The sequence below is a fragment of the Pseudomonas sp. MF06569 genome, assembly GCF_059862735.1.
Map to the genome: position 1 here is coordinate 1 of NZ_JCBCUZ010000003.1, position 56,296 is coordinate 56,296.

Here is a 56,296-nt window from a genome sequence, read left to right on the forward strand (position 1 = left end):
CAGTTTTTCCGCGAGGGTGCCCTGAGGGGTGAACTCCAGCTCAAGCTCGCCGGCCAGGTACTGGCGTTCGAACTCTTTGTTCTCACCCACATAGGAAGAAATCATTTTGCGGATCTGACGCGTCGTCAGCAGTTGCCCCAACCCGAAACCGTCGACCCCGGCGTTGTTACTGATGACCGTCAGCTCGCGCTTGCCGGTGTCACGCAAGGCCGCAATCAGCGCCTCTGGAATCCCGCACAATCCGAAACCGCCCACTGCCAGGGTCATGCCGTCTTCGACCAGCCCCTGCAAAGCGGATTCAGCACTCGAGTAAATCTTGTTCACTTGTTATTCCTCGAATTCCCCACGACACACCACTCCATCGCGGTCTGTTTGCTTTAGTCGAGAGAGGACAAACACGTTGGCAGTCGCCCGCTCCCCGATTCTGGCTGCTTTGGCGTGTAGCCAAAGCGTCGCTCAAGTGTAGGGCAGCCGACGCAGGAAGGGTTGATTGAAAGAAATAACCAGAAAGGATGTAGCCGTTCAGCCTCCACTCAACTGCTTTGGCTTAGGGTTATTCACCCGTGGCCGTAGGAGGTTTAACCAAGCGATAACAATTTAACTACAAAATACGTAGCTCGCTAACTTTAAACCCGCGAGCTAGACGTATATAACTGCCTGCTGCCATCAAATGGCCCAGAGGGGAAAAACTTCACTCGCCATATGGCTTGAGCCTACTAGACTCCCTCTCGGATATCGCCGCAGATTCGCAGTGTCGGGCTTAAACGCAACATATCCAGCCCGGTGTCGACCCAGGATTCAGCTTCGTTGTAAAGATCGAAGCTGTTGGGAACCAGCAGCCATTGTCCGAGAATTCCGTCGATATAGGCATGCAGACAGATAGCAGCACGGCGTGCATCCAGATTATCAGGGAGTTGTTGACGGTGAATGGCATTGCTCAGGGCAAGCTCGATCCTGCTGTTGCAATCGACCATCGCTACCTGGCGCTGAGCCCGTAAATCACACATTTCGTCAGTGAATTCGCACTTATGGAACAAAATTTCATTGATACGCCGGGTTTTCGGATCAATGGCAACTTGGCGAAACAAATGAATCAACAGTTGGCGCATGCAGCCAAGTGGATCAACCTCGTTCTCGCTTTCACTGGCCTTGGCCATCTCATCCAACGGCTCATGCAGGCTGTCGAGCATGGCTTGGACCAGCTCTGCCTTGTTGCTGAAGTGCCAGTAAATTGCACCACGGGTAACGCCCGCCAGCGCGGCAATATCTGCCAGCGTCGTGCGTGCAACACCTCGCTCATAAAAGGCCTGCTCGGCCGCTTCGAGGATTTTGCTCCGGGTTTCAAGCGCTTCTTCTTTGGTACGACGCACCATGGCAATTACAACCTCAATCAGGAGGATCCGGGCCGTTGCGATCACTCGTCCGGACCAACATCGGGTGGCGTTTGTTGTGCCTTATCCCGGTCTACTACAGGCTTGAAAAGGGATCCTGTAATGCCTGGCGAGACAGTGCCCCGCTATTTACAAACAGACATGAATGTAAGTATATTCCTTAGCAAGCTACTTATCCACCCGGAACAGCTTTCTTTACCCTTCCACTATTCTTGTGCGCTTTCGCGTGCCTGACCCGAGGATTTTCATGCAATTCAAGCCAGCTGTTACCGCTCTGGTTGCTGCCATCGCCCTAGCTTCGCTGCTCAGCGGATGCAAAAAGGAAGAGGCAGCACCTGCCCCGCAAATCCCTCAGGTCGGCGTCGTCACGCTGAAAACCCAGCCTTTTACCTTGACCACCGACCTGCCAGGCCGCACCGCGTCTTATCGCTCGGCAGAAGTTCGCCCCCAGGTAAATGGCATCATCCTCAAGCGCCTCTTTAAAGAAGGCAGCGATGTCAAAATCGGCCAGCAGCTGTATCAAATCGATCCGGCGATCTATGAAAGCGCCGTACTGAGCGCCCGTGCCACGTTGCAATCGGCCAAATCCCTGGCTGATCGCTACAAGCAATTGGTCGCCGAGCAAGCTGTCAGCCGCCAGGAATATGACAACGCCCAAGCTGCACGCCTCGAAGCCGAAGCCGCGCTGAACACGGCCCAGGTCAACCTGCGCTACACCAAGGTTCTGGCTCCGCTGACCGGTCGTATTGGTCGTTCGCTGTTCACTGAAGGCGCACTGGTGACCAGTGGCCAGGCAAACGCATTGGCAGTGATCACCCAACTGGACCCGATTTACGTCGACGTCACCCAGTCCTCGGTCGAGATGCTCGAACTGCGCCGCGATCTGGCCAGCGGCCGCCTGAAGAAAGCCGGTGACAACGCCGCCAAGGTCAAGCTGACCCTTCCAGATGGCAGCGAGTATCCGCAAGAAGGTCGCCTTGAGTTCTCCGAAGTCTCGGTCGATGAAGCCACTGGCTCCGTGACCTTGCGCGCCGTGTTCCCGAACCCTGACGAAACCCTGCTGCCGGGCATGTTTGTCCACGCGCAACTGGAAGCAGGCATCGACAGCAATGCGATCCTGGCGCCTCAGATCGGCGTGACCCACAACCTCAAGGGCCAGCCAACGGCTTTGATCGTAGGTCCCGACAACAAGGTTGAAATGCGTGTACTGCAAGCTTCACGCACAGTCGGCAGCGACTGGCTGGTTGAGAAAGGCCTGAACCCGGGCGACCGTTTGATTACCGACGGCCTGCAGTTCATCAAGCCTGGCATTGAAGTCAAGATCATGGACAAGCCACAAGGCGAAACCCCGGCATCTGCCCCGGCAACAGAAAAAGCTGCAGGCAGTAAAGGGGAGTAAACCATGTCGAAATTTTTTATCGACCGTCCGATTTTCGCCTGGGTAATTGCCCTGGTGATCATGCTGGTCGGGGCTCTATCGATTCTCAAACTGCCGATCAACCAATACCCGAGCATTGCGCCACCGGCCATCTCGATCTCCGTGACCTACCCGGGCGCTTCGGCGCAAACCGTGCAGGACACCGTGGTTCAGGTGATCGAGCAACAGCTCAACGGTATTGACCACCTGCGATATGTGTCGTCTGAAAGCAACTCCGACGGCAGCATGAGCATCACCGCCACCTTCGAGCAAGGTACAGACCCTGACACCGCTCAGGTTCAAGTACAGAACAAGCTCAATCTGGCGACCCCACTGCTGCCTCAAGAGGTTCAGCAGCAAGGTATCCGTGTGACCAAGGCGGTTAAAAACTTCCTGATGGTCATCGGCGTGGTGTCCGAAGACGGCAGCATGAACAAGGACGACTTGTCGAACTACATCGTCTCCAACATGCAGGACCCGATTTCCCGTACCGAAGGTGTGGGCGACTTTCAGGTGTTCGGTGCCCAGTACGCCATGCGTATCTGGCTCGACCCGGCCAAGCTGAACAAATACAACCTGACCCCGGTGGACGTTAAATCCGCCATCAGCGCGCAGAACGTACAGGTGTCCTCCGGGCAACTGGGCGGCCTGCCTGCCGTCAAAGGTCAGGAGCTGAACGCAACCATCATCGGTAAAACCCGCCTGCAAACCGCCGAGCAGTTCAAAAAGATCCTGCTCAAGGTCAACTCCGACGGTTCCCAGGTTCGCCTGAGCGATGTGGCCGAGGTTGGGCTGGGTGGTGAGAACTACAGCATCAGCGCACAGTTCAACGGCAAGCCGTCTTCGGGTCTGGCGATCAAGCTGGCGCCGGGTTCCAACGCTCTGGACACCGCAAAAGCACTGCACAAGACCATCGAAGACCTGGAACCGTTCTTTCCGCAAGGCATGAAAGTCGTTTACCCGTATGACACCACGCCAGTGGTCTCCGCATCGATCAAGGGTGTTGTTGAAACCCTGGTGGAAGCCGTCGTACTGGTGTTCCTGGTGATGTTCCTGTTCCTGCAGAACTTCCGCGCCACCATCATCACCACGATGACGGTGCCCGTTGTATTGCTCGGTACGTTCGGCATCCTGGCCGCTGCAGGTTTCAGCATCAACACCCTGACCATGTTCGGCATGGTCCTGGCCATCGGCTTGCTGGTGGACGATGCGATTGTGGTGGTGGAAAACGTCGAGCGGGTAATGGCCGAAGAAGGCCTGCCGCCCAAGGAAGCCACCAAGAAATCCATGGAGCAGATCCAGGGTGCCCTGGTGGGTATCGCCCTGGTGCTGTCGGCGGTACTGCTGCCAATGGCCTTCTTCAGCGGCTCCACCGGTGTGATTTACAAACAGTTCTCGATCACGATCGTTTCGGCGATGGCCCTGTCGGTGCTGGTTGCATTGATCTTCACCCCGGCGCTGTGCGCCACCATGCTCAAGCCTATCCAGAAGGGTGATCACGGTGAGAACAAGCGCGGATTCTTCGGCTGGTTCAACCGCACTTTCGACAGTGGCGTCAAACGCTACGAGAAAGGTGTCGGCAGCATCCTGCGCCACAAGGCTCCGTACCTGCTGGCTTACGTACTGATCGTGGTCGGCATGGTGTTCCTGTTTACCCGTATTCCTACTTCATTCCTTCCGGAAGAAGACCAGGGCGTACTGTTTGCGCAGGTACAAACCCCCGCGGGCACCACGGCAGAACGCACTCAGGATGTGATCGACAGGATGCGTGAGTACCTGTTGAAAGACGAGTCGGGAGCGGTGTCTTCCGTGTTCACCGTAAACGGCTTCAACTTCGCCGGTCGCGGTCAAAGCTCGGGCCTTGCGTTCATCATGCTCAAGCCCTGGGGCGAGCGAGATGCGGACAACAGCGTGTTTGCACTGGCTGCCCGTGCTCAGGCGCACTTCTCTACCTTCCGCGACGCAATGGTGTTCGCCTTTGCTCCGCCGGCCGTTATGGAATTGGGTAACGCCACCGGTTTTGACGTTTACCTGCAAGACCGCTCCGGTATCGGTCACGAGAAGCTGATGGCCGCCCGTAACCAGTTCCTGGGGATGGCTGCACAAAGCAAGATCCTGGCAGGCGTACGTCCGAACGGCTTGAACGATGAGCCGCAGTACCAACTGGAAATCGACGATGAAGCCGCACGCGCCCTGGGCGTCGAGCTGAGCGACATCAACAACACGCTCTCGATCGGCCTGGGTGCCAGCTACGTCAACGACTTCATCGACCACGGCCGTGTGAAGAAGGTGTTCCTGCAAGGTGCAGCGGACTCGCGGATGAACCCGGAAGACCTGAAGAAGTGGTTCGTGCGTAACAGCGAAGGGACCATGGTGCCGTTCTCGGCATTCGCCAAAGGCAAATGGATCTACGGCCCTCCGAAGCTGTCGCGCTATAACGGCGTAGAAGCGATGGAAATCCTCGGTTCTCCGGCGCCTGGTTACAGCAGCGGTCAAGCCATGGCCGAAGTCGAAGCCCTGGCGAAAAAACTGCCGCCAGGTGTGGGTATTTCCTGGACGGGGCTGTCATTTGAGGAACGTCTGTCAGGTTCGCAAGCACCTGCCCTGTACGCAATCTCCTTGCTGATGGTGTTCTTGTGCCTTGCCGCACTGTACGAAAGCTGGTCGATCCCGATTGCAGTCATGCTCGTTGTGCCTCTGGGGATTATCGGTGCACTGATGGCTACCAGCCTGCGAGGGTTGTCCAACGACGTGTACTTCCAGGTGGGCTTGCTCACGACCATCGGTCTGGCATCGAAAAACGCCATTCTGATCGTCGAGTTTGCCAAGGAGCTGCATGAACAAGGACGAACATTGACGGAGGCTGCGATCGAAGCGTGCCGCATGCGTCTGCGTCCGATCATCATGACCTCGCTGGCGTTTGTACTGGGTGTGATCCCCCTGGCCATTTCCACGGGCGCAGGTTCGGGCAGCCAGCACGCTATTGGTACCGGTGTTATCGGTGGCATGATCACCGCTACCGTGCTGGCCGTGTTCTGGGTACCGCTGTTCTTTGTGGCCGTATCGTCCATTGGCAGCAAAAAAGAGTCGAAGACGAAAGTGGATCTGACTAAAACTCCAAACCAAGAGGCTGGCCAATGAGCAAGTCGCTTCTCGCAGTAGCTGTCGCAGCGTTCACGCTGGGCGGCTGCTCGCTGATCCCCGACTACCAGCGCCCTGAAGCGCCGGTAGCGGCGCAATACCCGCAAGGCCCGGCCTACTCGCCAACCGAGGCGGCCAACAAGGCCGCTGCAGAACAAGGCTGGCGTCAGTTTTTCCATGACCCGGCACTGCAGCAACTGATTCAAACCGCGCTGGTGAACAACCGCGACCTGCGGGTCGCGGCGCTGAACATTGACGCCTATGCCGCGCAGTACCGCATTCAACGTGCCGATCTGTTCCCGGCCGTCTCGGCCACTGCCAGCGGCAGCCGACAGCGCACTCCGGCGCGCATGTCGCAAACCGGCGAATCGGGGATCACCAGCAGTTATTCGGCGACCCTTGGGGTCAGCGCGTATGAGCTGGACTTGTTCGGACGGGTTCGCAGCCTGAGCGATCAGGCTCTGCAGAACTACTTTGCAACCGAAGAAGCCCGACGCAGCACCCAGATCAGTCTGGTCGCCAGTGTCGCCAATGCCTACCTGACCTGGCAGGCTGACAAAGAGCTGCTGAAACTGACCGAAGACACGCTCAAGACGTTCGATGAGAGCTACAAGCTCACCTTGCGCAGCAATGAAGTGGGTGTGGCCTCGGCACTGGATGTGAGCCAGTCCCGTACCTCGGTGGAAAACGCCAAGGTCCAGCTGGCCAGGTACACCCGTCAGGTGGCTCAGGATCAGAACAGCCTGGCACTGCTGCTTGGCACCACCATCCCGGACAACCTGCCGGCCGCCAAGCCGCTGGCAGCCGACCTGTTGAGCGAAGTACCTGCTGGCTTGCCATCAGACTTGCTGCAGCGTCGTCCGGACATCCTCGAAGCCGAGCACAAGCTGTTGGCGGCCAACGCCAACATCGGCGCGGCACGGGCTGCGTTCTTCCCCAGCATCAGCCTCACGGCCAATGCCGGGACCTTGAGCCCTGACCTGTCGGGGCTGTTCAAGGGTGGTTCGGGCACCTGGCTGTTTTCGCCGCAGATCAACCTGCCGATCTTTAACGCAGGGGCTTTGCGCGCCAGCCTGGACTACTCGAAGATCCAGAAGGAAATCACCGTTTCTCAGTATGAGAAAACGATCCAGACCGCCTTCCAGGAAGTCTCTGACGGCCTGGCTGCGCGTCAGACCTACAACCAGCAGTTGCAGGCACAAACCGATTTCGTCAACGCCAACCAGGATTACTACCGGTTAGCCGAACGTCGTTATCGGATTGGGATCGACAGCAACCTGACGTTCCTTGATGCCCAGCGCTCGTTGTTCAGCGCCCAGCAATCACTGATAACCGATCGTCTTTCGCAGCTGACCAGTGAAGTCACGCTGTACAAGGCATTGGGTGGCGGCTGGTTCGAACAGACCGGGCAAGACCGCCCTGTTTCGGATCAGCCACCGAAGGCTTGATGCGTAACGGTTAAACAACAAACCCGCCAATAGGCGGGTTTGTTGTTTATGACCCTTGTGGGAGCGGGCTTGCTCGCGATGGCATCACCTCGGTTCGCCTGGCAAACCGTGAAGCTCGCTCCCCCATGAATCGATTACACCCGCGACTCGACCCCCAACTCATCCCACACCGACTCGGCCAGGTGGAACGTCGCATTGGCCGCCGGAATACCACAGTAGATGGCGCTCTGCATGATCACTTCCTTGATCTCGGCGCGGCTCACGCCATTGTTGGCCGCAGCACGCAAATGCAGTTTCAGCTCTTCATTGCGGTTCATGCCGATCAGCATGGCGATGGTGATCAGGCTGCGGGTATGGCGCGGCAAACCCGGACGGGTCCAGATGTCACCCCAGGCATGGCGGGTGATCATTTCCTGGAACTCGCTGTTGAACTCGGTCAGGGCGTTGAGGCTGCGATCGACATGGGCATCACCCAACACTGCCCGGCGTACTTGCATGCCTTCGTCGTAACGTTGTTTCTCGTCCACAAAAAGCTCCTCAGACCGCTGACAAAAATTGCAGCACGCGCTGGCTGAACGCATCGCCCGCCTGCACGTTGGACAGGTGCGCGGCATAAAATTCGGCGTACTGCGCGCCTCGCACCTGCTCCTGAATGAAATGGCTGCCGGCAGGCGGCGTGACCGCATCTTCAGTGCCCGCAATCACCAGCATGGGCACCTCTATGGCACCCAGCTGATCGCGAAAGTCTGCATCGCGCACAGCGGCACAGTTGGCGGCGTAACCCTGTGGCGAGGTCGCGGCGAGCATGTCGGTTATACGCTTGGCCTGCCCGGGATTGGCCTGGGCAAAATCAGGGGTAAACCAGCGTGCAATCGAGGCGTCACGCAGCCCGGCCATCGCCTGTGCGCCGTCTCGCAAGACCATTTCGATTCGCGGGTTCCATACCGAAGGCTCGCCAATTTTGGCAGCGGTGTTGCACACCACCAGCTTGTGCAAGCGATTACCGGCATTGATCCCCAGCCATTGACCAATCAACCCCCCCATCGACAGCCCGCAAAAGTGCGCCCGTTCGATATGCAGTGCATCCAGCAGTGCCAGAACGTCGCCGCCCAACTGCTCGATACTGTAAGGGCCCTCGGTCACCAGAGACTGGCCATGACCACGGGTGTCGTAACGCACTACCTGGAAATGCTCGGCGAATGCCGGAATCTGCGTATCCCACATCCCCAGATCAGTCCCCAGGGAATTGGACAACACCAGCACCGGCGCGCCTTGCGGACCGTCCAGCCGGTAGTTGAGTTCACCTTCAGCGAGTTGTACACGTCCCACGAGCTTCTCCTTTAGAGGACCAACGCAAAATGTTCAGCCCGCGCACGCTCGACCCACGTCGTCGCCTGGCCAAGGTAATGGGCCGGATCGAGCAAGCGATCCAGTTCGTCTGCACTCAGGTGTGCGGTGATTTGCGGCTCATCGCCCAATACCGCTCGCAAGTGACGCTGTTGGGCCACTGCACGCTTGCAACACTGCTCCAGCAGATGGTGCGCCGTTTCGCGCCCTACCCTCTGGGCCAGCACGATGCTCACCGCTTCGGCCAGCACCAGCCCGTGGGTCAGGTCAAGATTGCGCGCCATGCGCTCGCGGTCCACTTCCAGCCCTTGGGCAATGTTCAAGGCCTGTACCAGCGCACCGGACACCACGCAGCAAATTTCAGGCAGGGTTTCCCACTCGGCATGCCACAGTCCCAGGCTGCGTTCGTGCTCCTGGGGCATGGCGCTGTACAGGATGCTGAGCAGCCCCGGCACCCGTGTCGCGGCGCTGATCAACACCGCAGAGCCCACGGGGTTGCGCTTGTGGGGCATGGTCGAAGAACCGCCCTTGCCCGGCGCCGACGGCTCAAACACTTCAGCGGCCTCGGTTTGCATCAGCAGGCTGATATCCCGGCCTATCTTGCCAAGACCACCGGCGATCAAACCTAGAACCGCACCGAACTCCACCAGACGATCTCGCTGGGTATGCCAGGGTTGCTCAGGCAGGTTGAGCCCCAACTCGTTGGCCAGCGCCTGTGCCACCGGCATCCCCTGGTCGCCCAGGGCCGCCAGGGTGCCCGAGGCGCCACCAAATTGCAGGCACAGCAAACGCGGCTTCAGTTCATGAAGGCGTTGGCGGTTGCGGGTAACGGCGCCCAACCAACTGGCGATCTTCATCCCCAGTGTGACCGGCGTAGCCTGTTGCAGCCATGTACGCCCTGCCAAAGGCGTAGCGACATACCGCTGAGCCTGCTCGGCGAGGATATCCGCCAATTGCGTCAGGTCGCGCTCGATCAGCCCCAGTGCAGCACGCAGTTGCAGCACCAGCCCGGTGTCCATGATGTCCTGGCTGGTGGCGCCCAAGTGCACATAACGCTCGGCCTCGGGCGCGGTACTGGCAATCTGTTTCCCCAGGGCTTTGACCAGGGGGATCGCCGAATTCCCGGCACTGGCGATCGCCAGGCCCAGGGCCTCGAAGTCGTAGAGTTCAGCGCGACACGCCGCTGTAATCGGCGCGAGCGCAGCGTGAGGAATCACCCCGACCCCGGCCTGCGCCCGGGCCAGGGCCGCTTCGACGTCGAGCATGGCCTGGACCCGGCCTTGGTCGCTAAAGACCTCGCCCATGGCCTTGGCCGTAAAGTACGCATCGAAAAGCTGATGACTCATAAACCTTCCTTAGAAAGCGCGCGCCACCGATGGCGCGCGCGGGTACATCACAGATCGTGGTGCAGGTACTTGGGCTGCTTGGGCAAGCGGAAGCTGAACAGGAAAGCAATGGCCATCATGACCGTCACATACCAGTAGAAGCTGTTTTCCATGCCCATCGACTTGAGCCCCAACGCCACATATTCCGCCGATCCACCAAAGATCGCGTTGGCCACCGCATACGCCAGCCCCACACCCAACGCACGCACCTGCGGCGGGAACATCTCGGCTTTGACCAGGCCGCTGATCGAGGTGTAGAAGCTGACAATCGCCAGCGCCAACGTAATCAGCACAAAGGCCAGAAACGGGCTGCTGATGGTTTTCAGGGTCAGCAGGATCGGTACCGTACACAGCGTACCCAACGCACCAAACCAGAGCATGTTGTTACGTCGACCGATCTTGTCCGCCAGCATGCCGAACAGCGGCTGCATGCACATATAAAGAAAGAGCGCGCCGGTCATGATGTAACTGGCGGTTTTGGCATGCATGCCAGCCGTATTGACCAGGTACTTCTGCATATAGGTGGTAAAGGTGTAGAAAATCAGCGAGCCGCCAGCGGTGTAACCCAGCACGGTAATGAACGCCGCTTTATGGTCGCGGAACAACGCCCTCACACTGCCAGCATCCTTGTCCTGACGAGTTTCGGCGCTGGTGGTTTCTTTAAGGGTGCGACGCAGCATCAACGAAATCAGCGCTGCAATGGCACCGATTACAAACGGTACGCGCCAGCCCCAGGCCCGCAGTTCATCTTCTGACAGGAACTGTTGAAGAATCACCACGACCAGTACAGCCAGCAACTGGCCGCCGATCAGCGTTACATACTGAAAAGAGGCAAAGAAGCCACGCTGGCCCTTGAGCGCCACTTCACTCATATAAGTCGCCGTGGTCCCGTACTCGCCCCCCACCGACAGCCCCTGAAACAGTCGCGCCATCAACAGCAGGGCCGGCGCCCAGGCCCCGATCGAGGCGTAGGTAGGCAAACAGGCAATCACCAGCGAGCCGGCGCACATCATCAGCACCGAGATCATCATTGAATTCTTTCGCCCGTGCTTGTCGGCGACCCGGCCAAACAGCCAGCCGCCGATGGGACGCATCAGAAAACCGGCCGCAAACACACCGGCGGTGTTGAGCAACTGCACCGTGGGGTCATCTGAAGGGAAAAAAGCAGGCGCAAAGTAAATCGCGCAGAAGGCGTAAACGTAAAAGTCGAACCATTCGACAAGGTTGCCGGAAGACGCACCGACAATCGCAAAGATCCTTTTTTTACGTTCCTCTCCTGTGTAGTGAGTTTCTGTTGTCATGTTTATTTACTCATCAGGTTTTAGTTGCAATCAGACACACCTTGCAACATATAGCGCCGCAACCGCAATAAGCCGAACGACTGAGGCTGCAGTCGTCCGGCTTTGACTCCAGCGCTATCAGACCCGCTCTATCGCCAATGCCAGACCTTGCCCAACACCCACGCACATGGTGGCCAGGCCTTTCTTGCCGCCGGTTTTTTCCAACTGATGCAGGGCGGTCATCACAATTCGTGCCCCGCTCATGCCCAGCGGGTGGCCCAGGGCAATTGCCCCGCCGTTGGGGTTAACCTGCGGCGCGTCGTCAGCCAGGCCCAATTCCCGCAATACGGCCAGGCCTTGGCTGGCGAACGCTTCGTTGAGTTCGATCACATCAAAATCGCTGACCGCCAGACCCAGGCGCTCAACCAGCTTGCGTACCGCAGGCACCGGGCCGATCCCCATGACACGCGGCGCCACACCGGCGCTGGCCATGCCCAGGACTCGGGCGCGAGCGGTCAGGCCATGACGCTTGACCGCCTCGGCCGACGCCAGAATCAGCGCCGCCGCACCGTCGTTTACCCCCGAGGCATTGCCCGCAGTGACGGTCTTGTCCGGGCCGTTGACCGGTTTGAGTTTGCCCAGTGTTTCGAGGCTGGTATCCGCACGGGGATGTTCATCATGCTCAACGATGGTTTCGCCCTTTTTATGGGCGATACGTACCGGCACGATTTCTTCGGCGAAGTAACCTGCAGCCTGGGCAGCCGCAGTCCGTTGCTGGCTGCGCAGGGCAAAAGCGTCCTGGTCGGAGCGGGAAATGTTGTACTCGTCGGCCACGTTGTCCGCCGTCTGTGGCATCGGATCGACACCGTACTGGGCTTTCATCAGCGGGTTGATAAAGCGCCAGCCGATGGTCGTGTCTTCCAGCTTCATGTTGCGCGAGAACGCCGCATCGGCCTTGCCCATCACAAAGGGCGCTCGTGACATGGACTCAACGCCTCCGGCAATCGCCAGCTCCATTTCACCACTGGCAATGGCGCGGAACGCCGTACCGATGGCATCCATGCCCGAGGCACACAGGCGGTTGAGCGTGACGCCGGGAATGGTTGGCGCCAGCCCGGCCAGCAACGCAGCCATGCGGGCCACGTTGCGATTGTCTTCACCGGCCTGGTTGGCGCAGCCGAAAAACACTTCGTCGACTTCGTCCCATTTCACGCCAGGGTTGCGCTCGATCAGTGCCTTGATTGGTACTGCAGCCAGGTCATCCGCACGAACCGTTGCCAGGCCACCGCCAAAACGGCCAATGGGGGTGCGAATCGCGTCACAGATAAAGACTTCACGCATCACGCTTCTCCCGGTGCCTGGCCGTGGGCCAGTGCAGTGCGTGCTTCCAGATCGCGCAAGGCCGTCAGCTCCACGTCGGTCGGTGCCGCCGTCTGCTGCACGTTATCGGCAAAACGAATGGCCCAGCCGGTGGCCGCGATGACTTGCTCGCGGGTCACACCCGGGTGCAGCGCAGTGACCACGAATTCGTTGGTCTGCTCTTCAGGTTCCATGGTGCACAGGTCAGTGATGATCCCGACAGGACCGGCACCTGGCAGGCCCAGACGCTTGCGCGAGTCGCCGCCTTCGCCATGACCGACCGAGGTGATGAAGTCCAGCTTGTCGACAAGTGAACGGGCCGACTGCTTGAGGATAATCAGCACGCTTTTCGCCGACCCGGCGATTTCCGGCGCACCACCTGCACCTGGCAGGCGCACTTTTGGCTGGTGATAGTCGCCGACCACTGTGGTGTTGATATTGCCGAAGCGGTCGACCTGGGCCGCGCCCAGAAAGCCCACATCGACCCGGCCGCCTTGCAGCCAGTAACGGAAGATTTCGCTGGTGGATACGACCGTGTCCGCGGTTTCAGCCAGTTCACCGTCACCAATCGACAGCGGCAGTACATCCGGTTTGGCACCAATCGGGCCGGATTCGTAGATCAGCACCACATCAGGCGATGAAGTCAGGCGTGCCAGGTTGGCCGCCTTGGAAGGCAGGCCGATCCCGACAAAACACACAGAACCGTTTTTCAAGCGGCGAGCAGCGGCGACGGTCATCATTTCGTTGGTGGAGTAAGTCATTATTTTGCCTCCGAAGCGCGGGCCAGCTTGGCCTGGAACTCGCTGAAATTCGCAGTGCCGTGGATGTATTCGTTAATCCAGGCTGTAAAGGTCTCGCGGTCGCGGGCGATAGGGTCCCACGCCTGATAGAAACGGTTATCGCGCTCGGTATAACCGTGAGCGTAGGAAGGATGCGCACCACCCGGGACATGGCATACCGCGCTAAGTGCCCAGGTTGGCAATACACAGGCGTTCATCGGGGCTTGCAGGTCATCAACGATTTCTTCAACCGTGACGATGCAGCGCTTGGCCGCCAACGCCGCTTCTTTCTGTACACCCAAAATGCCCCACAGCAGCACGTTGCCTTTGCGGTCAGCCTTTTGCGCATGAATCACCGTCACGTCCGGGCGTACCGCCGGCACAGCGGCCAGGACTTCACCCGTAAACGGGCAAGTCACCGTCTTGATCAGCGGGTTGACCTTGGGCAGATCAGAACCGGCGTAGGCGCGCAGCACGGCAAACGGCAGGCCCGAGGCACCCGCCACGTAGGCGTTGGCCAGGTCGGCATGGCTGTGCTCTTCGATTTCCAGCGGCTGCGGCCACTGCTTTTCAACGGCATCACGCAGACGGTGCAGCGAACCAACGCCCGGATTACCACCCCAGGAAAAGATCAATTTTCGTGCACAACCGGCGCCGATCAACTGGTCGTAAACCAGGTCAGGTGTCATCCGCACCAGGGTCAGGTCTTTCTTGCCCTGGCGGATGATTTCATGACCCGCTGCAGTCGGGATAAGGTGGGTGAAACCTTCAAGGGCAACGGTGTCGCCATCGCTCACAAATTGTTTCACCGCGTCGTGTAAGGATATTATCTCTGCCATCTGGGGTAGCTCCCGTTTTTTGTAAGCCACTGCGGTTGTAGAAGGTGCGCCAGCGCGACACCGGATGTTCAGCAGATTAAGCCGCAGCTTTCGCCCAAACAATCCGATAATCGACTATGTGTTCGTTAATCGAACACATAGTTAGCACGACAACGATCAGGTTGCGTCCGCACGGCTGACCATGCCCTTGATCAGTACCGCAGCGGTGGCCAGGGCCGCTGGAATCACCAGGGCGGTCAGCACTTGCTCGAAGTTCCAGCCCAGTCCCAGCAGCGTCGCGCCCATCCAGGCCCCCAGAATGGCACCGAAGCGGCCAATGCCAAGCATCCAGGACACCCCCGTGGCGCGGCCTTGGGTCGGGTAGAAACGTGCAGCCAAAGAAGGCATTGCCGATTGCGCACCATTCACACACATACCGGCCACCAGCACCAGGGTGGCGAGCAGGGTGATGTTGCCCAGGCTCTGGCCCACAGCGTAGGCAAACACCCCGGCCAGCAGGTAGAAAATACCGATCACCTTGTGCGGATTGAATCGGTCCATCGCCCAACCCACTCCCACCGCACTCAGTACCCCGCCGAACTGGAACAGTGCGCCAATGAATGCCGCCTGCTCCATGCTTGCGCCACTGTCACGCATCAACGTCGGTAGCCAGCTGGTGAGCAGATACACAATCACCAGCCCCATGAAATAGGTGAGCCACAGCAACAAGGTGCCCGTGCTGTAGGTGCCGGAAAAAATCACCGCAAACACGTTGCGGGCCTTGACGGTCTTTTGCTCCGGCACACTGAAGCTTGCAGCTTGAGCCACAACTGCCGGGTTGATCGGGGCCAAGGCTTTGCGCACGAGCTCAATACTGCGATTGCGTACGACCAGAAAACGCGCGGATTCAGGCAACCACACAACTAAAACCAGGGTCAGGATCAGCGGCAACACCCCGCCGATCAGCAGCAGGCTGTGCCAGCCATACATAGGGATCAGCTTGGCCGAGACAAACCCGCCTGCGGCCATGCCCAGGTTGAAGCCGCAGAACATGCCGGTCACCAGCAAGGACTTGTGGCGTTCAGGGGTGTACTCCGACAGCAACGTGGTGGCATTGGGCATCCCGGCCCCCAGGCCCAAACCGGTCAAGAACCGCAATACCAGCAATTGATCCACGTTGGTGCTGTAGGCCGACGCCAGGCTGAACCCGCCAAAAACCAGTACCGCTACCACCAGCACCACTTTGCGGCCAAAACGGTCCGCCAGCGGCCCCGAACCCAACGCACCAAACACCATGCCGATCAGGGCGGCACTCATGACCGGCCCCAGGCTGGCGCGGTCTATGCCCCAGTCCTGAGACAGCGCCGGTGCAATAAAGCCCATTGCAGCGGTGTCCAGACCATCGAGGAAAACAATCAGAAAACACAGGATCACGACGCGCCACTGGTAGCGTGACAAGGGTTGAGCATTGATGAAGGACTGCACATCAAGGCAGTTGCCGACGGGAGACTGGGGTGAATTCATTATTTTTATACCGAGTAAAAACCAGGGCGAACAAAAACCGGCCAGAGGCTGGCGGCTCACACTAAAAACTATCGGGGGATCAGCGAATCTTCGGGCGACTGCGCAGTGACTGCGTCAATGACGGACAGATGGGGGTGCTCATGGCGTGTAGCCTCTTCATTATTATTTTGGCCAGGTGCTGAAGAACGCGCAGCGAACTTCGAACGGGGCGCTGAGGCGACATTAAGCAGCGCACTGCCAGCACGCAATTCGATAAACGCTTAAGTGTGCGTTTATCGAACGCTTAGTAGCCGCTGCATCAACTGAACAGCTGGGTACTCAGCTCGCGGCTGGCGCTGAGCATGATCGGCAAAAAGCGCTGTTCAAGCTCGGTGCGAGTGACGCGACCCGCGTGGGTGCTGACGTTCAAGGCTGCCAGAACCTGCCCTGAAGCGTCATACACCGGCACGGCAATCGAGCGCAGGCCTTGCTCCAGTTCTTGATCGACCACACACCAGCCTTGTTCCCGCACTTGCTGCAAACATTCAAGCAAGGCCTCGGGTGTGTGCAGGGTACGGCTGGTTTTAGCCTGGAACTCACCGTGGGCCAGGTATTCGTGCAGCGTCACATCATCCAGCGCTGCCAGCAGGATGCGTCCCATCGAGGTGCAATAGGCAGGCAGACGGCCACCTACCGACAGATCTACCGAGATCAGACGCTGGGTCGTGGCCGAGCGGGCGATATAGAGGATGTCATCGCCTTCGAGGGTCGCCATGTTGCACGCCTCGTGCAATTGCTCGCTCATGCGGTCCAGATACGGCTGGGCCGTTACCGCCAGCGGCGTCGACGACAGATAGGCATGACCCAGGGTCAGCACTTTGGGCAGCAGGGAATAAGTTCGGCCATCGGTGGTCGCATAACCGAGCTTGATCAGGGTGTACAGGCAGCGGCGCACTGCGGCCCGCGGGATTTCAGTGCGATGGCTGATCTGCGCAATGGTCAGATGCCGCTTGCGCTCCTGAAACGCCTGCACGACCGCCAGGCCCCGGGCCAGCGATGACATGAAGTCAGGATCACCGGTAAACGCCTGAATACGCTTGGCCGGTGACGCCACAATCGGTGGCGCGATACTGGCTACACCATTGCGCAGTTGATCATTCATTCCCAACCCCCCAGCTTCAGCTATTTATAGTTATGGTACGCCGGGCGATTATCGAACCGTTGGCCGATAATCGCAATCTCAACCCTCAAGACCGTTCCGACGACAGCCCATAGTTAGCCCGTGATCCTTGCACCCACCTTTAATTGAAATCAAGCGCCCTGCTAAACAGTCGGATCAATGATAGAAAACGTCTGTTTTATATGTATTCAGGTTAAGTTCAGCCACCGGGTTAAATAACTTGATGGGCCAACTACTCGGGCACCGTATTAATAGAGTGTCTCGACGCAGGTGTTCGATTATTTATAACACCTCATTCACTTGGAAGTTGACGGGCGTAAAGTTATTCGGCGATAGTAGTGGCACTCCTCAGCCCTTGAGGGCAGGAAGAGATTGAGAGTACAAGGTCAAGCCTGTGCGGAAGATTGGATCCAAGCAACTCGTTGAGTTCAATAGGTACTCGCGGCTCAACCGTAAAGTGCATCGTGTGTTGTTTCCCTTTGGGGTGAACACTTACCAACGGCGGCGTTCATGTTTTAGTTGATGACGTAGCCGCGTGCATGGCGTGGTGTATTTAAGCGTGACGTTATTAATAGGCACTTGCCTTATGGTCTATCATTCGTCATATGAATCAACCTCCCGGCACGGTGATTCACCAGGTTTAATCTCAACTCAATTAGGTAACACAGTGACGAAAGACGAACTGCGCGCAGAACTTGAGCGTCAGGAACAACGTTTCAAGGATGTTTATGGTGGTGAAGTGACGACCTACGCAGCTCAGTCAGAGCCCGGGCGTAAACCTTGGCGCAAACGTGCCAGTCTGCTCGACCAGGCTTTCTCCCAAGAAATCCAGAAAATTGAAAAAGAACTCAAAGCAGAAGAGCCATGACCTGCGCCTGAAAATCAGCACAGGCAACCCTAGACTGCCCCTTGCGCACCCGCCATTTGCATGAGCGGATGTGGCTGTTGGCTATGCCAGAGCCCAAACCGATCCTGCAACCACGTCTGATTTGATAAATTTCATGTAGCCGAATCAGACCTGCGCAAGCGCATGAGCGTGCCCCTCGAACCCCCCTATAGCCTTTGGTATCAGTGGTTTGAGGGAAGTTTCCTACGCTCATTTGCGGAAGACCTTTACGAGCTTTTTCATTTATAGATGTTACCAACGGGCAGCTAGTGCATTGATTAGCGGGGTTTTCTGGCATAATCCGCCCCCCTTTATGACCGTGTCAGAAAACCTTCATGATCGATCTATTAAGCGGATTGGACGCCTGGGTTCTTATCAGCCTCTTCTTCGCCCTAGCCTTTGTTCTCGCGTTTGAGTTCATCAACGGCTTTCATGACACCGCGAACGCGGTTGCGACAGTCATCTACACCAAAGCCATGCCGCCTCACCTGGCGGTGTTCTTTTCCGGTGTATTCAACTTCCTCGGCGTTCTGCTGGGCGGGGTCGGCGTGGCATATGCCATCGTCCACCTGCTGCCGGTAGAGCTGCTGGTCAATGTAAACACCGGACATGGCCTGGCCATGGTGTTCTCATTGCTTGCAGCGGCCATCACCTGGAACCTCGGGACCTGGTATTTCGGGATTCCGGCGTCAAGCTCTCACACCCTGATCGGTTCGATCCTGGGCGTAGGCCTGGCCAATGCCCTGATCAGCGGCATTCCGGTAAGTGAAGGGGTTAACTGGCAGAAGGCGATCGACATTGGCGCCTCGCTGGTGTTCTCGCCAATGGCCGGTTTCCTGGTTGCAGGCCTGGTGTTGATTGCCCTGAAGTGGTGGCGTCCTGCATCCAAGATGCACAAGACCCCGGAACAACGCCGCAAGCTGGACGACAAAAAGCACCCGCCCTTCTGGAACCGCCTGGTTCTGGTGATCTCGGCCATGGCCGTAAGCTTCGTTCACGGCTCCAACGATGGCCAGAAAGGCATCGGCCTGATCATGCTGGTTCTGATCGGCATCGTGCCAAGCGCTTTCGTTCTGGACTTGAACAGCACCACCTACCAGATCGAGCGTACTCGCGACGCCACCTTGCACCTGAGCCAGTTCTACGAGCGTAACAACGCTTCGCTGGCCGAGTTCCTGGCGCTGGGCAAAAGCGTCAAAGGCGACCTCCCGGATCAGTTCAGCTGCAACCCGCAGCAGACCGAACCGACCATCGCGGCTCTGTTGACCTCGCTTAAAGGCGTGGCGGACTACCACTCGATTCCAGCTGAAAAACGTATCGAGATCCGCCGCTACCTGCTTTGCCTGGATGACACCGCGAAAAAAGTCAGCAAATTGCCAGCCCTTGATTCCCGCGAAAAAGCGGACCTCGAAAAACTGCGTAAAGACCTGACCGCCACCACAGAATACGCCCCGTTCTGGGTCATTCTGGCTGTCGCACTGGCCTTGGGCCTGGGCACAATGGTTGGCTGGAAACGCGTGGTTAAAACCATCGGCGAGAAGATCGGCAAGCAAGGCATGACCTATGCCCAGGGCATGGCGGCTCAGATCACCACTGCCTTTGCCATCGGTATGGCCAACATCTTCGCCCTGCCTGTATCGACGACACACATTCTGTCGTCGGGTGTGGCGGGCACGATGGTCGCCAACAAAAGCGGCCTGCAAGGCGGCACGATCAAGACCATCCTGATGGCGTGGGTGTTGACCTTACCGGCCACCATCGCTCTGTCTGCGACGCTATTCTGGCTGGCTTCCAAAGCACTCGCCTGATTCTGCGCCGAACAAAAAAGGTACGTCCCTTGCGGGCCGTACCTTTTTTTATGCCTGCTCCCGCAGTCATCCTCCAGGAGAAGGTCTTTTTACAGGCAAAAAAATAGGCGACCGAAGTCGCCCAAAATGCCTTGCGTGCTCATGCTCCGTTAAGACTCGGCGCTATTTGCGCTTCTGGGAGTCTTTCCAGATAAAAATGCCCAGACCTGCGAAAAACAAAACCATGAGGCCGACGGTAAGAACTCCGGCGATAACCACATTATCGAGAAACATGACGGCCTCCTGCGCAAGTCTGATTGTTTGTCTGTTGAAGCTAGATTAACCACTCGCGCAGGCGCACAACTTGACCGGGATCAATAGTGATCCACGGCCAGCTGTCAATTGAGGGGCTTGGTTGACTCAGATCATCGAAAACGGGCAGTTCAGCGCTTTTTCGGTTTTTTCTTCGGCTTTTTCGCAGCTTTTGCCAACGGCATTGCCTGTTCGAACGCATTGCGCACTTCGTTCAAGCGCTTTTCATTGAGGTCGTGGACCCGCTTGGCGCGCTCGGCGCCCAGATCGACCAGTTTGGTGTCTTGGCTCATAAAAAATCAGACCACTGTCAGTGTGTTTCAGTACGCCAATAATGCGATGCAAGCTCAGCGCTGACCAGAAAAAACCTCCTACACCTTGATATCGACCCACAACCCCTGACGCTGCATGCCATCAATCACGGGCGCTACCGGCGCACTGTCATCAGCGTTTTCTTGCGCCGCGCCTTCCTGTTCCCGCGCTTCACGACGACGCTTGTCATGCTGACGTTGTTGCTCCTGGCGCAACAGCAGCGTGGTCTGATCGGCATCGCTGTTCTTCAGGTCAATTGCACATTCACTGGAACTGGCTTGCGCAGGTGCAACGGGGGGGATCTCGGGGCGAGGACGTACAGGGTCCTGTCCGGAGGTCACGGGTACAACGCCAAGGGGCAAGATGGACGGCAACATGGTGATTGTTCTCCTGTCTTCAGGCTGTCGGCGACAACCCGTCGAGGTGAGCCGTTCGTCGATAACTGCCGGGGCTTCTTTTGTGCCGGGCAGCTTTTTATGAGAGTCCTTTGGACTGGGGCCACTGATCCGTTAATATACTCGGCTTTTTCAAAGCGGGAGTCAGGCAGCATGGCGCAGCAGTATCAACCGGGGCAACGCTGGATTAGTGACAGCGAAGCAGAGCTAGGTTTAGGCACCGTTCTGGCACAGGACGGTCGCTTGTTGACCGTGCTCTATCCGGCCACTGGCGAAACCCGCCAATATTCGCTGCGCAACGCACCGCTGACGCGTGTTCGGTTCTCGCCAGGTGACACCATCATCCACTTCGAAGGCTGGAAGATGACCGTGCGCGAAGTCGAGGACGTTGACGGCCTGATGGTCTACCACGGCCTCAATGAGCAAAACGAAGCCGTCACCCTGCCAGAAACCCAACTGTCGAACTTTATCCAGTTCCGCCTGGCCAGCGACCGTTTGTTCGCCGGTCAGATCGACCCGCTGTCCTGGTTCTCGCTGCGCTACCACACCCTTGAGCACACCAGCCGTCAGCTGCAATCGCCGCTGTGGGCCCTGGGTGGCGTGCGTGCGCAACCCATTGCACACCAACTGCACATTGCCCGCGAAGTGGCTGACCGCATCGCTCCACGGGTTTTGCTGGCTGACGAAGTGGGCCTGGGCAAAACCATTGAAGCCGGTCTGGTGATTCACCGCCAACTGCTCAGTGGCCGCGCTAACCGCGTCTTGATCGTAGTCCCGGAAAACCTGCAGCACCAATGGCTGGTTGAAATGCGTCGCCGCTTCAACCTTGAAGTGGCGCTGTTCGATGAAGAACGCTTTATCGAAAGCGATGCCAGCAACCCGTTTGAAGACTGCCAACTGGCGCTGATTGCCCTGGAATGGCTGGTTGACGACCCCAAGGCCCAGGCTGCGCTGTTTGATGCCGACTGGGATCTGCTGGTGGTCGACGAAGCGCACCACTTGGTGTGGCATGAAGACAACGTCAGCCCCGAGTACGGCCTGGTTGAACAGCTCGCCGGCGTAATCCCGGGCGTACTGCTGCTTACCGCAACGCCAGAGCAACTGGGTCAGGACAGCCACTTTGCGCGCTTGCGCCTGCTGGACCCTAACCGTTTCCACGACCTGGCCGCTTTCCGCGCCGAGAGCGAAAACTATCGCCCGGTTGCTCAAGCCGTACAGGAGCTGCTGGATAAGGGCCGCCTGTCACCTGAAGCTCACCAGACCATCCACGGCTTCCTCGGTGCCGAAGGCGATACCCTGCTGGCCGCCGTCAATGATGGCGATACAGAGGCCAGCGCCCGCCTGGTGCGCGAGCTGCTTGACCGCCACGGCACCGGCCGCGTCCTGTTCCGTAACACCCGCGCTGCGATCCAGGGTTTCCCGGAGCGCAAACTGCACGCTTACCCGCTGCCGTGCCCGGCCGAATACCTGGAGCTGCCGCTGGGCGAACACGCCGAGCTGTACCCGGAAGTCAGCTTCCAGTCCCAGCCTGACGCCAGCGATGAAGAGCGCTGGTGGCGCTTTGATCCTCGGGTTGAGTGGCTGACCGACACCCTGAAAATGCTCAAGCGCACCAAAGTGCTGGTCATTTGCGCCCACGCCGAAACCGCAATGGATCTGGAAGACGCCCTGCGCGTTCGTTCCGGCATTCCTGCAACCGTCTTCCACGAAGGCATGAATATTCTTGAGCGCGACCGCGCTGCGGCCTACTTCGCAGATGAAGAGTTCGGCGCTCAAGTACTGATCTGTTCCGAAATCGGCAGTGAAGGCCGCAACTTCCAGTTCGCCCACCATCTGGTGCTGTTCGACCTGCCGTCCCACCCGGACTTGCTGGAGCAGCGTATCGGCCGTCTGGACCGTATCGGTCAGAAGCACATTATCGAACTGCACGTGCCGTACCTTGAAACCAGCCCGCAACAGCGCCTGTTCCAGTGGTACCACGAAGCGCTGAATGCCTTCCTCAATACCTGCCCGACCGGCAACGCCCTGCAACACCAGTTCGGCCCACGCCTGCTGCCGTTGCTTGAAGCTGCGGACGATCACGAGTGGCAAGCGCTGATCGACGAAGCACGCCTTGAGCGCGAGCGTCTCGAACAGGAACTGCACACTGGCCGTGACCGCTTGCTGGAGCTTAACTCCGGCGGCTCGGGCGAAGGCGAAGCCCTGGTTGAAGCGATTCTTGAACAAGACGACCAGTTCACCCTGCCGATCTACATGGAAACCCTGTTCAACGCCTTTGGCATCGACAGCGAAGACCATTCCGAGAACGCGCTGATCCTCAAGCCAAGCGAAAAAATGCTCGACGCCAGCTTCCCGCTGGGCGACGACGAAGGTGTCACCATCACCTACGATCGCAACCAGGCCCTGTCGCGCGAAGACATGCAGTTCATCACCTGGGAACACCCGATGGTGCAAGGCGGCATGGACCTCGTACTGTCAGGCTCAATGGGCAACACCGCCGTCGCCCTGATCAAGAACAAGGCCCTCAAGCCTGGCACCGTGCTGCTGGAGCTGATTTACGTCAGCGAAGTGGTTGCCCCGCGCTCCCTGCAATTGGGTCGCTACCTGCCCCCTGCTGCCCTGCGCTGCCTGCTCGACGCCAACGGCAATGACCTGTCGTCACGCGTGGCGTTCGACACGCTCAACGAGCAACTGGAAAGCGTGCCCCGTGCCAGTGCCAACAAGTTCGTCCAGGCCCAGCGCGACCAGCTGACGCCGAAGATCAACGCCGGTGAAGCCAAGATCGCCCCCCGCCACGCAGAGCGCGTGGCCGAAGCGCAACGCCGCCTGGCAGCCGATACCGAAGAAGAACTGGCACGTTTGACTGCCCTGCAAGCGGTCAACCCTAGCGTTCGGGACAGCGAACTGGTTGCCTTGCGCAAGCAACGCGAACAAAGCCTGGCCATGCTCGAAAAAGCAGCCCTGCGCCTTGAAGCCATTCGCGTGCTGGTAGCGGGTTAAAAACCCATGACCTGTGGGAGCGGGCTTGCTCGCGATTGGATTAATGTGGTGAAACTGAATCACCGCGCTGATCCTATCGCGAGCAAGCCCGCTCCCACATTTCTGACAGTTCCGATCTGACGTAACTGACTATAAACCCCCGCCCTAATAACAAAATGATCGCTATCATTTTGCCATCACGCCTGCCTCGCTCTATTCAGCCTCTATACTCGATCCCAAGCTAGCAACTTTCGACTAGCACATCAGGATTGCCGAGGCGTGCAATGGAAAGGCTAGGGTTGCAACTTGCGGTTGAGCCTTCAGAAAACGCACAACTGCTGTTAATCGGCGGCTATAGCCCCTATCTGGTATTCGTCGCCTGGCTGGTCGCCTGTACTGCCTGCCTGGCCACGCTGGATCTGCTCGACCGCTGCGCCCATGCAGAAAAAACCGCTGCCAAGACCCTTTGGCGATGGATCAGTGTCGGTTGCCTGGCGACCGGCATATGGGCCATGTACACCATCTGCCTGCTGGCATTGGAGTCCCCTCTTGAATCTCGCTACAGCCTCGCAATAGCCATTGGCTCCTTAGTGATATCCCTGCTCGCGGCCCTGGTGATCGTGCACGTTTTCACTCGCATCACGATCTGGCGTTCACGTAGCGGTTTGTTTCATCAACTGACCAAATTTGCCCTGTGCATGACGGCAGCCGGCACCCTGCTCTGCGCTTACTTCATCAGCATGTCGGCCGTGGGCGACCCGGTCGTGAGCCATTCAGGTACGGACAGCAAGAACTGGCAACTGGCGCTGGTGGCTGCCCTGATTGCCCTGTTGTTGATTGGTAGTTGCATCAGTGCCGCGATCGTCGACAAAAAGCTGCAACTCAAGGAACGCGACCTGAGGCGGGTCAACGCATTGCTCAGTCAACTCGACCAGGCGCGCGCGTCATTGCAGCAAGTGGCCCATTACGATCCGTTGACCAACCTGATCAATCGACGTGGTTTCAACCAGCTATTTGCTGAAAAGCTCATTGAATGCACTGCCAATACCAGCAAGTTGGCCGTGATGTTCCTCGACATTGACCACTTCAAACGCATCAATGACAGCCTGGGCCACGATGCGGGCGACGAATTGCTGAAGGTCATCGCCGCGCGCATCAAACATGCAACCCGCAGCCACAATGATGTCGTTGCCCGCTTTGGCGGTGACGAGTTCTGTATTTTGATCAACCTGAACCACCGCGAAGAAGCGCAAAGCATGGGCCAGCGCATCATGCTCAAACTCAAAGAGCCCATCGAGCTGTCAGGAAGACAGATGGTGATGACCACCAGCATTGGCATCAGTGTGTTTCCGGATGACGGTACAAACTGTGCCGAACTGCTCAAGCATGCCGACCTGGCGCTTTATCAGTCCAAGGGGTGCGGGCGTAACAACCTGAACTTTTTTAGCCCTAATCTTAAAACCCGGGCCTCGCTGGAACTGCAGATCGAGGAAGAACTGCGTAACGCGCTCAATGAAGACAAAGGGCTGCTTCTGCATTACCAGCCCATCTTTGACCTCAAGCATGGCCGCGTCGCCAAACTCGAGGCCCTGGTGCGCTGGCAGCATCCCGAACATGGCTTGCTCGGTCCTGACCGTTTTATCAACATCGCCGAGGCCAACGGGCTAATCGCCGGACTGGACCACTGGGTGCTGCGCAAAGCCTGTCATGACCTTGCCGCCCTTTCCCGCCAGGGGTGGGCACATTTGGGGATTGCCGTGAATTGTTCGGCGCGCAATCTGGTGCGGGTTGAGCTGGCAGACGAAATCGAAAGCGCTCTTCGCACATCAGGCATTGCTGCCCATCGACTGGAACTGGAAGTCACGGAAAACGCCCTGATGTGCAACCTGAGCAGCACCTCCCAGCTGTTGCGACAGATCCGGGCACTTGGCGTGTCACTGTCCATTGATGATTTCGGCACCGGTTATTCATCCCTGGCCTACCTGAAGCGCCTGCCACTCAACACCTTGAAAATTGACCGTTCGTTTATCCAGGACATACCGAGCTCCAGCCAGGACATGGAAATCGTCCAGGCCATTATCCTCATGGCCCACACCCTGCACCTGCAAGTCGTCACCGAAGGTGTGGAGACCACCCAGCAGTTCGAGTTTCTTGAACAGTTCGGCTGCGACTTTATCCAGGGCTATCTGCTCAGTCGCCCAGTCCCCTTCGAGGCACTGCAAGAGACTCTCGAACAGCTCGACAAACGCCCGGTGCCCGCACCTGACCACACCACATTTGTATTCACCGGCCAGTAGCAGCACAGCTGCCCTGCAGGCCAAAAAAAAACGCCACAGTACCAACTGTGGCGTTTCTCTACGGCAAATTGCCACTACCTGTAGCCGGGTTACTCAGCTACACACTCCGGGCTCTTCAAATCAGTGCAAATAATTGCCCCAGCTTGGTGCGCACAGCTATTTTTTCGCCCTTTCCTGGACCATCACCCAAGGTGAAACCACGACTGCCCAGAGCTGCGGGTCACGTTCAAGAACGTCTAGCGCCTGCGCCTCAGTCATCTTGCCAAGAACACCAGACGCCATCCAGGCCGCGACTTTCTCTGCATCATCCTGAGTCACGGCCTGCGCCGCTTCAATCAAGTCCAGCTCAGGTTCAACCCACAGCAAATCACCTTTGGCGAAGAAGGGCTGCAAGGCTTTCCATTCAATAGTTGAGGTCTCGCCAAGCAGCTTGGCATAGAGGGTGCTAGGTTCTTCGTTCATGGGTTTCACCGGGAAAAAAAATCGGCGCAATGATAACGCCGCACACCCGGTAGAAAAACCCGGTTTTTCAGGCAAAGGAACGAAGAAAGAGCAGAAGGCACAGGACCGCCGCGTTGATCTGGCAACATTCTGATAACTATCAACAGCCTAATCCGCCGCTATTCTGTCTCTTTCTTACGTTTAAGCGACATTTCCTGTTTATTCCCCCGGCAGCCCGCTATTCAAGCGCTAAACCGGCGCTCTACACTGTACCGGTACAGTTGCAGGGGGGATTGACCGGGCATTTCGCTAAGAAGAAGACCCGGTCCGGCTGCCTTGGCTTCCAGGACTATAAAAATTACAACAGAAGAGTGGAGCACCAATAAAGATGGCTACGAAGCAGATTACTAAACTGTTTGCCGCTATGGTTTTGGCCGGGTTTGCCAGCCATTCATTTGCCGCAGACACCATCAAGATCGGTATCGCCGGCCCTAAAACCGGGCCTCTGACGCAGTACGGCGACATGCAGTTTGCTGGCGCAAAAATGGCCATCGAACAAATCAACGCCAAAGGCGGTGTTGATGGCAAAAAACTTGAAGCCGTTGACTACGATGACGCCTGCGACCCGAAACAAGCGGTTGCCGTGGCCAACAAAGTCGTCAATGACGGCATCAAATTTGTAGTCGGCCACCTGTGCTCCAGCTCCACTCAGCCTGCTTCGGACATTTACGAAGACGAAGGCATCATCATGATTACCCCGGCCGCCACCGGCCCGGAAATCACCGCCCGCGGTTACAAAATGATCTTCCGTACCATCGGTCTGGACAGCGCCCAGGGCCCTGCAGCCGGTAACTACATCGCTGATCACGTGAAACCGAAAATCGTCGCGGTATTGCACGACAAACAGCAATACGGTGAAGGCATCGCCTCCGCCGTTAAAAAGACCCTGGAAGACAAAGGCGTCAAGGTCGCTGTCTTTGAAGGCGTCAACGCTGGCGAAAAAGACTACTCCTCTGTCATTGCCAAGCTCAAGCAAGCCAATGTCGACTTCGTCTACTACGGCGGCTACCACCCTGAGCTGGGTCTGATCCTGCGCCAGGCTAAAGAGAAAGGCCTGAACGCCAAGTTCATGGGCCCAGAAGGCGTGGGCAACGAGTCCATCTCGCAAATCGCCCAGGGCGCTTCCGAAGGCCTGCTGGTTACCCTGCCAAAAGCATTCGACGCCGACCCGGCCAACAAGGCTCTGGTTGAAGCCTTTGCTGCCAAGAAACAAGATCCTACCGGCCCATTCGTGTTCCCGGCTTACGCAGCGGTTGAAGTGATTGCCGGCGGTATCGAGCAAGCCAAAAGCGAAGACCCAACCAAAGTCGCTGAAGCTATCCACAAAGGCACTTACAAAACCCCAACCGGCAACCTGAAATTTGACGCCAAAGGCGACGTGGAAGATTTCAAGTTCGTGGTTTACGAATGGCACTTCGGCAAGCCTAAAACTGAAGTAAGCCCTCAGTAAGGGTCGGTTCCCGACCTGACAACAAAGCCCACTGCACAAGCGGTGGGTTTTGTTTTACGGGTCCTTGGTTCGTGGAAATGGGGCTGCGCTTTCGTGATCCGAAAGTCTGCCCACCTGAAAATCTTTAAAACCGTCACCAGCGGTTCGCTGGCAGAAGACCCGTGCTCCAAGTGGGTGAATACCCATACAGCCCGGGCCGGAAAATGACTCCACCAGTGAAATGCGTCTCAGGTTTTTAGGAGCTTTGTAATGCCTGACATCTATCACTTCTTCCAAATGCTGGTTAACGGCCTCAACGTTGGCAGCACTTATGCCCTGATCGCCATCGGCTACACGATGGTTTACGGCATTATTGGAATGATCAACTTCGCCCACGGCGAGGTGTACATGATTGGTTCCTATATTGCGTTCATCGCCATCGCAGGCTTGACCATGATGGGTCTGGACAGCGTGCCACTCCTGCTGACTGCCGCGTTTATCGCCAGCATCGTGGTCACCAGCGCCTACGGCTACAGCATCGAGCGGGTTGCCTACCGTCCTTTGCGCGGCAGTAACCGCCTTATCCCGTTGATTTCTGCCATCGGCATGTCGATCTTCCTGCAAAACACCGTACTACTGGCACAGGACTCAAAAGACAAATCGATCCCTAACCTGATCCCCGGCGGCTTCACCTTTGGTCCTGGAGGCGCTAGTGAAGTTATCGTCTCCTACATGCAAATCGTGGTTTTCGTCGTCACCTTCCTCGCAATGCTTGGCCTAACTATGTTCATCTCTCGCTCACGCATGGGCCGCGCCTGCCGCGCCTGTGCCGAAGACATGAAAATGGCCAACCTGCTGGGTATCAATACCAACAACGTCATTGCGCTGACCTTCGTGATCGGTGCTGCCCTGGCAGCCGTTGCGGCGGTGTTGATCAGTGTCCAGTACGGCGTAATCAACCCTAACGCAGGATTCCTGGTGGGCCTTAAAGCCTTCACCGCTGCGGTATTGGGCGGTATTGGCAGCATTCCTGGCGCGATGCTCGGTGGCCTGGTACTCGGTGTAGCTGAAGCCTTTGGTGCCGATATCTTCGGCGACCAGTACAAAGACGTAGTGGCTTTTGGCTTGCTGGTGCTGGTGCTGCTGTTCCGTCCGACCGGCATTCTGGGGCGTCCGGAGATTGAAAAAGTATGACTAGGAATCTTAAGTCGGCGCTCTTCAGCGCCTTGTTGGTCTGGGCCGTCGCCTACCCGGTACTCGGCCTGAAACTGACTATCGTCGGGATCAACATCGAAGTTCACAACACCAGCACCTTTACCCTGAGCGTGATCGCGATCTGCTCCTTGCTGATGTTTGTGCGCGTGTTGTTCAACCAGCAACTGACCTCGGCCTGGAAGAACTCTCCCAGCCTGCCAAAAGTGCCTGTCAAGGCCACCAACTTCCTGACCCTGCCCAGCACCCAGCGCTGGATCATTCTCGGTCTGGTCGTGGTTGCCCTGATCTGGCCTTTCTATGGTTCGCGCGGTGCCGTGGACATTGCCACGCTGATCCTGATCTACGTGATGCTCGGCCTGGGCCTGAACATCGTGGTCGGGCTGGCCGGTCTGCTTGACCTGGGTTATGTCGGGTTCTATGCCGTGGGTGCCTACACCTACGCGCTGCTCGCCCATTACTTCGGCCTGAGCTTCTGGATCTGCCTGCCGCTGGCCGGGTTGATGGCCGCTACCTTTGGCTTCCTGCTCGGTTTCCCGGTGCTGCGTTTACGCGGTGACTATCTGGCCATCGTGACCCTGGGCTTCGGTGAAATCATCCGTCTGTTCCTGCGTAACCTGACCGACCTCACTGGCGGCCCCAACGGTATCAGCAACATCCCGAAACCAACGTTGTTCGGCCTCAGCTTCGACAGAACCGCTGCCGAAGGCATGCAAACCTTTCACGAGTACTTTGGCATTGCCTACAACTCGATCAACAAGGTCATTTTCTTGTACCTGATCGCGTTGGTGCTGGTCCTGCTGGTGCTGTTCGTGATCAACCGCCTGCTGCGCATGCCAATCGGTCGCGCATGGGAAGCACTGCGTGAAGACGAAATCGCCTGCCGCGCTCTGGGCCTGAACCCGACCGTGATCAAGCTCTCCGCCTTCACCCTGGGCGCTACCTTCGCAGGTTTCGCCGGCAGCTTCTTTGCTGCACGCCAGGGCCTGGTGACGCCTGAGTCGTTCACCTTCCTTGAGTCGGCGATCATTCTGGCCATCGTGGTACTGGGTGGCATGGGCTCGCAACTGGGCGTGATCCTGGCAGCCGTGGTGATGATCCTGCTGCCAGAGATGATGCGTGAATTCAGCGAATACCGGATGCTGCTGTTCGGAGCACTGATGGTGCTGATGATGATCTGGCGCCCGCAAGGTCTTCTGCCCATGCAACGTCCTCACCTGGAGCTGCGAAAATGAGCCGCGAGTTACTGAAAGTCAGCGGCCTGAGCATGCGCTTTGGCGGCTTGTTGGCGGTGAATGGCGTGGCCCTGACCGTCAAGGAAAAACAGGTTGTGTCGATGATCGGCCCTAACGGTGCCGGCAAGACCACGGTCTTCAACTGCCTGACCGGTTTCTACAAGCCGTCTGCCGGTAGCATCGTGCTCGATGGTGAGTCGATTGAAGGCCTGCCGGGTCATGAAATCGCGCGCAAAGGCGTGGTTCGTACCTTCCAGAACGTGCGTCTGTTCAAAGACATGACAGCCGTTGAGAACCTGCTGATTGCCCAGCATCGCCACCTCAACACCAACTTTCTGTCGGGCCTGTTCAAAACCCCTTCATTCCGTAAAAGCGAACGTGAGGCCCTGGATTACGCCGCGTACTGGCTGGACAAGGTCAACCTGACCGAGTTCGCCAACCGCCCGGCGGGCACCCTGGCATACGGCCAGCAACGACGCCTGGAAATCGCCCGCTGCATGATGACGCGCCCGCGCATCCTCATGCTCGACGAACCGGCGGCAGGGCTGAACCCCAAGGAAACCGAAGACCTCAAAGCGCTGATCAGCGTTTTGCGCAATGAGCACAACGCTACCGTGCTGTTGATTGAGCACGACATGAAACTGGTCATGAGCATTTCCGACCATATCGTGGTGATCAACCAGGGCACGCCTTTGGCTGACGGGACGCCGGAACAGATCCGCGACAACCCTGAAGTGATCAAAGCCTATTTGGGGGAAGCGTAAAATGCTGCAATTTGAAAACGTTTCGACCTTTTACGGCAAGATCCAGGCCCTGCACGGCGTCAACGTTGAAGTGCGCCAGGGCGAGATCGTCACCCTGATCGGCGCCAACGGTGCTGGCAAATCGACCCTGATGATGACCTTGTGCGGTTCCCCGCAAGCCCACAGCGGCAGCATTCGTTATCTGGGCGAGGAACTGGTGGGGTTGAGCTCGGCGCAGATCATGCGCAAAAGCATCGCTGTTGTACCTGAAGGGCGCCGGGTGTTTGCTCGTTTGACTGTGGAAGAGAACCTCGCCATGGGCGGATTCTTTACCGAGAAGCAGGAATACGAAGAGCAAATGGATAAGGTTCTGCACTTGTTCCCGCGCCTGAAAGAACGTTTCACACAGCGGGGTGGCACCATGTCCGGTGGTGAGCAGCAAATGCTCGCCATTGGCCGTGCGCTGATGAGCAAGCCCAAGCTGCTGTTGCTGGATGAACCATCGCTAGGGTTGGCCCCGATCATCATTCAACAGATTTTCGACATCATCGAACAGCTGCGTGATGAGGGTGTAACGGTGTTTCTGGTGGAGCAAAACGCCAACCAGGCGCTCAAAATCGCTGACCGCGCCTACGTGCTGGAAAACGGCCGGGTGGTCATGCAAGGCACCGGCGAGCAACTGCTCAACGATCCAAAAGTGCGTGACGCCTATCTGGGTGGCTAATGCTGCCTGCGACACAAAAAACGGCCCTTCGGGGCCGTTTTTTATTGCCCCCTACCGGGCTTTCTGTAGCAGCTGCCGCAGGAACGGGGGGAGGTTGCAGTTAAAAACCAAAAAATAATTCAGGTGCGTTGTAACAACTGCCCCCCTCGTTTCTCTAGTTGGGTAAGCCGGCAGCAATCGCTACCGGGATCTGGAGAATCACCATGAACAGCAAAACTACCCGCACCCTGTCCGCCGCTGCACTGGCACTTGCTCTGGGTTCCGCCCTGAGCATCGCCGCCCTGCCCGCTCAGGCTGCTGGCGATATGGAGAAGTGCTTCGGGGTTGCCATGAAAGGCCATAACGATTGCGCCGCAGGGGCAGGCACTACCTGTGCAGGAACCGCCAAGGTAGACAATCAGGCCAATGCCTGGAAGCTCGTACCAAAAGGCACCTGCGAAACAACCTCCAGCAGCACCTCGCCTACCGGCTTTGGCCAAATGGCTGCCTACAAAGCCAAATCCTGATTCGCACACTGAGTGCTGATGATGCACAGCCCGCTTGCTTCGCTCATCGCGCCTCGTGCGCCCCAGCTCCCGCCGCGTGCGGGGCTGGGGCTCAAGGCCGAACATTTCCAGGATGTACTTGCCACCCGACCTGACGTCGGGTTCTTTGAAGTACACGCCGAAAACTACATGGTTGCCGGAGGTCCGTTCCACCACTACCTGAGCCTGATTTGCGAACAGTATCCCCTGTCGATTCACGGCGTCGGTCTGTCGATCGGGGGCCAAAGTCCGCTCAATCCCGAACATTTGCAACGCTTGAGCACATTGCTCGACCGCTACCGGCCCCAGATGTTTTCCGAACATCTGGCATGGTCTTCCCACGGGCCGTATTTTTTGAACGACCTGCTGCCTTTGCGTTATGACACCGCCACGCTGACTCGGGTATGCGCGCACATTGATCAGGTCCAGAACCTCTTGCAGCGCCAGATCCTGCTGGAAAACCCCGCCACCTATATTGAGTTCGACGAGGCCCATTACGACGAGGCCGACTTCATCCACGAAGTCATCACCCGCAGTGGTTGTGGCCTATTGCTGGACGTTAACAACCTGTACGTGTCCTGCATCAACCACGCCCGTGATCCCCTGGCCTACCTCGATGCATTGCCACTGCGGGGCGTTGGAGAGATTCATCTGGCAGGTTTTGCCGAAGAGTCCGACAGCCTTGGCGAGCGACTGCTTATCGACAACCACGGATCACCCGTCGATCAAGCCGTGTGGACGCTGTACCGACAAGCACTGGAGCGGACGGGCCCAATGGCCACCCTGATCGAGCGCGACAACCATCTGCCTGCACTCGCCGAACTCGTCAAGGAAGCACAACTTGCCGAGCACTACCTGAGCAGCACACAGGTGCGACCATGAATATGCAAGAGGCTTTCAGCGCAGCGCTGCTCGATCCTGACACGCCTTACCCGCAAGGTATTTCCTGCCATAACGGCGACATTGAGCGTCGTTATGCGGTTTATCGCAACAATGTCCACAGTGGCCTGATCAACGCACTGGCCACGAGCTACCCGGTCGTTTCGCAGCTGGTTGGCGACGTATTCTTTCAGGCAATGGCGCGGGCTTTTATTCAAGAGTTCCCGCCCAAAAGCCCTGTAATGAGCACCTATGGCGTCCAGTTCGCAGATTTTGTCGAGGGTTTCGCACCTGCCAGCAGCGTGCCTTACCTGGCGGATGTCGCACGACTGGAACGGTTGTGCGTCCAGGCCTTTCACGCCGCAGACGCCTGCGCAGTGGACCCGCACTTATTGATCCGCGCGCTCAACAACCCCGACAGCCTGGGCCAGCTGTGCCTGCAACTGCATCCCGGCGTCGCAAGCCTGGATTCACCCTACGCCATAGCTGCTCTATGGACCGCACATCAACACCAGGGCCAAATCCAGGGCCTTGACCCGCACCAGCCACAAAGCGCCGTGGTGCTACGCAACGGATTACGGGTGGAAGTGTTCGCGGTCGGCTGCGGGTGTGCAGCGTTCGTGGACGGGCTCAAGGAAGGCCGGACCCTGGAACTGGCCGCTTGCCAGGCTCTGGAAGCCGCCCCTGATTTTGATCTGGGCCAGGCCCTGGCGCTGCTGATCACCCATGACGCCATCACCGGCCTACACCCCACCGCAGAGGTTTCGCCATGAACACCCATGCAACGCCCACATGCCAGATACGCCGTTTAATCGGACTGATGCAACGCATTCCCCACACGCTGATAGCCTTTGTCGCACGGTTTTCTATCGCTGCGGTGTTCTGGAAGTCCGGCCAGACCAAAGTCGAGGGCTTGGCGATCGACCTGGTGAACGGCACCTTTGAACTCAATACCCCACACTTGGCCGACTCTGCGGTGTACTTGTTCAGTACGGAGTACAAACTCCCGCTGCTGCCCCCGGACATTGCCGCGTACGCAGCAGCTTTCAGTGAACACGTCTTCCCGCTGCTGATCCTGCTGGGGCTTGCCACCCGTTTTTCGGCACTGGCACTGCTGGGGATGACGCTGACCATTCAGTTATTCGTGTACCCGGACGCCTACCCCACTCACGGGACATGGATCGCGATTCTGTTGTACCTGATGGCCAGAGGCCCCGGTGCGTTGTCGATTGATCACCTGATCGCCAGACGTTTTCGTTACCGCGAGTCAATGGCCTCACCACTGCGCCGGAACCAGCCTGCAAGGTAATCCGCCAAAACCTGCGTGCGCTTCGGCAAACCGCCCTGATAGGGGTGAACCAGGTACATGGGGTTACTGCGTGTCTGATAGTCACGCAGCAACGCGCGCAATCGTCCATCGGCCAGTTCGGCATTGAGCATGTATGAAGGCAGGCGGGCGATGCCGGCACCGATCACCGCGGCTTTTTTCAGCAAGCTGTAGTGATTGCTGGCAAACGGCCCCGAGACCCGCACACGGTGCAGTTCATGCTGGAGGTGGTACTGCCACTCTTCGCGGCCGCTGTAGTGACTGTTGAGCAGGCAACGGTGCTCGACCAGTTGCTGCGGGGTGACTGGCTCGCCGTATTGCTCAAGGTAGGCCGGGCTCGCACAGGTGATCTCCTGCCAGTTGAGCACCAGTTTTGCCACCAGTCGCTCGTTATTGGCGACCTGAGAACGGATCGCCAGATCGAAGCCCTCCCGCGCCATGTCGCGGTAGCTGTTGTTGAGTTCCAGCTCAATCTGCACCTGGGGGTATTCGCGGGAAAATTCCATCAGCAGCGAATCAAAAAATGTTTCGCCCAAGGATACGGGCACGGTCATACGCACCGGGCCTGCCATATCGTCTTTGAGTCGGGCTAATGCCTGACGCGCCCGCTCCACTTGCACGACCAATGCCCGGGCCTGGGGCAGTAACGCTGCGCCAGCAGCCGTCAGGCTCAAACGCCGTGTGGTGCGGTGCAGCAACACCACCGCAAACTGAGCCTCCAAGAGGCTGATGCGCTTGGACAATTGCCCTTTGCTGCAACCCAGTTGCTGGGCGGCCAAGGTAAAACTCCCCGCGTCGATCAACACCGCGAACGCCGCCAAGTCATCCATTTCGCTCATGGATTGTTTCCATATGAAAACCAAAGGTTGCCTATTAGTGCGCTTATCCCGCTAAAAAACCACCACTAGACTAAGCACTCACCTCTTCCTGCAAGGAACACCCCATGAAAATCCTGTTGATCGGCGCTAACGGCACCATTGGTTCAGCCATTGATCGCGAGCTGTCGTCGCGCCACGAGATCGTGCGTATTGGCCGCAATAGCGGCGATTTTCAGGTCGATATCAGCGACAGTTCATCGATCCGCAACCTGTTCGAACAGACCGGACGCTTCGACGCGCTGGTCTGTGCCGCTGGCAACGTCAAGTTCGCCGCACTGGAAGACATGAGCGAAAGCGACTTCGCCCTGGGCCTGCAGGACAAGTTGATGGGGCAAGTCAATCTGCTGCTGATTGGTCGCGAGTTTGCCAACGATGGCGCCTCGTTCACCTTCACCAGCGGTGTCATCAATCGCGAACCGATTCGCACGGGCAGTTCGGCGGCACTGGTCAACGCAGCACTCGACGGCTTTGTAAAAGCGGCTGCCATCGAGCTGCCACGGGGGCTGCGGGTTAACTCGGTGAGCCCTACGGTACTGGAAGAGGCGATGGGCAAGTACGCGCCGTACTTCCGCGGTTTCAAGCCGGTGGCAGGCGCCGACGTGGCTCTGGCCTACGCAAAAAGTGTCGAAGGCCTGCAAACCGGGCAAACCTACATCGTGGGTTGAGCCGAGTTCTGTAGTCGCTGCCGCAGGCTGCGAAGGGTTGCTCCGCAACCCGTTTTCTCGAAATCACCGCAGGCCTGATCGCAGCCTGCGGCAGCGACTACAGAATGTGAACCTCTTGTGATGCACCGCCAGCCTGAGTAACGTGGCGGCTCTAGTCAGGAGTCCCAACGATGCGCGCTGTTCGTCCCGTAGTTTTGTTTGCCCTGCTGCCCCTGTTTGCGGGCTGCCAACTGCTCAACAGCAAGCCAGCTGACACCACCGCCGGCCTGACCCGCCTGCAAGGTGAGCTGGTTTCATCCGGTGATCAGTTGGTGTTCCAACCGTGCGTCGGCCAGCAGCGCTATGAAGTGCGCGACGGCGACAACACCACCCTGGTGCAGGACGCTTCTTACATGCCCAATAAACCGGGCAAGTTGTTCGCCGATATTCGCGGCAGTTTTGTCGCCAGCAAAACCCCCGGTGCGGACGGTGAAGTCCAGGTGCAACAGCTCTATCGCCTGGAACGCAACAGCAACGCCTGCCAGGACCTTAACTTCAAGCAACTGACCGTACACGCCAACGGCAATGGCCCGGCATGGGAAGTACAGGCCGGCGGCAAGGGCATGGTGCTTAAACGCGAAGGCCAGCCGGACCTGGCACTGCCTTATGTTGAAGAACAGATCGGTGACGGTCGTTTTTCGCTGTCCACTGAAGCCAACAATCAACGCATAGAGCTGTGGGTTGCCCCACAACGTTGCACCGACAGTGTCGACGGCAGCGTGCAGCATCTGGGTGCAGAGCTGCGGATCAACGGTCAGGTCCAGCGCGGCTGTGGCTATTTTGGTGGCGCACGCAACGACTAACCGACAACTGTTGCCGCATAGTGCCCCGAAGCAGCTTACAATTGGCGGTTCTGCCAGGGTTTACCTGGCCCCCCGATACTGGACACTGTCATGTTACGAATTACCGAACTCAAGCTGCCGATCGACCATCCCGAAGAAGACCTGCGCCCTGCCATCCTGCAGCGCCTGGGCATCGAAAGTGATGACCTGCTCGATTTCACCTTGTTCAAGCGCAGCTACGATGCGCGTAAAAAATCGTCCGAATTGTGCTTCATCTACACCATCGACCTGAGCGTGCGCGATGAAGCGCCGCTGTTGGCCAAGTTCGCGGACGACCGTAACGTCAATCCAGCGCCAGACGTCAGCTACAAAGTCGTCGGCCAGGCCCCACAAGACTTGAGCCAGCGCCCGATTGTGGTGGGTTTTGGCCCGTGCGGTATTTTCGCCGGCTTGCTGCTGGCACAGATGGGCTTCAAGCCGATCATTCTTGAGCGCGGCACCGAAGTTCGCCAGCGCACCAAGGACACCTGGGGCCTGTGGCGTAAAAACGTACTCAACCCCGAGTCCAACGTACAGTTTGGTGAAGGCGGCGCGGGCACGTTCTCGGACGGCAAGCTTTACAGCCAGATCAAGGATCCCAAGCACCACGGCCGTAAAGTGTTGCACGAGTTTGTCAAAGCCGGTGCCCCGGACGAGATCCTCTACGTCAGCAAGCCGCATATCGGTACGTTCCGTCTGACCGGTGTCGTCGAAAACATGCGCCAGCAGATCATCGCGCTGGGCGGTGAAGTCCGTTTTCAACAGCGTGTGACTGACGTCCTGATCGACGACGGCCAGTTGACCGGCGTGGTACTGGCCGACGGCGAACAGCTGAACTCGCGCCACGTGATCCTGGCCCTGGGCCACAGCGCACGTGACACGTTCCGCATGCTCCACGGTCGTGGCGTGTACATGGAAGCCAAACCGTTCTCGGTAGGTTTCCGGATCGAACACCCGCAGTCGTTGATCGACAGCGCACGCCTGGGCAAGTACGCGGGCCACCCGAAACTGGGCGCCGCCGACTACAAACTGGTACACCACGCCAAAAACGGCCGTTCGGTCTACAGCTTCTGCATGTGCCCAGGCGGCACCGTGGTTGCGGCTACCAGCGAGCCGGGTCGTGTTGTGACCAACGGTATGAGCCAGTACTCACGTAACGAACGCAACGCCAACTCGGGCATCGTGGTCGGCATCACACCTGAGGACTATCCAGGTGGGCCATTGGCCGGTATCGAACTGCAGGAACGCCTGGAAGCCCACGCCTACGTGTTGGGTGGCAGCAATTACGAAGCACCGGCGCAACTGGTGGGTGACTTTATTGCAGGCAAACCTTCATCGGCCCTGGGCAGCGTCGAGCCGTCCTACAAACCGGGTGTGTCCCTGGGTGATCTGGCCCTGGCCTTGCCGGACTACGCCATTGAAGCCATCCGTGAAGCCTTGCCGGCGTTCGAGAAACAGATCAAGGGTTTCTCGATGCATGATGCGATTCTGACCGGGATCGAAACCCGTACCTCGTCGCCTCTGCGCATGACCCGTGATGCGTCGATGCAAAGCCTCAACGTCAAGGGCCTGTTCCCGGCAGGCGAAGGCGCAGGCTATGCAGGTGGCATTCTGTCGGCCGGTGTCGACGGCATCCGGATTGCCGAGGCTGTCGCTCGCGACATTCTGGGTATCGAAGCGTAGGTTTTTGACGCAGTAGGAGCGAGCTTGCTCGCTCCTACAAACCCCGCATCAGAGCCCTGCCCGCAACACCCCTTCAGGCAACGCAGCGCCCTGCTCCACGCAGGCTTTGACTGCACCGATCAACGCGTCCAGTTCATAACCCTGAGCTTTGAGCCACTGCGCATCGTAGTAGGTCGTGGCATACCGCTCACCGCCATCACACAAAATCGCCACAATCGAGCCGCTTTCACCGTTGGCAACCATCTGCTGCGCCGCGATCAATGCGCCAATCAGATTCGTCCCGCTCGATCCTCCGACCCGTCGCCCCATGCGCTGCGCCAAGTAGTGCATTGCAGCCAGGGACAAGGCATCCGGGACCTTGACCATCGCGTCGATCACCTTCGGCAAAAATGAGGCCTCGACCCTGGGCCTGCCGATACCCTCAATGCGCGAGCCGCAGTCCAGTCGCAAACTGGCATCACCGCTCAGGTAAAAGTCGAAGAACACCGAACGTTCGGCGTCGGCACACAGCACGCGGGTGTTGTGCTGGCGATATCGGACATAGCGCCCCAGGGTTGCGGTCGTACCGCCCGTGCCCGGGCTGGAGATCAACCAACTCGGCTCCGGGTGACGTTCATAACGCAGTTGCTGGAAGATCGACTCGGCGATGTTGTTGTTCGCTCGCCAGTCCGTAGCCCGCTCGGCATAGGTGAACTGGTCCATGAAATGGCCACCGGTTTCCCGGGCCAGCCGCTCGGACTCGGCATGTATCCGGGTAGGGTCCTCCACCAAATGGCTTTGGCCACCATAAAAGGCTATTTGCTCGATCTTGGCAGGCGAGGTGCTGGCAGGCATCACGGCAATAAAGGGCAAACCCAGCAATCGGGCGAAATAGGCTTCAGACACTGCCGTCGAACCGCTGGACGCTTCGATCACCGGTGAGCCGGCCTTTAGCCAGCCATTACACAACGCATATAAAAACAGTGACCTCGCCAGACGGTGCTTGAGGCTGCCCGTCGGGTGACTTGACTCGTCCTTGAAGTACAACTCGATACCCGCAAAACCCGGCAGCGACACAGGAATCAGATGGGTGTCAGCACAGCGCTGAAAGTCTGCTTCAATCGTACGAATGGCTTCGCGTGCCCACTGGCGGTCTTGGTTCATGGAGGGTGGCTCGTGATAGCAAAAGGGAAAGCACAGCATGTGCGTACGGTGTGCAACGACCAATCCTAAGGCATTTCCTACAGTCGCCACAGGCACAGAACCGTCTCAATTTGACACACAACTGCTAGGCTCTTTGGCGATGCGAGAGCAAACCCCTGCTTATAACAAAAAAGAATATAGTTTTTGTTTTAACCCCTAACCCCACAGGTTAGGGTGTCGCACCTTTTACTTAATCGATGGAGAGCGACCTTGCCTCTGCGTAGTACTTTCACTCGTTTCTTTCAGTTGGAAGCTGCCAGCGGTCTGCTGTTGATTGCCGCGGCCGCTCTGGCTTTGATCATCAATAACTCACCGCTTTCCCATTACTACACGGCCTTTCTGGACGTGCCGGTAGCGGTACAAATCGGCGCCCTGCAAATTGCCAAGCCTTCGCTGCTGTGGATCAACGATGGCCTGATGGCCTTGTTCTTTCTGCTGATCGGCCTCGAGGTCAAGCGCGAACTGCTCGAAGGCCAGCTGTCCAAGCCCTCGCAAGTGGTGCTGCCGGGGGCCGCGGCCATCGGCGGGATGGTCGTGCCTGCGCTGATTTACTGGTACATCAACAAAGACTACCCCGACGCGCTGGGCGGCTGGGCGATCCCCATGGCCACTGACATCGCCTTCGCCCTCGGCGTGCTGGCCTTGCTCGGCAAACGCGTACCGGTGTCTCTCAAGCTGTTCCTGATGACCCTGGCGATCATCGACGATCTGGGGGCGATCATCGTGATCGCGGTGTTCTACTCCAGCGAACTGTCCGGCCTGTCGCTGCTGCTGGCAGCGGCATGCCTGATTGCCCTGATTGCGATGAACCGCATGGGCGTGATCAAAGTTGCGCCTTATATGATCATCGGCCTGATCCTCTGGGTGTGCGTGCTCAAAAGTGGTGTGCATGCCACGCTGGCGGGTGTAACGCTGGCGTTCTGTATCCCGCTGCGGACCAAGAACTCAGAACCGTCACCATTGATGACCATTGAGCATGCACTGCATCCGTGGGTGGCTTACGCGATCCTGCCGTTGTTTGCCTTCGCCAATGCCGGTGTATCGCTGGCGGGTGTCAGCCTGCACAGTTTCGTCAGTCACGTGCCGATGGGCATTGCGGCGGGCTTGCTGATCGGTAAGACCGTGGGCGTGTTCGGCTTGACCTGGATCGCCATCAAGACCGGCATGGCATCCCTGCCCGCTGGGGCCAACTGGGGCCAGGTGCTGGGCGTCGCCATCCTGTGCGGCATCGGCTTCACCATGAGCCTGTTCGTGGGGTCACTGGCGTTCGTAGCAGGCAGTAGCGAGTATGTGGGCATGGACCGCATGGGCATCCTGACCGGCTCCATCCTGGCGGCGCTGATCGGCTATGCCGTCACACTGTTCTTCAGCCGCAAACAATCATTAGCGTGACCCTGCTTTAATGCGGGAGCGGGCTGGCCCGGACAAAGGCAACGCAGATCACCTGCGTTGCCTTTGTCGCGACTGAACCGCCAAAAGAGGGAAACGTGGTCGATAAATTTCAGATTGTGCAATACGCGGGCATCACCGTGATGTTCCCGGCAGCGTTGGTCATTGCTGCCTGGTTATGGGTTGGCGCGTCGAAAAAAATCGCGTGTCTATGGTTGGGCGTGCTGGTGTGTGCCTACCTCATCGTGGGCGCGAGCAAGATCCTGTTCAAGGGCTGGGGCATTGGCCTGCATGACCTGGGCATTGCCGTCTTCAGCGGACACGCGATGAACGCTTGCCTGGTTTTCACCGTGATGCTGAATCTGCTGTGCCAACAGCTCGATCAACGTTTGCGCTGGCCAGTACTGGGGGCCGGCTTAGTGGCGACCTGGTGGTTTGCCATCCATTACGTTGCCCACACCATTCACCCATTGCCGGAGGCTATCGCAGGCGCACTGATAGGTTCGGTTGCCGCGTGTGTGTTTTTGTTTAGCGTCAAGCAATACAACCTCAGCAAGGTTCCACGGCCAGCGCTGATGATGGGCCTGGCAGTGGTGCTGGCGTTCGACGCCATGCCCAAGTACACGGCAGAACACTTGCTGGATCACATCGCCATAACGCTGTCGGGGGCCGACCAGGCCTTCAGGCACTCGTCCTGAGCTGAATCAGCGGACATGAAAAAACCCCGGCCAGTTCGCACTGGCCGGGGTTTTGTTTTAGCGCTGCCGCCCGATTTACTGGGTAACGCGGCTGGTGCCATCAACGGTCATGATGCGCACGCGCTCACCGGTACGGAACACCTGGTTCGGCTCAACCTGCTGCACATAGGCACGGGTGCTGCCGTCGTCTTCACGTACGGTGATTTCTACGCCCTGGGTCTTGGTCAGGCCCGATTCGGCCGCAGAACCCAGCAGGCCACCGGCTACTGCGCCGATAACAGCTGTCACGATGCTGCCACGGCCACCGCCGATGGCGCTGCCGCCCACACCGCCCACGATAGCGCCGGTTGCAGCGCCGATCGGAGTCTTGGTGCCTTCGATCTGCACCGGACGCAAGGCAACGATGGTGCCCATACGAACGGTCTGTACACGTCGAGCTTCGTCACGGGAGTAGGTATCGCCGGTCAGGTTGGAGGTGCAGCCGCCCAACAAGACAGTCATGGTAGAAAAAGCGGCAACCAACAGAACAGACTTACGCATAGGATCAACTCCAAAAGATCAGGGATTCATTAAACTCCGCAGCCGGGGACCTGTCACGGTACAGCGCGGGTAAAAAGGCTTTATTCAGCGTCTGTACAGTAAAAACAGAACCGTTTAGCCGTTTCAAAACTTCAGCAAAGAGTAGCGCGAAATAATCATCTTGCATTGCGCGCCACCCTCGCAAGTAACGTCTTTAAGGCGCCAGGCGCTCTCGAGCCCACTCAGTCCCTTCACGCCGATAGTTAAGGCGATCATGCAGACGGCTTGGCCGCCCCTGCCAGAACTCAATGCGCTGGGGCAACAACCGGTAGCCGCCCCAGTGCTCGGGGCAATGGGGCTGGGTGTCGCTGAACCGCGCCTCGGTGGCCTTGAGCAAACCGACCAGCTCGTCACGATCCGCAATCACCTGGCTTTGCGGCGAGGCCCAGGCTCCGATCCGGCTGCCCAGAGGTCGAACCTGATAATAGGCATCGGACTCTTGGGGCGTGACCTTGACCACTTGCCCCTCGATGCGCACTTGACGCTCCAGGGTTGGCCAGAAAAAAGTCATGGCCGCGAACGGCCGCTCAGCGAGTTGCTGGCCTTTGGCGCTGGTGTAATTGGTGAAAAAGGTAAACCCCTGTTCATCCAGACCTTTGAGCAAAAGCACACGGCAATGCGGACGCCCTTCGGCATCGACGGTGGCCAGGGTCATGGCATTCGCCTCGACCGGTGGCTGTTCGGTTTTGACCGCGTCGGTGAACCACTGATGAAACAGCGTGAAGGGCTCGGCCGGGGCTTGAGCCTCGGCCAGCCCGTCACGGGTGTAATCACGTCGCATATCTGCCAATGCTTGAGTCATGCCGCAATCCTTCCCTGAATCAATCAGTTCTTGGTCTCATCGTTGGCGGCAACTTTCTTGTCCGCAGCCGCTTTGGCTTTAGCCACGACCGGCTTCTTGGCTGGCGCTGGCTTCACTGCTTTTTTGGCCGGTGCCGCCTTCTTGGCTACAACGCCTTTCTTGGCCGGTGCCGCTGCGTTCTTCTTGGCTACAGAAGGTGGAACTGCAGGCTGCACAGCAACCAGTTCAGCGGGCGACAAGGCTGGCTGGCTGTATTTGCTGACCAGCGCGACCATCGTGGCTTGCGGCGTCATCAGGATTTCAACCCGACGGTTCAACGCACGACCTTCATTGCTGTCGTTGGCTGCGCGCGGCATCACAGAACCCATGCCACGCAGAGTCAGGCGGTTACCTTGCAAACCGCTCATGCGGAAGATGGCGGCCACTGACTTGGCGCGATCCAGGCTCAAACGGGTATTGGCGGCCATAGCGCCTGCAGAGTCCGCATGTCCCAACACCAACACGGCAGTTTTTGGATCGCCTTCAACGACTTTGGCCACGCGAGTGAACGGGCCCAGCATCGACGGCATCAGCAAGTCAGGACGGGTCGCCTTGAACGAGCTGTCAGCCGAAGCCACGATGATCAGCAGGTTTTCACGGCGTTCCAGTTGCAGGTTGGTGTCCTTGATCGCGACACGCAGGCGCGGCTCGTATTCATCCAGCCAGGCTTGAGTGATTTTCGGGTCTGGCATCGGGATCACGCCAACCGGGGCAGTTTTGGACGCTTTGTCATCGCCACCGAACGGCCACCACCAATTCTTGGTAGAGGTTGACGCGCCAGCAGGTGCGACAACGGCTGCCACTTTTTCCTTTTCAACCGGGGCGTCTTTCTTGGCGGAGTCAGAACCGAATGGCCACCAGCTGGAGCCACTGTCTTTGGCAACGGCAGCTGGAGCGGGTGTTTTGGCAGCCGGTGCTGGCGTCGGAGCCTTGGCAGCGGGAGCTGCAGTTTTGGCTACGGGTGGCGTTACTTTGGCGTCAGCCGGTTTGGCCGCAGCACTGGTGCCTTTATCGGCAGGCGTCGACGCCTGGTCGGATGAGCCCAACTGCCACCACTTATGGCCACCTTCGGCGTCATTCTGTGGAGTTTGTGCGCAACCGGTAATGGCCAGGCAGAGAGCCAGAGCTAGGGTCTTATTAGATGACATTGAATATCCACACAATGAATTAGGAATAAAGAGGCAATAAGCCTACATAAAAAAACGTTGCACTCATAAAAGCTACAGGGTTCCGACCTACGGCCTACAAATACCCGACTAGATACACGTCGCCAGGACTTTGACCAGCTTTTGAGCCCTTGGGTCCATCAAAACATAAGGCCCCAGTGTGTTGGTCACAAAACCAAAGGCCACTTCACAATCCGGGTCGGCAAAGCCAATCGAACCGCCAGCACCTGGATGGCCAAAGGCTTTGGGCCCTAAACCGAAGGTCGCGTTAGGCACGCTCGGCTGATCCAGCATGCAACCCAATCCAAGACGGGTCTGGGTGCGCAAGGTTTTATCCTCGCCCAGGCTGTGCTCGCGGGTCAGTTGCTCGAACATTTCGGCTTCAAGCAGGCTGCCATCGAGCAGACCGCTGTAGAACCCGGCCAGGCTGCGGGCGTTACCGTGCCCATTGGCCGCTGGCTGTTCCATCCGGCGCCATTCGGGCTTATTGGTACTGGTCATGATCGACGGCGGATTGGTGAATGCCCGTGTGCTCATGGAGGTGGGCTCGTTCATCATCGCCTTCAACAGACGCTGCGCCGCCGCATCCCCCATCGTCCCCTTGCTGCGGGCGATATGGGCCACCCGGTAAAACTCTTCATCCGCCAGCCCGACATGAAAGTCCAGCCCAAGCGGCCTGGCCGTTCGCGCCATGATCGACTGGCCCGCACTGCGGCCGTCGGCACGGCGAATCAACTCGCCCACCAGCCAGCCATAGGTGATCGCGGCATAGCCGTGGCCTTCGCCTGGCGTCCACCAGGGCGCTTCAGCGGCCAGCGCATCGACCATGGTCTGCCATTCATACAATGCCGTTGGCGGCATCAATTCACGCAACGCCGGCAAACCGGCCCGATGGCTCAGTAGCTGGCGCAACGTGATGGATTCTTTACCCGCTGCCGCAAACTCAGGCCAGTAACGGGCAACGGGCACATCGAGTTCCAGCTTGCCCTCTTCCACCAGTTGCAGCGCGGTGACAGCCGTAAAGGTTTTGGTGCACGAAAACAGATTGGCAATGGTGTCTGTGTGCCACGGTTGCTCTGCGTCCTTGTCAGCCGTACCGGCCCACACGTCAAGTACCGTTTCGCCACCGATCTGGATGCACAGTGCCGCACCGCGCTCTTGCGGATCATTGAAAAGATCAGCAAACGCCTCGCGTACTGCTTCGAACTTAAGGTCGTGAAAACCCTGAATCTGCACCCGCACCTCCTGGATCTGCATGGCTCTACAAGGCGTGCATTGTTCCAGCACCGGTAGGATTTTGAAACAGAGCAACGCGCTCTGGACGCACAATTTTTGGGCGTTATTGAATCGGCGCTGAAAGTATCAGCGCCAAAGTGGATTTTTTGTGAAATAGAACGCTTGTAGCCGCTGCACAAGGCAGAGGCTACACATCGTCAACCCGGCCTAAAGCGCCGCGTAGACCAAAGGCGCCAGTTTTTGCACGCGCGGGTCCATCAGCACATGACTGCCCATGGTGGTGGTCACGAAACCAAAGCTTACATCCCGCTCAGGGTCGGCAAAGGATATCGGCCCACCCAGCCCCACATGGCCGAAAGCCTTTGGCCCCATGCGATGTGACGCTCCCGGATCGGCCGGTTGTTCCATCATGCAGCCCAGGCCATAGCGCATGGGCCGCAGCAGGGTGCGGTCTATATCGTTACTGTGCTCGCGGGTGAATTCTTCAAGCAGTTCAGGCCCCACCAGCCGCCCCCCCATCAACGCACTGTAAAACCCGGCCAGGCCATGAGCGGTGCCGTGGCCATTCACACCGGGATGGCGATAAGCCCACCAGCGGGGGTCCGACGTTTGCCTCGACGCATTGGAGGGGTTAGTAAAGGCAAGGGTCGCGACATGCTCGGGCTCGCTGACCATCACGGTGCGCAGGTCTTGCGCGTAGTTATCGCCCGTTCTCCCTTCAGCGCGCTCAAAAGCAGCAATGCGATGAAAGTGCTCCGAATCAACGCCCATATGCACTTCCAAAGCATTGGGCTCAGAAATCCGTTCACGAATAAACCTGCAGGGGTCTCGCCCGTCGGCCCGGCGAATCAATTCGCCAACGATCCAGCCATACGTGGTGGCGCCGTAGCCTACATCGGTCCCGGGCTCCCACCACAGCGGCTCCGCTGCCACGACCTCGGCCATGGCATCCCAGTCGTACATGATGGGCGTGCGGTTAGGCAAACGCAGCGCGGGGATGCCCGAGGTATGGCACAGCACCTGGCGCAATGTGATGCGCCCTTTACCGCCCTGGGAAAATTCCGGCCAATAGTGGGCAACCGTCTGATCCAGCTCCAGCTTGCCCTCCTCGACCAGCATCAGCGCCGCGATGGCGGTGAAAGGCTTGATGCAGCAATAGGTGTTGACCAGCGTGTCGTGACGCCAGGGCTTGTGACCCTCCAAGTCCGCCACACCCGCCCACAGATCGACAACCGTCTCGCCACCGACCTGCACACAGAGTCCTGCCCCACGTTCCTGCGGATCGTCAAAGATCGCCTCGAAGGCTTGCTGAACGGCCTCAAATCCACTTGCACACTTCCCTTTAGCTTCCATGACCAAGACTCCATTCAGTTGAGTGAAGGACCTTAGTTTTAAAGTGGGAATTGAACAGGCAGAAACCCTTCAGGGCGACGAAATACTTCGCCGCCCATCGGGTTTGACCTCTCAGTGACCTTTGCCGGAATGACCGCCCGCATGCCCTGTGCCAGAGCGTCCGCCGCTCCCGTCGTCAGTTGCATGCACGGGGGCCTTGGCGGCTTTTTCTTCCTCGGCCCGGGCTTTGGCCGCTTCCTGGCCCAACTGGTCGAGGGCTTGCAGGTTGGACTTGCGTACGCTGTCGACAAATCCGGTAAACGGCAAATCGGTGATACCGATCATGCCGAAGTGACCGTTCTCGCCATCCAGCAGGCGACCGGTTACCGGCTGGTCCAGGTACTGGAACCAGTGCACACCGACAATCGATGGCTCAGCCACGGCCTGTTTGAGGAACTTGCTGTAGGCCGGACCGCGAGCCTCTTCGTTGGCCACTTCGGTGACGCCGCCCCAGAACGGGCCGCGGTCACGGGAGCCAAAGTTGAACTCGGTGATCATCACCGGTTTGTCCAGTTCGCGCAGCTTGGCAAAGTCGTAACCGTCCTGCGGTTGCAGGGTGTAGAGGTTGAAACTCAGCACATCGCAGTACTTGGCGCAGGATGCCACGGCCTCTGGCGTGCTGACGGCGAACCGCCCGCCCAGCAGCAAGTGATTGGGGGCATGCCATTTCAGCGAGTCAGCAATGGTCTTGAAGTAGGTGTCGGCGAAGACTTTCTGGAAATATTGGTAGTCGGCTTCGATTTCCGGGTGTTCGGCGTTAGGCAAAGGCGCCTCGAAGCCCGGGTCTTCCATGAGTTCCCACGCCGGAATATCCACACCCCAGGCCTTGGACAGGCCCTGCTGGTTGCGGTACTTATCCCGCAATTGCTTGAGGAATGCGCGCTTGGCCGGTGCGTCGGTGGTCATGCGCAGCGTGCCGAGGGCTAACGCATAACGGGATTTCGGATCATCACCCGGGCCTGCCCACGCCAGTTCGTTGTCGGCGAAATAGCCGATCAACCACGGGTCGTCGCGATGGTCACGGGCAGCAATGGCCACGGCGCGCTCGGTGGCCATTGCAAAGCGCGGGTCGAACGGGTCGGGCATGCCGCCCCACCAGTCGGTGCCGGTACTGATGCTGGTGTAGTCACCCACAATCGACAGCGGCAAGGTATACGGCACGCGATCATTGAGGCCCAACTGCGGGTCGCTCCAGTTGCCGATGGTGTTGAAACCCCAGGCTTGCAGTCGATCCAGGGTATGGGTTTGCCAGCGCTTGGCATCGAAGGCCTCAGGCGCACAAGGAATGGCGGGGGCGCTGCCCGGCTCGGTTTTTAGCTCGGCTTTTACCGGTGGGCAAGGTTCGCCGTAGATCCGTTGCAGGTTGGCACCGTAGAAGTTGTACCAGCGACCGGCGTTGAAGCCCCTGCCCTGAGTGGACGCATTGCCGCTGTTGTTGTCCGCGGTACCGTAATAGCTGGCCAGCGCAGCGCCGTCCTTGGGCAAGTCGGTGAACATCCACTCACGGCCTGCGACGTAGGTCTGGCTGTCGTTGGCCGTCACGGCGTTCAGGCCCAGGGAGTAAAAGGGATGACCTTCGGGGGTGATCAGGTTCCAGCGTCCGTTGCGTTTCTCGGTGCGGAAAAAACCGGTCGCCTCAAACCCTGGGCCCTTGAGCCAGCCACCATATTTATCCTGGTCGGCACGTCCGGCCAGCCAGCCCTTGAGTTGTTGCTGTTCCTTGGCTGCCGCCGCCTTGAGCTGCTCGTCGTTAGCCACACGCTCCGGCCATTTGGCACGGGTCGACTGGCCGTAGCCATCGACGATCGAGCCATAAACAGCTTTGATCACGCCCTCGCCGTCCTGCACCCCGAAGCGCTCCAGCAGAATGCTTTGCGCAGCAGCCGGTTGCGGGATCGACAGGCTCACCGAGACCACTTGGCTCAGATCGATGTCACCCGTGCTGGCGGCCAGCAAGATGCGCTGGCCATCGACTGTCATCGGCATTGGCGGGCCGGCTCGCATGCCCTGGCTGCGAGGCGAATTGGCCTTCAATGGCAACAGCAGGGTCTGCGCCGGGCCTGCTGGCAGTTCGACACGGCTGGTCAGGGTTTGGCCGTTACTGCTCTGCACGGTCACGTCCAGGGTCAGCGCCCAGTTCATCGCGTTCTGGATGCGCAGGGTCATCATCCCCGACTGGGACCAGTCCCATACTCCGGTTTGCGGGGTCAAACGCAGGCTCGGCGCGGCGGCCGGGTTAAAGATCACGCGGCGCAGCACTTCGCCTTCCGCCGTTTGCTCCGCATTGTATTGCGGCAAGCTCGCATCCGTAGTCGCCACTTGCACCACATCGGCCGGACGAACGAAATTGAACAGGGTTTGTTGACCGGCAGGCGCCGCCAACAGCGGGGTCGTAACCAGCAACGCAAAAACAGCAGACAGCGAACGGCGAATCATATGGATCTGGCTCTCCCAAACGGCCGAAAACCGGCCTGTGAGGTGGTGAAGGTCAAAGCATAGACAGCAAAGTCGGCAATAACGCCGACTCGCACTTAAGAAATTTCGCGCCTGAAGGGCGGCAATGCATTAAGGATGGCTTTGCCGTAGCGCTGGGTGACCAGTCGCCGGTCCAGCAAAGTGATCGTGCCGCGATCCTGTTCGGTTCGCAGCAGCCGCCCGCAAGCCTGCACCAGCTTCAGCGAAGCGTCGGGCACCGAGATCTCCATGAAGGGATTACCGCCACGGGCTTCGATCCACTCCGCCAGCGCCGCCTCGACGGGATCATCGGGCACGGAGAACGGGATTTTGGCGATGACCACGTGCTCACAATAGGCGCCGGGCAAGTCCACACCCTCGGCAAAGCTGGCCAGGCCAAACAGTACGCTGGAATCTCCGCCGTCGACCCGGGCCTTGTGTTTATTGAGGGTTTCCTGCTTGGACAGGTTGCCCTGGATAAACACTTGCTTGCGCCAGTCCCGCTCCAGGCCGTCGAACACGTCCTGCATTTGCTTGCGCGATGAAAACAGCACCAGGGTGCCGCGCGAACCTTCGACCAGTGCCGGCAGCTCACGAATGATCGCCGCCGTGTGGGCCGTCGCATCACGCGGATCGGCTTTAAGGTCCGGCACCCGCAATACGCCCGCATCCGCGTGATGGAAGGGGCTTGGCACCACGGCGGTAACGGCGGCTTTCGGCAGGCCTGCGCGCATGCGGAAACGATCGAACGTGCCCAGTGCCGTCAGGGTGGCCGATGTCACCAGGACGCCATAAGCCACGTTCCACAGGTTGCGACGCAGCATTTCAGCGGCAAGGATGGGGCTGGCATTGACCTCGATATCAAACAGCGAACCGCTTTCAGCCAGGGTCAGCCAGCGCGCCATTGGCGGGTTGTCTTCAGGGTCTTCGACGGTAAAGGCAGTCCACAATTCCCAGTTGCCCTGGGCACGGGACAGCAAGCTGCCAAACAGTGGATACCACTCTTCAGCCTGGTTGCTGGTGATGCCGATATTGACCTCACCGTCCATGCCGTCCTTGAGGATTTCGGTCAGACGGGTGAACAGATCCGTCAGGCGCGAGAAGCCTTTTTTCAGTTCGATACCCATTTCACGCATGTGATCGGGAATCAGCCCGCCGATAAAGCGGTGGCGGGGCCGCTCGCGGCCCTCTGGCTCTTCACCCACTTTAAAGTCTGCAATTTGCTCACACGCCGCGAACATGAACTGTTGCTGGGCCTTGATCTCTTTGGCCAGCTCCGGCACTTGCTCCAGCAAACGGCCCAGGTCGCCCGGCAATGGGTGTTGGGCAAGCAGTTTGGTGAGGTTTTTGGCGGTTTGCTCCAGCCAGTCGGCCGTTGAACGCAAACGGGTGTAATGGGCGAAATGGCCAATAGCCTTGTCTGGCAGGTGATGACCTTCGTCGAACACGTAGACCGTGTCTCGGGGGTCAGGCAATACAGCGCCGCCGCCCAGGGCGAGGTCAGCCAGGACCATGTCGTGGTTGGTGACAATGACGTCCACCTTGCTCATGCCTTCGCGGGCCTTGTAAAAGGCGCACTGTCCGAAGTTGGGGCAATGACGGTTGGTGCATTGACTGTGATCGGTGGTCAGGCGTGCCCAGTCCTGGTCTTCCAGCGCCTGGGGCCAGCTGTCGCGGTCGCCGTCCCATTTATTGCCGGCCAGTTTTTCGATCATGCTGGTGAACAGCTTCTGGCTGGCCTCATCGACTTCGATCTTGAAGCCTTCTTCTTCGAACAGCTGCGCCGTCGCGGTTTGCGCGTGGCCCTCTTGCAGCAGCATGTCGAGTTTGGACAGGCACATGTAGCGCCCACGCCCCTTGGCCAGCGCGAAGGTAAAATTCAGCCCGCTGTTGCGCATCAGGTCCGGCAGGTCCTTGTAGACGATCTGCTCTTGCAGCGCGACGGTGGCGGTGGCGACTACCAGTCGCTTGCCTGCCGCCTTGGCCACTGGAATGGCCGCCAGGCAATAGGCCACGGTTTTACCGGTGCCGGTGCCCGCTTCTACAGCGACCACAGCCGGATCGCCACTGCGGTGGTTCTCTTCGTCGGTGTCGATATCACCCAGCACCTTGGCCACTTCAGCGATCATCAAACGCTGGCCGTAACGGGGCTTAAGGCTTTTGGATTCGAGAAAACGCGAATAAGCGCCCTGGATCTGGGTTTTGAGTTCGGTACTAATCATGATTCTTCGGGCGCAAGAAACGCTGGATAAATTTTCAGTGGTTCGAATGGCCGCTATCATACCCCGCTAATTCATCCCGCGCCGAACGGAGTACCCCAATGACCGCCTTTGCCCTCGCCTACAGCCTGCATGTATTGGCCGCCCTGATCTGGGTGGGCGGCATGTTTTTCGCCTGGATGATCCTGCGCCCGGCGGCAATCGCAGCCCTGGAAGGCCCTGCGCGGTTAAAACTGTGGGTTGAAGTGTTTCAACGTTTTTTTGTCTGGGTATGGGTCGCGGTAGTGATTTTGCCGATCAGCGGTGTCGGCCTGCTGCAGATGCGCTTCAACGGTTTTGAAACGGCTCCGCGCTACGTGCAGATCATGATGGGGCTGTACATCGTGATGGTGGCGCTGTTTATCCGGATCCAGTCGCTGCAATTGCCTGAATTGCGCAAGGCCGTAGAGACTCAGGCGTGGGCAGAAGGCGCAGCGGTGATGGGCCGGATTCGGCGACTGGTGGGGTGCAACCTGCTTGTGGGCCTGGCACTGGTGGCCATTGCGGCGGCACGGCCGGGTTTCTGAGTCTGACGGTTAACTTCGATGTGTGTGGGAGCAGGCTTGCTCCCACAATTTGCCTGGATTACAGCCGCTGAAGAGTCACCGCGCCCGCTGTACCCACTTCACCCGGCTGCCCGGCCAGACCGGGACGGCCCGATTTGCCGCCGTCCGTGCGGTACACGATACAACCCTTGGATTTACCGCCTGAGCCCGGGCGTCCGGCTTCCCCGGGCTTGCCACCCGCACCACCGTCTACCCGCACGCTGATCTGCTCGCCTGGGTAGTCACGAGGCAGTTCGACCCGCACCTGCCCCCCTGCTGCACCCGGCTGGCCATCGCCACCGTTGTCGCCATTGGCACCTGAGCCCGCGGCCCCCCAGGTACAACCCGGATTTTCACCGTTGCCGCCATCCAGCCCGACAAAACCCGGCGCCCCCGTACCACCACGAGCGTCGATGGACAGTTGCGGCGCTTGCAGTGACTCGATGCGCAGGCTCAGGTCCCGTGCTGGCCGTGCCGGTTTTTCGAAGGTGCCTGCGGCACCGCGGGCATTGATCTGGCTGCCTTCGCCCAGTTCGGCACGGAGCACCCGCAGCTCTATGCCGCGTTCGGCCGGCACGAGGGTGATGCGCGCCTCGCGGCCCAAATGCAGTTGGTCGATGTTGACCTGAGTGACACCGGCCGGAATCAATAACGTGCCGTAATCTGCAACGTCGAGTTTTTCCAGGTGCAACACGCTGGCGTTGGCGGGCAGGCGCATCAGCGAGTTGGCTTCAACCAGTACCACGTCAGCGTGGGCAAAAGGGCTGCACAGGGCAGCCAGCAAACATAACTTACGCATGACGGGGCTCTCGCTCAGCAAGGGTGTAGGCGTGGAAAATTCCAAGCACAATAATCAGAAGGCGATCACGCCAGGGATGGGGCCGGTCTTGCAGACGGGCTTTGAACAGCAGCATTTCAAGCGCGTGGGTCAGCAGCAACAGACTGCCAGCAGCGTTAATCAACACATCGAACGGGTAGATCAAGGGATCGTACAGGTTGATCAGTACCACGCCCCAAAACACCAGCGTCAATGCCTTACCCAGCCCCCACAGCATCTTCATACATCCGCCTTCAGATTTTCTTTGGACGCACAGTAACGGCTTGCAGGAGCACGGCGCCAGATACCTTTACAAAAAGTTTCGCCGCAGAATTGACCCTGGTGATCAAACCTGCGGCGAACCACAGTACCCGGTGCCTGCTCAGCGAACGATCAGGATCTCGGTACGTCTGTTTTGGGCCCGACCTTCAGGGGTCTGGTTACTGGCAACCGGGTTCGCCTCGCCGGCACCTGCCACAGAGACAAACTGACTGCGCGGCACGCCGCTTTCGATCAAGTACTCGACCACTGACTGCGCACGCTGTTTGGACAGTTTGAGGTTATAGACCTCATTACCCACGCTGTCGGTGTAGCCGGTGACCTTGAGCTGCGCATTGGCAGCGTCTTTTTTCAGGCGGGCAGCAATCACATTGAGCTTGTCCTTGTCGGACGCGGTCAGTTTGGCGGAGTTGAATTCGAAATTCACATCACGCACCACAATCGCTTCTTCCTTGACCACAACCACTTCTTGCACCACAACCACGGCCACAATCGGACAGCCCACGTCATCGACTTTCACGCCCTTGGGTGTGTCAGGGCACTTGTCGCGACTATCCAGTACACCATCGCCATCCGCATCACCATCGCCGTGAACCCAGCAGTAAGCGGCTGCCATGCCCGCGCCGAACAGGGCACCGCCCCCGGCCCAGGCTGAACTGTTTATCGCGCCCAACGCCGCCCCGCCCACACCCCCGACGGCGGCACAGGTGGGCCAATCGGTTTTTTGCAACCCGGCACAGCCCGTTAAAACACTGGTGAGAACAACCAAAGGTAACGCTGTTCTGATGAGGCTCATAAGGGGATCACTCCTGAGGGTCGGCGTCTGGCCGATGCACCGCAAAGTAAAGACCTCGGTTGGGGTATGCGCCAGCATCGTGACAGCCCCCCTAGGCCGCAAGGCTCGCGCAGGCTAGTCTTGGAAGCTCTAAGTGAGGACTTTCGATGACGCTCGGTATTTCTACACGCACGCCCCAGCAAGCGCTGGCAGCACTGCTTGATCGTTATGCGCCGCAACGCTTGCTCGTGGTCGGTGCCAGCAGCTTCCCGGCACTGGCCGCTTTTCAGGCTGCGCACCCGCAGGCACTGGTCGCTCACGCAGCGCCCGGCCCACTGCCCCAGGACCTTGGCGCACAGCGCTTTGACCTCGCCCTAGTGATCGATTGCCTGGAGCACCTGCCCAAACGCACAGGTCTGGAGCTGCTGGGAGGGATTCGCAACCTCAATGCCAGCCGCATCGCCGTGCTGGCGGACCTGACGGCCTGCGACTGGAAAGAAACCGATTTTTTCGCACTCGCCCTGCAAAGCAATGAGCGCTTTCAGCGTGACGAGCAGGTACTGACTCTTTTCACTTACGATCTGCGCGAGTACAAACAAGTACCCGACTGGCTCAACGCCAGGTTTTGGGCCAACCCGGAAAATTTTGGCAAGTATTGGTGGTAACCCGATGAGTACATCCATTTGCCCCTGTGGCAGCGGCAACCTTCTGGACGCCTGCTGCGGGCACTATCACGACGGTCATCCGGCCCCAAGCGCCGAAACACTGATGCGCTCGCGTTACAGCGCCTATGTGCTGGGCCTGATCGACTACCTGGTCGCGACCACCTTGCCCGTGCAGCAGGCCGGGCTCGATCGGCTGTCCATTGCCGACTGGAGCGCGCAAAGTACCTGGCTGGGCCTGACGGTCGAAGGCAGCGAAGTGTTCGGCGGTCAGCCTGAACATGCATTTGTGACCTTTACTGCACGCTGGCATGACGCCAACGGTGAGCACAGCCACCGCGAGCGCTCGTCATTTGTACAAAGCTGTGGCCGCTGGTATTTCATCGACCCCACGGTACTGCTGAAGGTTGGGCGCAACGATGCATGCCCATGCACCAGCGGCCTTAAATTCAAAAAATGCTGTGCCGGCTTTTTCAGTCAATAGGCTGACCGGATCCTGGCACTTTGAGGGGTAAGGAATGGATGCTCGGGCTCGAATAATAAAAGCAACTGCCCTGGCGATGGTCCTGATGCTGTCGGGATGCGTCTCCTGGTTTGACTCCGCAGACAAGGACCCGGACGTACGCCTGGTCAGGGTTGAACTGGTTCAGGCCAAATTACTGGAACAACGCTTCAAGCTGCATTTCATGATCAATAACCCCAATGACTCCACACTCACCGTGCGGGGCCTGAGCTATACCGTGTACCTGGGTACGATAAAACTCACTGAAGGTGAACGTGAACACTGGTTCAGCGTGGAACCCAACAGCCAGGCAGAATTCACGATCCCTGTTCGCACCAACCTCTGGCCACAGGTGCGTCCCTTGGTCAAATTGCTCGAAACACCCGACCGGCCCATCCCCTACCGGTTTGAGGGCACACTTGAAACCGGCCTGTTCTACGGTTACGACGTGCACGTGACGCGTAAAGGCGAGATAATCCCCGGTGATTTTATTCCAGAGTGATTGAGCAATGACCCAACAACCCCACGTTCATGGCCCCGACTGCAACCACGATCATGATCATGGCCACACCCATGACCACGACAATGGTCATGTACATGGCCCGCATTGCGGCCATGCACCTCAAGAGCCAGTGCGCAACGAACTGAAAGACGTTGGCCGCAACGACCCTTGCCCGTGCGGCAGCAGCAAAAAATTCAAGAAGTGCCACGGCGCCTGATCCCTCGGGGCGCTCTGCAAACGCCGCACCTGCCTTGGGCATGTGCGGCGTTTGTGTTTTTGCGTGATGAAAATTCAGATCAAGAATCCATCACCGGCTTTCATCCGAAGCTCTTTTGGGAGTAAA

At 58.5% G+C, this 56,296-nt stretch carries 55 protein-coding genes; 27 read left to right on the forward strand and 28 right to left on the reverse strand.

Annotation, left to right across the window (positions count from 1 at the left end):
- The coding region (locus tag AC19YQ_RS04030; protein WP_500594635.1) for a CoA transferase subunit A at positions 1-324 on the reverse strand (324 nt) is incomplete at its 3' end.
- Between the two features lie 392 nt (positions 325-716).
- Positions 717-1,373: a TetR family transcriptional regulator gene (locus AC19YQ_RS04035; protein WP_339473716.1), complete on the reverse strand. Its 657-nt coding sequence runs from the start codon at positions 1,371-1,373 to the stop codon at positions 717-719.
- A 265-nt stretch (positions 1,374-1,638) separates the two neighbouring features.
- Between AC19YQ_RS04035 and AC19YQ_RS04040 the strand changes: the two genes are divergently transcribed.
- From AC19YQ_RS04040 to AC19YQ_RS04050, 3 genes are read left to right on the forward strand one after another with little or no spacing between them, the layout of a single operon-like run.
- Positions 1,639-2,790, forward strand: a complete 1,152-nt coding sequence (locus AC19YQ_RS04040) for an efflux RND transporter periplasmic adaptor subunit (RefSeq protein WP_219260780.1) — start codon at positions 1,639-1,641, stop codon at positions 2,788-2,790.
- Between the two features lie 3 nt (positions 2,791-2,793).
- Positions 2,794-5,949: an efflux RND transporter permease subunit gene (locus AC19YQ_RS04045; protein WP_339473714.1), complete on the forward strand. Its 3,156-nt coding sequence runs from the start codon at positions 2,794-2,796 to the stop codon at positions 5,947-5,949.
- Complete coding sequence (locus tag AC19YQ_RS04050) at positions 5,946-7,397, forward strand: AdeC/AdeK/OprM family multidrug efflux complex outer membrane factor (protein ID WP_133075832.1); 1,452 nt, start codon at positions 5,946-5,948, stop codon at positions 7,395-7,397. Before AC19YQ_RS04045 ends, AC19YQ_RS04050 begins: the two co-directional genes overlap by 4 nt.
- Positions 7,398-7,531: 134 nt before the next feature.
- On the opposite strand, the gene pcaC is transcribed toward AC19YQ_RS04050, so the two are convergent.
- The 9 genes from pcaC to pcaR form a co-directional block, all read right to left on the reverse strand.
- Complete coding sequence (gene pcaC / locus AC19YQ_RS04055; protein WP_133075833.1) at positions 7,532-7,924, reverse strand: 4-carboxymuconolactone decarboxylase; 393 nt, start codon at positions 7,922-7,924, stop codon at positions 7,532-7,534.
- Positions 7,925-7,934: 10 nt separating this feature from the next.
- Positions 7,935-8,726, reverse strand: coding sequence for a 3-oxoadipate enol-lactonase (gene pcaD / locus AC19YQ_RS04060; RefSeq protein ID WP_339473712.1), 792 nt, complete (start codon positions 8,724-8,726; stop codon positions 7,935-7,937).
- Between the two features lie 11 nt (positions 8,727-8,737).
- A complete protein-coding gene (locus AC19YQ_RS04065) occupies positions 8,738-10,090 on the reverse strand; it encodes a 3-carboxy-cis,cis-muconate cycloisomerase (RefSeq protein ID WP_500594636.1) in 1,353 nt (450 codons plus the stop codon).
- Positions 10,091-10,137: 47 nt separating this feature from the next.
- Positions 10,138-11,430 carry an MFS family transporter gene (locus AC19YQ_RS04070; protein ID WP_019827869.1) on the reverse strand — a complete coding sequence of 431 codons (1,293 nt, stop codon included), beginning with the start codon at positions 11,428-11,430 and terminating at the stop codon, positions 10,138-10,140.
- 117 nt (positions 11,431-11,547) lie between these two features.
- Entirely contained in the window at positions 11,548-12,753 is a 1,206-nt protein-coding gene (pcaF, locus tag AC19YQ_RS04075) for a 3-oxoadipyl-CoA thiolase (RefSeq protein WP_500594637.1), read from the reverse strand.
- Positions 12,750-13,532, reverse strand: coding sequence for a CoA-transferase subunit beta (locus tag AC19YQ_RS04080; protein WP_500594733.1), 783 nt, complete (start codon positions 13,530-13,532; stop codon positions 12,750-12,752). Before AC19YQ_RS04080 ends, pcaF begins: the two co-directional genes overlap by 4 nt.
- Positions 13,529-14,386 (reverse strand): CoA transferase subunit A, encoded by an 858-nt coding sequence (locus AC19YQ_RS04085; protein ID WP_133075838.1) that lies wholly within the window; start codon positions 14,384-14,386, stop codon positions 13,529-13,531. The genes AC19YQ_RS04080 and AC19YQ_RS04085 overlap by 4 nt, the downstream gene beginning before the upstream one ends.
- A gap of 156 nt (positions 14,387-14,542) precedes the next feature.
- Positions 14,543-15,889 (reverse strand): 4-hydroxybenzoate transporter PcaK, encoded by a 1,347-nt coding sequence (gene pcaK, locus AC19YQ_RS04090; protein ID WP_500594638.1) that lies wholly within the window; start codon positions 15,887-15,889, stop codon positions 14,543-14,545.
- Positions 15,890-16,187: 298 nt separating this feature from the next.
- Complete coding sequence (pcaR, locus tag AC19YQ_RS04095; RefSeq protein ID WP_019827874.1) at positions 16,188-17,030, reverse strand: pca regulon transcriptional regulator PcaR; 843 nt, start codon at positions 17,028-17,030, stop codon at positions 16,188-16,190.
- 685 nt (positions 17,031-17,715) lie between these two features.
- On the opposite strand from pcaR, the gene AC19YQ_RS04100 reads away from it, so the two are divergent.
- Positions 17,716-17,916, forward strand: coding sequence for a hypothetical protein (locus tag AC19YQ_RS04100; protein WP_133075840.1), 201 nt, complete (start codon positions 17,716-17,718; stop codon positions 17,914-17,916).
- A gap of 353 nt (positions 17,917-18,269) precedes the next feature.
- Complete coding sequence (locus tag AC19YQ_RS04105; protein ID WP_133075841.1) at positions 18,270-19,742, forward strand: inorganic phosphate transporter; 1,473 nt, start codon at positions 18,270-18,272, stop codon at positions 19,740-19,742.
- 162 nt (positions 19,743-19,904) lie between these two features.
- Here the strand turns inward: AC19YQ_RS04105 and ccoM are convergent, their stop codons facing one another.
- From ccoM to AC19YQ_RS04120, 3 genes are all read right to left on the reverse strand, one after another.
- The gene (gene ccoM, locus AC19YQ_RS04110) at positions 19,905-20,015 is read right to left on the reverse strand and encodes a cytochrome c oxidase subunit CcoM (RefSeq protein ID WP_016779744.1); all 111 of its coding nucleotides are present in this window, start codon (positions 20,013-20,015) and stop codon (positions 19,905-19,907) included.
- A gap of 149 nt (positions 20,016-20,164) precedes the next feature.
- Positions 20,165-20,326: a hypothetical protein gene (locus AC19YQ_RS04115; RefSeq protein ID WP_219260784.1), complete on the reverse strand. Its 162-nt coding sequence runs from the start codon at positions 20,324-20,326 to the stop codon at positions 20,165-20,167.
- Positions 20,327-20,404: 78 nt separating this feature from the next.
- Positions 20,405-20,722: an aspartate-semialdehyde dehydrogenase gene (locus AC19YQ_RS04120; RefSeq protein ID WP_500594640.1), complete on the reverse strand. Its 318-nt coding sequence runs from the start codon at positions 20,720-20,722 to the stop codon at positions 20,405-20,407.
- A 171-nt stretch (positions 20,723-20,893) separates the two neighbouring features.
- Here AC19YQ_RS04120 and rapA point away from each other — a divergent pair, with 171 nt between their 5' ends.
- Together rapA and AC19YQ_RS04130 are read left to right on the forward strand one after the other, a co-directional pair.
- Positions 20,894-23,740 carry an RNA polymerase-associated protein RapA gene (gene rapA, locus AC19YQ_RS04125; protein WP_500594641.1) on the forward strand — a complete coding sequence of 949 codons (2,847 nt, stop codon included), beginning with the start codon at positions 20,894-20,896 and terminating at the stop codon, positions 23,738-23,740.
- A 263-nt stretch (positions 23,741-24,003) separates the two neighbouring features.
- Positions 24,004-26,016 (forward strand): putative bifunctional diguanylate cyclase/phosphodiesterase, encoded by a 2,013-nt coding sequence (locus AC19YQ_RS04130; protein ID WP_500594642.1) that lies wholly within the window; start codon positions 24,004-24,006, stop codon positions 26,014-26,016.
- A gap of 156 nt (positions 26,017-26,172) precedes the next feature.
- On the opposite strand, the gene AC19YQ_RS04135 is transcribed toward AC19YQ_RS04130, so the two are convergent.
- Positions 26,173-26,478 (reverse strand): DUF2288 domain-containing protein, encoded by a 306-nt coding sequence (locus AC19YQ_RS04135; RefSeq protein ID WP_133075845.1) that lies wholly within the window; start codon positions 26,476-26,478, stop codon positions 26,173-26,175.
- On the opposite strand from AC19YQ_RS04135, the gene AC19YQ_RS04140 reads away from it, so the two are divergent.
- The 10 genes from AC19YQ_RS04140 (at position 26,477) to AC19YQ_RS04185 (ending at position 34,572) form a co-directional block, all read left to right on the forward strand.
- A complete protein-coding gene (locus AC19YQ_RS04140) occupies positions 26,477-26,611 on the forward strand; it encodes a hypothetical protein (RefSeq protein ID WP_257622696.1) in 135 nt (44 codons plus the stop codon). The genes AC19YQ_RS04135 and AC19YQ_RS04140 overlap by 2 nt on opposite strands.
- A gap of 228 nt (positions 26,612-26,839) precedes the next feature.
- A complete protein-coding gene (locus AC19YQ_RS04145) occupies positions 26,840-27,967 on the forward strand; it encodes a branched-chain amino acid ABC transporter substrate-binding protein (RefSeq protein ID WP_339473927.1) in 1,128 nt (375 codons plus the stop codon).
- Between the two features lie 249 nt (positions 27,968-28,216).
- On the forward strand, positions 28,217-29,140 hold the full coding sequence (gene livH / locus AC19YQ_RS04150; RefSeq protein WP_339473702.1) for a high-affinity branched-chain amino acid ABC transporter permease LivH: 924 nt from the start codon (positions 28,217-28,219) through the stop codon (positions 29,138-29,140).
- Positions 29,137-30,393, forward strand: coding sequence for a high-affinity branched-chain amino acid ABC transporter permease LivM (locus AC19YQ_RS04155; protein ID WP_339473700.1), 1,257 nt, complete (start codon positions 29,137-29,139; stop codon positions 30,391-30,393). The genes livH and AC19YQ_RS04155 overlap by 4 nt, the downstream gene beginning before the upstream one ends.
- Positions 30,390-31,157: a high-affinity branched-chain amino acid ABC transporter ATP-binding protein LivG gene (gene livG / locus AC19YQ_RS04160; protein WP_133075848.1), complete on the forward strand. Its 768-nt coding sequence runs from the start codon at positions 30,390-30,392 to the stop codon at positions 31,155-31,157. Before AC19YQ_RS04155 ends, livG begins: the two co-directional genes overlap by 4 nt.
- A 1-nt stretch (position 31,158) precedes the next feature.
- Positions 31,159-31,860: an ABC transporter ATP-binding protein gene (locus AC19YQ_RS04165; RefSeq protein WP_339473698.1), complete on the forward strand. Its 702-nt coding sequence runs from the start codon at positions 31,159-31,161 to the stop codon at positions 31,858-31,860.
- Between the two features lie 203 nt (positions 31,861-32,063).
- Positions 32,064-32,366 (forward strand): BufA1 family periplasmic bufferin-type metallophore, encoded by a 303-nt coding sequence (locus AC19YQ_RS04170; RefSeq protein ID WP_339473696.1) that lies wholly within the window; start codon positions 32,064-32,066, stop codon positions 32,364-32,366.
- 18 nt (positions 32,367-32,384) lie between these two features.
- Positions 32,385-33,266: an MNIO family bufferin maturase gene (bufB, locus tag AC19YQ_RS04175; RefSeq protein WP_500594644.1), complete on the forward strand. Its 882-nt coding sequence runs from the start codon at positions 32,385-32,387 to the stop codon at positions 33,264-33,266.
- Positions 33,263-34,036, forward strand: a complete 774-nt coding sequence (locus AC19YQ_RS04180; protein WP_500594645.1) for an HvfC/BufC N-terminal domain-containing protein — start codon at positions 33,263-33,265, stop codon at positions 34,034-34,036. Before bufB ends, AC19YQ_RS04180 begins: the two co-directional genes overlap by 4 nt.
- Positions 34,033-34,572 (forward strand): DoxX family protein, encoded by a 540-nt coding sequence (locus AC19YQ_RS04185; protein WP_500594646.1) that lies wholly within the window; start codon positions 34,033-34,035, stop codon positions 34,570-34,572. The genes AC19YQ_RS04180 and AC19YQ_RS04185 overlap by 4 nt, the downstream gene beginning before the upstream one ends.
- Here the strand turns inward: AC19YQ_RS04185 and AC19YQ_RS04190 are convergent.
- On the reverse strand, positions 34,521-35,429 hold the full coding sequence (locus AC19YQ_RS04190) for a LysR family transcriptional regulator (RefSeq protein WP_500594647.1): 909 nt from the start codon (positions 35,427-35,429) through the stop codon (positions 34,521-34,523). The two genes, AC19YQ_RS04185 and AC19YQ_RS04190, sit on opposite strands and share 52 nt — an antisense overlap.
- A 104-nt stretch (positions 35,430-35,533) precedes the next feature.
- On the opposite strand from AC19YQ_RS04190, the gene AC19YQ_RS04195 reads away from it, so the two are divergent.
- The 3 genes from AC19YQ_RS04195 to AC19YQ_RS04205 all read left to right on the forward strand — a co-directional run bounded on the left by AC19YQ_RS04195 (position 35,534) and on the right by AC19YQ_RS04205 (position 38,676).
- Entirely contained in the window at positions 35,534-36,133 is a 600-nt protein-coding gene (locus AC19YQ_RS04195) for a short chain dehydrogenase (RefSeq protein WP_133075855.1), read from the forward strand.
- Between the two features lie 170 nt (positions 36,134-36,303).
- On the forward strand, positions 36,304-36,975 hold the full coding sequence (locus AC19YQ_RS04200) for a COG3650 family protein (protein ID WP_500594648.1): 672 nt from the start codon (positions 36,304-36,306) through the stop codon (positions 36,973-36,975).
- Between the two features lie 90 nt (positions 36,976-37,065).
- Positions 37,066-38,676 (forward strand): NAD(P)/FAD-dependent oxidoreductase, encoded by a 1,611-nt coding sequence (locus tag AC19YQ_RS04205; RefSeq protein WP_133075857.1) that lies wholly within the window; start codon positions 37,066-37,068, stop codon positions 38,674-38,676.
- Between the two features lie 48 nt (positions 38,677-38,724).
- On the opposite strand, the gene AC19YQ_RS04210 is transcribed toward AC19YQ_RS04205, so the two are convergent.
- The gene (locus tag AC19YQ_RS04210) at positions 38,725-39,819 is read right to left on the reverse strand and encodes a PLP-dependent cysteine synthase family protein (protein WP_326425473.1); all 1,095 of its coding nucleotides are present in this window, start codon (positions 39,817-39,819) and stop codon (positions 38,725-38,727) included.
- Positions 39,820-40,068: 249 nt separating this feature from the next.
- Between AC19YQ_RS04210 and nhaA the strand changes: the two genes are divergently transcribed.
- Together nhaA and AC19YQ_RS04220 are read left to right on the forward strand one after the other, a co-directional pair.
- A complete protein-coding gene (nhaA, locus tag AC19YQ_RS04215) occupies positions 40,069-41,250 on the forward strand; it encodes a Na+/H+ antiporter NhaA (RefSeq protein ID WP_339473684.1) in 1,182 nt (393 codons plus the stop codon).
- Between the two features lie 95 nt (positions 41,251-41,345).
- Positions 41,346-41,945 (forward strand): hypothetical protein, encoded by a 600-nt coding sequence (locus AC19YQ_RS04220; RefSeq protein ID WP_500594649.1) that lies wholly within the window; start codon positions 41,346-41,348, stop codon positions 41,943-41,945.
- Positions 41,946-42,020: 75 nt separating this feature from the next.
- On the opposite strand, the gene AC19YQ_RS04225 is transcribed toward AC19YQ_RS04220, so the two are convergent.
- The 8 genes from AC19YQ_RS04225 to dinG form a co-directional block, all read right to left on the reverse strand.
- Positions 42,021-42,485 (reverse strand): outer membrane lipoprotein, encoded by a 465-nt coding sequence (locus AC19YQ_RS04225; RefSeq protein ID WP_133075861.1) that lies wholly within the window; start codon positions 42,483-42,485, stop codon positions 42,021-42,023.
- Between the two features lie 4 nt (positions 42,486-42,489).
- The gene (locus AC19YQ_RS04230) at positions 42,490-42,651 is read right to left on the reverse strand and encodes a hypothetical protein (RefSeq protein ID WP_339473680.1); all 162 of its coding nucleotides are present in this window, start codon (positions 42,649-42,651) and stop codon (positions 42,490-42,492) included.
- Between the two features lie 27 nt (positions 42,652-42,678).
- Positions 42,679-43,326: a pyridoxamine 5'-phosphate oxidase gene (gene pdxH, locus AC19YQ_RS04235; protein WP_500594650.1), complete on the reverse strand. Its 648-nt coding sequence runs from the start codon at positions 43,324-43,326 to the stop codon at positions 42,679-42,681.
- Positions 43,327-43,349: 23 nt separating this feature from the next.
- Positions 43,350-44,513: an OmpA family protein gene (locus tag AC19YQ_RS04240; protein WP_500594651.1), complete on the reverse strand. Its 1,164-nt coding sequence runs from the start codon at positions 44,511-44,513 to the stop codon at positions 43,350-43,352.
- 108 nt (positions 44,514-44,621) lie between these two features.
- A complete protein-coding gene (locus AC19YQ_RS04245; protein ID WP_339473923.1) occupies positions 44,622-45,767 on the reverse strand; it encodes a serine hydrolase domain-containing protein in 1,146 nt (381 codons plus the stop codon).
- 207 nt (positions 45,768-45,974) lie between these two features.
- On the reverse strand, positions 45,975-47,120 hold the full coding sequence (locus AC19YQ_RS04250; protein ID WP_326398386.1) for a serine hydrolase domain-containing protein: 1,146 nt from the start codon (positions 47,118-47,120) through the stop codon (positions 45,975-45,977).
- Positions 47,121-47,231: 111 nt separating this feature from the next.
- The gene (locus tag AC19YQ_RS04255; RefSeq protein WP_339473674.1) at positions 47,232-49,595 is read right to left on the reverse strand and encodes a beta-galactosidase; all 2,364 of its coding nucleotides are present in this window, start codon (positions 49,593-49,595) and stop codon (positions 47,232-47,234) included.
- Between the two features lie 95 nt (positions 49,596-49,690).
- Complete coding sequence (gene dinG / locus AC19YQ_RS04260) at positions 49,691-51,835, reverse strand: ATP-dependent DNA helicase DinG (RefSeq protein ID WP_133075866.1); 2,145 nt, start codon at positions 51,833-51,835, stop codon at positions 49,691-49,693.
- A 98-nt stretch (positions 51,836-51,933) separates the two neighbouring features.
- Here dinG and AC19YQ_RS04265 point away from each other — a divergent pair, with 98 nt between their 5' ends.
- Positions 51,934-52,398, forward strand: coding sequence for a CopD family protein (locus AC19YQ_RS04265; protein WP_133075867.1), 465 nt, complete (start codon positions 51,934-51,936; stop codon positions 52,396-52,398).
- A gap of 58 nt (positions 52,399-52,456) precedes the next feature.
- Here the strand turns inward: AC19YQ_RS04265 and AC19YQ_RS04270 are convergent, their stop codons facing one another.
- The 3 genes from AC19YQ_RS04270 to AC19YQ_RS04280 form a co-directional block, all read right to left on the reverse strand.
- On the reverse strand, positions 52,457-53,215 hold the full coding sequence (locus AC19YQ_RS04270) for a collagen-like protein (RefSeq protein ID WP_500594652.1): 759 nt from the start codon (positions 53,213-53,215) through the stop codon (positions 52,457-52,459).
- Positions 53,208-53,477, reverse strand: a complete 270-nt coding sequence (locus AC19YQ_RS04275; protein WP_133075869.1) for a DUF1145 domain-containing protein — start codon at positions 53,475-53,477, stop codon at positions 53,208-53,210. Before AC19YQ_RS04275 ends, AC19YQ_RS04270 begins: the two co-directional genes overlap by 8 nt.
- Before the next feature lie 138 nt (positions 53,478-53,615).
- Positions 53,616-54,308 (reverse strand): PA1041 family peptidoglycan-binding anchor lipoprotein, encoded by a 693-nt coding sequence (locus AC19YQ_RS04280; RefSeq protein ID WP_500594653.1) that lies wholly within the window; start codon positions 54,306-54,308, stop codon positions 53,616-53,618.
- Between the two features lie 146 nt (positions 54,309-54,454).
- On the opposite strand from AC19YQ_RS04280, the gene AC19YQ_RS04285 reads away from it, so the two are divergent.
- The 4 genes from AC19YQ_RS04285 to AC19YQ_RS04300 are packed head-to-tail and all read left to right on the forward strand — an operon-like array spanning position 54,455 to position 56,170.
- Positions 54,455-54,952: a DUF6231 family protein gene (locus tag AC19YQ_RS04285; protein WP_326425464.1), complete on the forward strand. Its 498-nt coding sequence runs from the start codon at positions 54,455-54,457 to the stop codon at positions 54,950-54,952.
- Between the two features lie 4 nt (positions 54,953-54,956).
- Positions 54,957-55,433 carry a YchJ family protein gene (locus AC19YQ_RS04290; protein WP_500594654.1) on the forward strand — a complete coding sequence of 159 codons (477 nt, stop codon included), beginning with the start codon at positions 54,957-54,959 and terminating at the stop codon, positions 55,431-55,433.
- Between the two features lie 34 nt (positions 55,434-55,467).
- The gene (locus tag AC19YQ_RS04295) at positions 55,468-55,953 is read left to right on the forward strand and encodes an LEA/WHy family protein (RefSeq protein ID WP_500594655.1); all 486 of its coding nucleotides are present in this window, start codon (positions 55,468-55,470) and stop codon (positions 55,951-55,953) included.
- Between the two features lie 7 nt (positions 55,954-55,960).
- Positions 55,961-56,170, forward strand: a complete 210-nt coding sequence (locus AC19YQ_RS04300; RefSeq protein ID WP_019823514.1) for an SEC-C metal-binding domain-containing protein — start codon at positions 55,961-55,963, stop codon at positions 56,168-56,170.
- Positions 56,171-56,296: the final 126 nt, after the last annotated feature.

What these genes read in the sequence shown, in the direction of transcription:
- AC19YQ_RS04265 (WP_133075867.1), top strand. Translation starts at nt 51,934, where the DNA reads ATGACCGCCTTTGCCCTCGCCTACAGCCTGCATGTATTGGCCGCCCTG.
- dinG (WP_133075866.1), bottom strand. Translation starts at nt 51,835, where the DNA reads ATGATTAGTACCGAACTCAAAACCCAGATCCAGGGCGCTTATTCGCGT.
- bufB (WP_500594644.1), top strand. Translation starts at nt 32,385, where the DNA reads ATGATGCACAGCCCGCTTGCTTCGCTCATCGCGCCTCGTGCGCCCCAG.
- pcaK (WP_500594638.1), bottom strand. Translation starts at nt 15,889, where the DNA reads ATGAATTCACCCCAGTCTCCCGTCGGCAACTGCCTTGATGTGCAGTCC.
- AC19YQ_RS04105 (WP_133075841.1), top strand. Translation starts at nt 18,270, where the DNA reads ATGATCGATCTATTAAGCGGATTGGACGCCTGGGTTCTTATCAGCCTC.
- AC19YQ_RS04210 (WP_326425473.1), bottom strand. Translation starts at nt 39,819, where the DNA reads ATGAACCAAGACCGCCAGTGGGCACGCGAAGCCATTCGTACGATTGAA.
- AC19YQ_RS04295 (WP_500594655.1), top strand. Translation starts at nt 55,468, where the DNA reads ATGGATGCTCGGGCTCGAATAATAAAAGCAACTGCCCTGGCGATGGTC.
- AC19YQ_RS04120 (WP_500594640.1), bottom strand. Translation starts at nt 20,722, where the DNA reads ATGTTGCCGTCCATCTTGCCCCTTGGCGTTGTACCCGTGACCTCCGGA.
- AC19YQ_RS04130 (WP_500594642.1), top strand. Translation starts at nt 24,004, where the DNA reads ATGGAAAGGCTAGGGTTGCAACTTGCGGTTGAGCCTTCAGAAAACGCA.
- AC19YQ_RS04285 (WP_326425464.1), top strand. Translation starts at nt 54,455, where the DNA reads ATGACGCTCGGTATTTCTACACGCACGCCCCAGCAAGCGCTGGCAGCA.
- AC19YQ_RS04070 (WP_019827869.1), bottom strand. Translation starts at nt 11,430, where the DNA reads ATGACAACAGAAACTCACTACACAGGAGAGGAACGTAAAAAAAGGATC.
- AC19YQ_RS04280 (WP_500594653.1), bottom strand. Translation starts at nt 54,308, where the DNA reads ATGAGCCTCATCAGAACAGCGTTACCTTTGGTTGTTCTCACCAGTGTT.
- AC19YQ_RS04300 (WP_019823514.1), top strand. Translation starts at nt 55,961, where the DNA reads ATGACCCAACAACCCCACGTTCATGGCCCCGACTGCAACCACGATCAT.
- AC19YQ_RS04205 (WP_133075857.1), top strand. Translation starts at nt 37,066, where the DNA reads ATGTTACGAATTACCGAACTCAAGCTGCCGATCGACCATCCCGAAGAA.
- AC19YQ_RS04185 (WP_500594646.1), top strand. Translation starts at nt 34,033, where the DNA reads ATGAACACCCATGCAACGCCCACATGCCAGATACGCCGTTTAATCGGA.
- AC19YQ_RS04180 (WP_500594645.1), top strand. Translation starts at nt 33,263, where the DNA reads ATGAATATGCAAGAGGCTTTCAGCGCAGCGCTGCTCGATCCTGACACG.
- pdxH (WP_500594650.1), bottom strand. Translation starts at nt 43,326, where the DNA reads ATGACTCAAGCATTGGCAGATATGCGACGTGATTACACCCGTGACGGG.
- AC19YQ_RS04190 (WP_500594647.1), bottom strand. Translation starts at nt 35,429, where the DNA reads ATGAGCGAAATGGATGACTTGGCGGCGTTCGCGGTGTTGATCGACGCG.
- livG (WP_133075848.1), top strand. Translation starts at nt 30,390, where the DNA reads ATGAGCCGCGAGTTACTGAAAGTCAGCGGCCTGAGCATGCGCTTTGGC.
- rapA (WP_500594641.1), top strand. Translation starts at nt 20,894, where the DNA reads ATGGCGCAGCAGTATCAACCGGGGCAACGCTGGATTAGTGACAGCGAA.
- AC19YQ_RS04035 (WP_339473716.1), bottom strand. Translation starts at nt 1,373, where the DNA reads ATGGTGCGTCGTACCAAAGAAGAAGCGCTTGAAACCCGGAGCAAAATC.
- AC19YQ_RS04225 (WP_133075861.1), bottom strand. Translation starts at nt 42,485, where the DNA reads ATGCGTAAGTCTGTTCTGTTGGTTGCCGCTTTTTCTACCATGACTGTC.
- livH (WP_339473702.1), top strand. Translation starts at nt 28,217, where the DNA reads ATGCCTGACATCTATCACTTCTTCCAAATGCTGGTTAACGGCCTCAAC.
- AC19YQ_RS04140 (WP_257622696.1), top strand. Translation starts at nt 26,477, where the DNA reads ATGGGTTTCACCGGGAAAAAAAATCGGCGCAATGATAACGCCGCACAC.
- AC19YQ_RS04275 (WP_133075869.1), bottom strand. Translation starts at nt 53,477, where the DNA reads ATGAAGATGCTGTGGGGGCTGGGTAAGGCATTGACGCTGGTGTTTTGG.
- AC19YQ_RS04115 (WP_219260784.1), bottom strand. Translation starts at nt 20,326, where the DNA reads ATGAGCCAAGACACCAAACTGGTCGATCTGGGCGCCGAGCGCGCCAAG.
- AC19YQ_RS04165 (WP_339473698.1), top strand. Translation starts at nt 31,159, where the DNA reads ATGCTGCAATTTGAAAACGTTTCGACCTTTTACGGCAAGATCCAGGCC.
- AC19YQ_RS04065 (WP_500594636.1), bottom strand. Translation starts at nt 10,090, where the DNA reads ATGAGTCATCAGCTTTTCGATGCGTACTTTACGGCCAAGGCCATGGGC.
- AC19YQ_RS04290 (WP_500594654.1), top strand. Translation starts at nt 54,957, where the DNA reads ATGAGTACATCCATTTGCCCCTGTGGCAGCGGCAACCTTCTGGACGCC.
- AC19YQ_RS04170 (WP_339473696.1), top strand. Translation starts at nt 32,064, where the DNA reads ATGAACAGCAAAACTACCCGCACCCTGTCCGCCGCTGCACTGGCACTT.
- ccoM (WP_016779744.1), bottom strand. Translation starts at nt 20,015, where the DNA reads ATGTTTCTCGATAATGTGGTTATCGCCGGAGTTCTTACCGTCGGCCTC.
- AC19YQ_RS04240 (WP_500594651.1), bottom strand. Translation starts at nt 44,513, where the DNA reads ATGTCATCTAATAAGACCCTAGCTCTGGCTCTCTGCCTGGCCATTACC.
- AC19YQ_RS04230 (WP_339473680.1), bottom strand. Translation starts at nt 42,651, where the DNA reads ATGCAAGATGATTATTTCGCGCTACTCTTTGCTGAAGTTTTGAAACGG.
- AC19YQ_RS04195 (WP_133075855.1), top strand. Translation starts at nt 35,534, where the DNA reads ATGAAAATCCTGTTGATCGGCGCTAACGGCACCATTGGTTCAGCCATT.
- pcaR (WP_019827874.1), bottom strand. Translation starts at nt 17,030, where the DNA reads ATGAATGATCAACTGCGCAATGGTGTAGCCAGTATCGCGCCACCGATT.
- AC19YQ_RS04050 (WP_133075832.1), top strand. Translation starts at nt 5,946, where the DNA reads ATGAGCAAGTCGCTTCTCGCAGTAGCTGTCGCAGCGTTCACGCTGGGC.
- AC19YQ_RS04255 (WP_339473674.1), bottom strand. Translation starts at nt 49,595, where the DNA reads ATGATTCGCCGTTCGCTGTCTGCTGTTTTTGCGTTGCTGGTTACGACC.
- AC19YQ_RS04155 (WP_339473700.1), top strand. Translation starts at nt 29,137, where the DNA reads ATGACTAGGAATCTTAAGTCGGCGCTCTTCAGCGCCTTGTTGGTCTGG.
- AC19YQ_RS04250 (WP_326398386.1), bottom strand. Translation starts at nt 47,120, where the DNA reads ATGGAAGCTAAAGGGAAGTGTGCAAGTGGATTTGAGGCCGTTCAGCAA.
- AC19YQ_RS04085 (WP_133075838.1), bottom strand. Translation starts at nt 14,386, where the DNA reads ATGGCAGAGATAATATCCTTACACGACGCGGTGAAACAATTTGTGAGC.
- AC19YQ_RS04045 (WP_339473714.1), top strand. Translation starts at nt 2,794, where the DNA reads ATGTCGAAATTTTTTATCGACCGTCCGATTTTCGCCTGGGTAATTGCC.
- AC19YQ_RS04135 (WP_133075845.1), bottom strand. Translation starts at nt 26,478, where the DNA reads ATGAACGAAGAACCTAGCACCCTCTATGCCAAGCTGCTTGGCGAGACC.
- AC19YQ_RS04200 (WP_500594648.1), top strand. Translation starts at nt 36,304, where the DNA reads ATGCGCGCTGTTCGTCCCGTAGTTTTGTTTGCCCTGCTGCCCCTGTTT.
- AC19YQ_RS04270 (WP_500594652.1), bottom strand. Translation starts at nt 53,215, where the DNA reads ATGCGTAAGTTATGTTTGCTGGCTGCCCTGTGCAGCCCTTTTGCCCAC.
- AC19YQ_RS04040 (WP_219260780.1), top strand. Translation starts at nt 1,639, where the DNA reads ATGCAATTCAAGCCAGCTGTTACCGCTCTGGTTGCTGCCATCGCCCTA.